The organism is uncultured Tenacibaculum sp. (genome assembly GCF_947499065.1).
Lineage (GTDB): Bacteria > Bacteroidota > Bacteroidia > Flavobacteriales > Flavobacteriaceae > Polaribacter.
In genome coordinates, this window is record NZ_CANMMT010000002.1 from 1 (window position 1) to 57671 (window position 57671).

General features: G+C 29.4%; 54 protein-coding genes (1 of these 54 running past the window's edge). 25 read left to right on the forward strand and 29 right to left on the reverse strand.

Annotated elements, in window-relative coordinates:
* Positions 1-1724: hypothetical protein (locus Q0958_RS04130; RefSeq protein ID WP_299120012.1), on the reverse strand; the 1724-nt coding region annotated here is incomplete at its 3' end.
* A gap of 144 nt (positions 1725-1868) precedes the next feature.
* Here Q0958_RS04130 and Q0958_RS04135 point away from each other — a divergent pair.
* Positions 1869-2540 (forward strand): DUF2461 domain-containing protein, encoded by a 672-nt coding sequence (locus Q0958_RS04135; RefSeq protein WP_299120014.1) that lies wholly within the window; start codon positions 1869-1871, stop codon positions 2538-2540.
* A 42-nt stretch (positions 2541-2582) separates the two neighbouring features.
* On the opposite strand, the gene Q0958_RS04140 is transcribed toward Q0958_RS04135, so the two are convergent.
* From Q0958_RS04140 to Q0958_RS04150, 3 genes are read right to left on the reverse strand one after another with little or no spacing between them, the layout of a single operon-like run.
* The gene (locus Q0958_RS04140) at positions 2583-3332 is read right to left on the reverse strand and encodes a glucose 1-dehydrogenase (RefSeq protein ID WP_299120016.1); all 750 of its coding nucleotides are present in this window, start codon (positions 3330-3332) and stop codon (positions 2583-2585) included.
* Positions 3333-3382: 50 nt separating this feature from the next.
* Entirely contained in the window at positions 3383-3961 is a 579-nt protein-coding gene (locus Q0958_RS04145) for a TetR/AcrR family transcriptional regulator (RefSeq protein ID WP_299120019.1), read from the reverse strand.
* Between the two features lie 60 nt (positions 3962-4021).
* Positions 4022-5368, reverse strand: a complete 1347-nt coding sequence (locus tag Q0958_RS04150) for an MATE family efflux transporter (protein WP_299120022.1) — start codon at positions 5366-5368, stop codon at positions 4022-4024.
* Positions 5369-5469: 101 nt separating this feature from the next.
* Here Q0958_RS04150 and Q0958_RS04155 point away from each other — a divergent pair, with 101 nt between their 5' ends.
* From Q0958_RS04155 to Q0958_RS04170, 4 genes are read left to right on the forward strand one after another with little or no spacing between them, the layout of a single operon-like run.
* The gene (locus Q0958_RS04155) at positions 5470-5856 is read left to right on the forward strand and encodes a thioesterase family protein (RefSeq protein WP_150899148.1); all 387 of its coding nucleotides are present in this window, start codon (positions 5470-5472) and stop codon (positions 5854-5856) included.
* Positions 5857-5892: 36 nt separating this feature from the next.
* Complete coding sequence (locus Q0958_RS04160; protein WP_150899147.1) at positions 5893-7011, forward strand: DEAD/DEAH box helicase; 1119 nt, start codon at positions 5893-5895, stop codon at positions 7009-7011.
* The gene (locus Q0958_RS04165; protein WP_299120031.1) at positions 7012-7632 is read left to right on the forward strand and encodes a trimeric intracellular cation channel family protein; all 621 of its coding nucleotides are present in this window, start codon (positions 7012-7014) and stop codon (positions 7630-7632) included. It abuts the gene before it with no gap.
* 13 nt (positions 7633-7645) lie between these two features.
* Positions 7646-8107 carry a MaoC family dehydratase gene (locus Q0958_RS04170; protein WP_299120034.1) on the forward strand — a complete coding sequence of 154 codons (462 nt, stop codon included), beginning with the start codon at positions 7646-7648 and terminating at the stop codon, positions 8105-8107.
* Between the two features lie 45 nt (positions 8108-8152).
* On the opposite strand, the gene Q0958_RS04175 is transcribed toward Q0958_RS04170, so the two are convergent.
* A complete protein-coding gene (locus tag Q0958_RS04175; protein ID WP_299120037.1) occupies positions 8153-8587 on the reverse strand; it encodes a hypothetical protein in 435 nt (144 codons plus the stop codon).
* A gap of 114 nt (positions 8588-8701) precedes the next feature.
* Here Q0958_RS04175 and Q0958_RS04180 point away from each other — a divergent pair, with 114 nt between their 5' ends.
* Complete coding sequence (locus Q0958_RS04180; RefSeq protein ID WP_299120040.1) at positions 8702-9304, forward strand: LysM peptidoglycan-binding domain-containing protein; 603 nt, start codon at positions 8702-8704, stop codon at positions 9302-9304.
* Positions 9305-9488: 184 nt separating this feature from the next.
* On the opposite strand, the gene Q0958_RS04185 is transcribed toward Q0958_RS04180, so the two are convergent.
* Positions 9489-10700, reverse strand: coding sequence for a methyltransferase domain-containing protein (locus tag Q0958_RS04185; RefSeq protein ID WP_299120043.1), 1212 nt, complete (start codon positions 10698-10700; stop codon positions 9489-9491).
* A 61-nt stretch (positions 10701-10761) separates the two neighbouring features.
* Here Q0958_RS04185 and recG point away from each other — a divergent pair, with 61 nt between their 5' ends.
* Positions 10762-12858 carry an ATP-dependent DNA helicase RecG gene (gene recG / locus Q0958_RS04190; protein WP_299120046.1) on the forward strand — a complete coding sequence of 699 codons (2097 nt, stop codon included), beginning with the start codon at positions 10762-10764 and terminating at the stop codon, positions 12856-12858.
* Positions 12859-12990: 132 nt separating this feature from the next.
* Here recG and Q0958_RS04195 read toward each other — a convergent pair whose 3' ends face one another.
* The 4 genes from Q0958_RS04195 to Q0958_RS04210 are packed head-to-tail and all read right to left on the reverse strand — an operon-like array spanning position 12991 to position 16273.
* The gene (locus tag Q0958_RS04195; RefSeq protein ID WP_299120048.1) at positions 12991-13497 is read right to left on the reverse strand and encodes a nuclear transport factor 2 family protein; all 507 of its coding nucleotides are present in this window, start codon (positions 13495-13497) and stop codon (positions 12991-12993) included.
* 19 nt (positions 13498-13516) lie between these two features.
* Positions 13517-15490, reverse strand: coding sequence for a PspC domain-containing protein (locus Q0958_RS04200; protein ID WP_299120051.1), 1974 nt, complete (start codon positions 15488-15490; stop codon positions 13517-13519).
* Positions 15483-15827 (reverse strand): PadR family transcriptional regulator, encoded by a 345-nt coding sequence (locus tag Q0958_RS04205; protein ID WP_150899139.1) that lies wholly within the window; start codon positions 15825-15827, stop codon positions 15483-15485. The genes Q0958_RS04200 and Q0958_RS04205 overlap by 8 nt, the downstream gene beginning before the upstream one ends.
* Positions 15828-15844: 17 nt before the next feature.
* Positions 15845-16273, reverse strand: a complete 429-nt coding sequence (locus Q0958_RS04210) for a DUF4870 domain-containing protein (RefSeq protein WP_150899138.1) — start codon at positions 16271-16273, stop codon at positions 15845-15847.
* Positions 16274-16427: 154 nt separating this feature from the next.
* Between Q0958_RS04210 and Q0958_RS04215 the strand changes: the two genes are divergently transcribed.
* Both Q0958_RS04215 and Q0958_RS04220 read left to right on the forward strand, forming a co-directional pair.
* The gene (locus Q0958_RS04215) at positions 16428-16883 is read left to right on the forward strand and encodes a DUF4442 domain-containing protein (RefSeq protein WP_299120057.1); all 456 of its coding nucleotides are present in this window, start codon (positions 16428-16430) and stop codon (positions 16881-16883) included.
* A 75-nt stretch (positions 16884-16958) separates the two neighbouring features.
* Positions 16959-17759 carry a TIGR00266 family protein gene (locus Q0958_RS04220; RefSeq protein WP_150899137.1) on the forward strand — a complete coding sequence of 267 codons (801 nt, stop codon included), beginning with the start codon at positions 16959-16961 and terminating at the stop codon, positions 17757-17759.
* A 65-nt stretch (positions 17760-17824) separates the two neighbouring features.
* Here Q0958_RS04220 and Q0958_RS04225 read toward each other — a convergent pair whose 3' ends face one another.
* A complete protein-coding gene (locus Q0958_RS04225; protein ID WP_299120060.1) occupies positions 17825-19222 on the reverse strand; it encodes a TlpA disulfide reductase family protein in 1398 nt (465 codons plus the stop codon).
* Positions 19223-19504: 282 nt separating this feature from the next.
* The gene (locus Q0958_RS04230) at positions 19505-22057 is read right to left on the reverse strand and encodes an ATP-dependent Clp protease ATP-binding subunit (RefSeq protein ID WP_299120061.1); all 2553 of its coding nucleotides are present in this window, start codon (positions 22055-22057) and stop codon (positions 19505-19507) included.
* 295 nt (positions 22058-22352) lie between these two features.
* On the opposite strand from Q0958_RS04230, the gene gyrA reads away from it, so the two are divergent.
* The 6 genes from gyrA to Q0958_RS04260 all read left to right on the forward strand — a co-directional run bounded on the left by gyrA (position 22353) and on the right by Q0958_RS04260 (position 30218).
* A complete protein-coding gene (gene gyrA, locus Q0958_RS04235) occupies positions 22353-24857 on the forward strand; it encodes a DNA gyrase subunit A (RefSeq protein ID WP_299120064.1) in 2505 nt (834 codons plus the stop codon).
* Between the two features lie 16 nt (positions 24858-24873).
* A complete protein-coding gene (locus Q0958_RS04240; protein WP_299120067.1) occupies positions 24874-26109 on the forward strand; it encodes a tetratricopeptide repeat protein in 1236 nt (411 codons plus the stop codon).
* Positions 26110-26171: 62 nt separating this feature from the next.
* On the forward strand, positions 26172-26918 hold the full coding sequence (locus tag Q0958_RS04245; RefSeq protein ID WP_299120070.1) for an EI24 domain-containing protein: 747 nt from the start codon (positions 26172-26174) through the stop codon (positions 26916-26918).
* A gap of 28 nt (positions 26919-26946) precedes the next feature.
* Positions 26947-27849 carry an oxygen-dependent coproporphyrinogen oxidase gene (hemF, locus tag Q0958_RS04250; protein WP_299120073.1) on the forward strand — a complete coding sequence of 301 codons (903 nt, stop codon included), beginning with the start codon at positions 26947-26949 and terminating at the stop codon, positions 27847-27849.
* 241 nt (positions 27850-28090) lie between these two features.
* Positions 28091-29392: a dihydrolipoamide acetyltransferase family protein gene (locus Q0958_RS04255; RefSeq protein ID WP_299120076.1), complete on the forward strand. Its 1302-nt coding sequence runs from the start codon at positions 28091-28093 to the stop codon at positions 29390-29392.
* An 88-nt stretch (positions 29393-29480) separates the two neighbouring features.
* Positions 29481-30218 carry a hypothetical protein gene (locus Q0958_RS04260; protein ID WP_299120080.1) on the forward strand — a complete coding sequence of 246 codons (738 nt, stop codon included), beginning with the start codon at positions 29481-29483 and terminating at the stop codon, positions 30216-30218.
* 65 nt (positions 30219-30283) lie between these two features.
* Here the strand turns inward: Q0958_RS04260 and Q0958_RS04265 are convergent, their stop codons facing one another.
* From Q0958_RS04265 to Q0958_RS04285, 5 genes are all read right to left on the reverse strand, one after another.
* Positions 30284-30961, reverse strand: a complete 678-nt coding sequence (locus tag Q0958_RS04265; RefSeq protein ID WP_299120083.1) for a GNAT family N-acetyltransferase — start codon at positions 30959-30961, stop codon at positions 30284-30286.
* Entirely contained in the window at positions 30951-31844 is an 894-nt protein-coding gene (locus Q0958_RS04270; protein WP_299120087.1) for a TIGR01777 family oxidoreductase, read from the reverse strand. Before Q0958_RS04270 ends, Q0958_RS04265 begins: the two co-directional genes overlap by 11 nt.
* 67 nt (positions 31845-31911) lie before the next feature.
* A complete protein-coding gene (locus Q0958_RS04275) occupies positions 31912-34512 on the reverse strand; it encodes a zinc-dependent metalloprotease (RefSeq protein ID WP_299120089.1) in 2601 nt (866 codons plus the stop codon).
* Positions 34513-34615: 103 nt separating this feature from the next.
* Positions 34616-35185 (reverse strand): YdeI/OmpD-associated family protein, encoded by a 570-nt coding sequence (locus Q0958_RS04280; protein WP_299120092.1) that lies wholly within the window; start codon positions 35183-35185, stop codon positions 34616-34618.
* Entirely contained in the window at positions 35185-36522 is a 1338-nt protein-coding gene (locus Q0958_RS04285) for a M28 family metallopeptidase (protein WP_299120097.1), read from the reverse strand. Before Q0958_RS04285 ends, Q0958_RS04280 begins: the two co-directional genes overlap by 1 nt.
* Before the next feature lie 280 nt (positions 36523-36802).
* Between Q0958_RS04285 and Q0958_RS04290 the strand changes: the two genes are divergently transcribed.
* Entirely contained in the window at positions 36803-37441 is a 639-nt protein-coding gene (locus tag Q0958_RS04290; protein WP_299120100.1) for a WG repeat-containing protein, read from the forward strand.
* Between the two features lie 83 nt (positions 37442-37524).
* Here the strand turns inward: Q0958_RS04290 and Q0958_RS04295 are convergent, their stop codons facing one another.
* Together Q0958_RS04295 and Q0958_RS04300 are read right to left on the reverse strand one after the other, a co-directional pair.
* On the reverse strand, positions 37525-38853 hold the full coding sequence (locus tag Q0958_RS04295; protein WP_299120102.1) for a hypothetical protein: 1329 nt from the start codon (positions 38851-38853) through the stop codon (positions 37525-37527).
* Between the two features lie 94 nt (positions 38854-38947).
* On the reverse strand, positions 38948-39331 hold the full coding sequence (locus Q0958_RS04300) for a DUF6249 domain-containing protein (RefSeq protein WP_299120104.1): 384 nt from the start codon (positions 39329-39331) through the stop codon (positions 38948-38950).
* A gap of 139 nt (positions 39332-39470) precedes the next feature.
* Between Q0958_RS04300 and Q0958_RS04305 the strand changes: the two genes are divergently transcribed.
* Together Q0958_RS04305 and Q0958_RS04310 are read left to right on the forward strand one after the other, a co-directional pair.
* Entirely contained in the window at positions 39471-40055 is a 585-nt protein-coding gene (locus Q0958_RS04305; RefSeq protein WP_299120106.1) for a sigma-70 family RNA polymerase sigma factor, read from the forward strand.
* A complete protein-coding gene (locus Q0958_RS04310; RefSeq protein ID WP_299120108.1) occupies positions 40042-40455 on the forward strand; it encodes a hypothetical protein in 414 nt (137 codons plus the stop codon). Before Q0958_RS04305 ends, Q0958_RS04310 begins: the two co-directional genes overlap by 14 nt.
* On the opposite strand, the gene Q0958_RS04315 is transcribed toward Q0958_RS04310, so the two are convergent.
* From Q0958_RS04315 to Q0958_RS04350, 8 genes are all read right to left on the reverse strand, one after another.
* Positions 40456-41628 carry a nuclear transport factor 2 family protein gene (locus Q0958_RS04315; RefSeq protein ID WP_299120110.1) on the reverse strand — a complete coding sequence of 391 codons (1173 nt, stop codon included), beginning with the start codon at positions 41626-41628 and terminating at the stop codon, positions 40456-40458. It abuts the gene before it with no gap.
* 84 nt (positions 41629-41712) lie between these two features.
* Positions 41713-43503 (reverse strand): DUF885 family protein, encoded by a 1791-nt coding sequence (locus Q0958_RS04320; RefSeq protein ID WP_299120112.1) that lies wholly within the window; start codon positions 43501-43503, stop codon positions 41713-41715.
* Positions 43504-43573: 70 nt separating this feature from the next.
* Positions 43574-44587, reverse strand: coding sequence for a transglutaminase domain-containing protein (locus Q0958_RS04325; RefSeq protein ID WP_299120114.1), 1014 nt, complete (start codon positions 44585-44587; stop codon positions 43574-43576).
* 5 nt (positions 44588-44592) lie between these two features.
* Positions 44593-45252 carry a carboxypeptidase-like regulatory domain-containing protein gene (locus Q0958_RS04330; protein WP_150899116.1) on the reverse strand — a complete coding sequence of 220 codons (660 nt, stop codon included), beginning with the start codon at positions 45250-45252 and terminating at the stop codon, positions 44593-44595.
* Between the two features lie 180 nt (positions 45253-45432).
* Positions 45433-46476 (reverse strand): M28 family metallopeptidase, encoded by a 1044-nt coding sequence (locus tag Q0958_RS04335; protein WP_299120119.1) that lies wholly within the window; start codon positions 46474-46476, stop codon positions 45433-45435.
* A gap of 66 nt (positions 46477-46542) precedes the next feature.
* Positions 46543-47340, reverse strand: a complete 798-nt coding sequence (locus tag Q0958_RS04340) for an ABC transporter ATP-binding protein (protein WP_299120121.1) — start codon at positions 47338-47340, stop codon at positions 46543-46545.
* Positions 47341-47342: 2 nt separating this feature from the next.
* The gene (locus Q0958_RS04345; RefSeq protein WP_299120123.1) at positions 47343-48377 is read right to left on the reverse strand and encodes an iron ABC transporter permease; all 1035 of its coding nucleotides are present in this window, start codon (positions 48375-48377) and stop codon (positions 47343-47345) included.
* Positions 48374-48946, reverse strand: a complete 573-nt coding sequence (locus Q0958_RS04350) for a non-canonical purine NTP diphosphatase (RefSeq protein WP_299120125.1) — start codon at positions 48944-48946, stop codon at positions 48374-48376. The genes Q0958_RS04345 and Q0958_RS04350 overlap by 4 nt, the downstream gene beginning before the upstream one ends.
* Before the next feature lie 179 nt (positions 48947-49125).
* Here Q0958_RS04350 and Q0958_RS04355 point away from each other — a divergent pair, with 179 nt between their 5' ends.
* Entirely contained in the window at positions 49126-49905 is a 780-nt protein-coding gene (locus Q0958_RS04355; RefSeq protein ID WP_299120127.1) for a helix-turn-helix transcriptional regulator, read from the forward strand.
* Positions 49906-49986: 81 nt separating this feature from the next.
* Here the strand turns inward: Q0958_RS04355 and Q0958_RS04360 are convergent, their stop codons facing one another.
* Positions 49987-50823: a hypothetical protein gene (locus tag Q0958_RS04360; protein ID WP_299120130.1), complete on the reverse strand. Its 837-nt coding sequence runs from the start codon at positions 50821-50823 to the stop codon at positions 49987-49989.
* Between the two features lie 156 nt (positions 50824-50979).
* Positions 50980-51453, reverse strand: coding sequence for a 23S rRNA (pseudouridine(1915)-N(3))-methyltransferase RlmH (rlmH, locus tag Q0958_RS04365; RefSeq protein WP_299120133.1), 474 nt, complete (start codon positions 51451-51453; stop codon positions 50980-50982).
* Positions 51454-51575: 122 nt separating this feature from the next.
* On the opposite strand from rlmH, the gene Q0958_RS04370 reads away from it, so the two are divergent.
* From Q0958_RS04370 to Q0958_RS04395, 6 genes are all read left to right on the forward strand, one after another.
* Positions 51576-52955, forward strand: a complete 1380-nt coding sequence (locus Q0958_RS04370) for a glycoside hydrolase family 71/99-like protein (protein WP_299120136.1) — start codon at positions 51576-51578, stop codon at positions 52953-52955.
* Between the two features lie 82 nt (positions 52956-53037).
* Positions 53038-53898: a carboxylating nicotinate-nucleotide diphosphorylase gene (nadC, locus tag Q0958_RS04375; protein ID WP_150899108.1), complete on the forward strand. Its 861-nt coding sequence runs from the start codon at positions 53038-53040 to the stop codon at positions 53896-53898.
* Between the two features lie 205 nt (positions 53899-54103).
* Positions 54104-54550 (forward strand): TlpA disulfide reductase family protein, encoded by a 447-nt coding sequence (locus Q0958_RS04380; RefSeq protein WP_299120147.1) that lies wholly within the window; start codon positions 54104-54106, stop codon positions 54548-54550.
* 80 nt (positions 54551-54630) lie between these two features.
* On the forward strand, positions 54631-56751 hold the full coding sequence (locus Q0958_RS04385) for a M3 family metallopeptidase (protein WP_299120149.1): 2121 nt from the start codon (positions 54631-54633) through the stop codon (positions 56749-56751).
* Positions 56752-57321: a pentapeptide repeat-containing protein gene (locus Q0958_RS04390; protein WP_299120152.1), complete on the forward strand. Its 570-nt coding sequence runs from the start codon at positions 56752-56754 to the stop codon at positions 57319-57321. It abuts the gene before it with no gap.
* On the forward strand, positions 57318-57671 hold the 5' end (the start) of the coding sequence (locus Q0958_RS04395) for a YihY/virulence factor BrkB family protein (RefSeq protein ID WP_299120154.1). The gene runs 576 nt beyond the window's last position; 354 of the gene's 930 nt are visible here — the first part of the coding sequence; the start codon lies at positions 57318-57320; the stop codon falls past the right edge of the window. Before Q0958_RS04390 ends, Q0958_RS04395 begins: the two co-directional genes overlap by 4 nt.

Genomic DNA, 57671 nt, shown 5'->3' on the forward strand with positions numbered 1-57671 from the left:
AAATCAACAGAATTACCATTAGCAATGCTTAAAGAAGTTCCAGAGAATGTAAGATTTTGATTATCTGTGTTGTCTTTAAAATCTGAAAGGTCCAGAGAGTTACCACCAGAGATTTGAATATTATTGCCTGATAGACTTAAGTTTTGATTATCTGTGTTAATGGAAGATTGCCAAGTTGTTCCATTCCATGCAAGTAGTGACTTATTTTCACTATCATAGATTAACATTCCAATATCATTAGTTCCTAATTTAGTTGTTAAAGAGTTTTTTTGGGCATTTGTTAGTCTGTTTATTAAAAGTCCTTTATCTGTATCTCCTAAATCTATACTAGCTTTAATATTGGGAGAATTGGTTCCAATTCCAACAGTAACTCTATCTGTATTGGTTATACCTCCCAAAATCATGGTATTACTAAGGGTAGCATTTGCACCATAACCTATTGCTGTAGCATAACTTATACCATCTTTAATTCTTACTTTATTACCAATTGCAGTAGAAAAATCACCTTTAATATTTACATTGTATCCTAAACCAACTGAGTTTGCTTTAGTAATAGTATCTTTACTACCTATCAAAACTGAATAATCTGCTAGATTATTAGCATAGTTTTTATAGCCTATACTAACCGTTTCTCTAGCTAGATTTTTACTATAGTTACCTATAGTCATAGTTTCATAGTCCCTAGCTTGTGATTGATATCCTATAGCTAATACATCATTTTTATCCACAGTTGCTTCAGTACCAATAAAAATTACTCTATAATTGATGTTTTGACGACTACCAGATGCAATAAAATCAGCATTAGCTCCAATTCCAATATTATTACTACCTTCTCTATTAGTAAAACCAGTTTGGAAACCTAAATAAGTATTATAGTTAGCATTTTGAGATTTATTGGTTCTATTATTGTCCCACCCAGATCTAGCACCAATAAAAGTATTATAACTACCAGATTCTGTAGATGCACCAGCTGCTTGACCTATAAAAGTATTATATGCCCCCTGTCCTACATCAACTCCAGTAGAATCTCCAACAAAAGTGTTATAACTGGCAACTTTTCTTACAGCAATTGGTCTTGAAAAAGTGCCAGAATTTAAATCATATCCAGCTTGGTTACCAATTGCAGTATTTCTTTCACCTTCTTTTAAACTATAGGCAGCTAGAGATCCTATAGCAGTATTATCTGAGCCAGTAGCAGGCTCACTTGTAGGCGCTGTAACAGTATTTGTAGAATGATTATAAGAAACATTACTACTACTTCCACCAGCTTTATTACCTATAAAGGTATTATCATCACCTGTAGTAACTCTAAAACCAGCCATTTCTCCGATAAAAGTATTATCGTCTCCTTCTGTGTTATTAAATCCACTACCATTACCAATAAAAGTATTGTCTCCTCGATTTGTATTATAGTACCCAGATAAAAAGCCAATAAAAGTATTATCGTAAGCTGTAGTATTACTAAAACCGGCACCAAAGCCTATGAATACATTTTCTTGTCCTCTCAAATTAGAATAGCCTGCTTTATATCCTATTGCTGTATTATAATGATAAGAAGTTATATTTGTTAAAGTAGAGTCACCTACAGCGGTATTATAATCACCAGTAGTTCTATTTTTTAAAGAACCTTTTCCAGCTTTGTATTCTCCAGTTTGGGAAAAGGAGTTGAAAATTAAAAAAAGGAAAAAGATAAAAAAGAAATAAAAGTGTGATCTTTTTTTCATGAAGGGAAAATTTAAAGGGTTAGTTTATATGGTTTAAAAAAGCAAAATTATTTTTTATTTTAAATAAAATATATCTTTTTTGACAAAATTTGATAAATACTTTTTGAGTAAAAAATAGTACCTTAGATTTTTAATTTAGGATTTATGCAATTTGAAAAACAAACATTTCAGTTTTTAAAAAAATTAGAAATCAATAACAATAGAGATTGGTTTGCAGAGAATAAAAAGTTATATGATACTTCTCTTGGTAACGCTAAAGATGTATTCTCTAAAATTTATGAAAACTTAGAAATGCATGATGATATAGCTAAACAGAAAATATATCGAATTTATCGAGATGTACGTTTTTCAAAAGATAAAACACCTTACAATCCTCGATTTGCAGTTTCGTATTCAAGAAATGGTAAAGAATTACGAGGAGGTTATTTTTTACAAGTAAAACCAGGCGATACTGTTTTAGGAGGTGGTTTTTGGCAACCAGAAAAAGAAGATTTATTTCGAATAAGAAAAGAGTTTGAACTAGATGATAGTGAAATTAGAGAAATTTTATCTGAAGAGAAATTTGTAAATTATTTTGGAGGAAAACTAGAAGGAGATGAGTTAAAAACTGCTCCTAAAGGATTTGATAAGGAGCATAAAGCTATTGATTTGATTAAAAAGAAAGGTTTTATAGCTATCCGAAACTTTACTGATGAAGAGGTATTGTCAAGTAATTTTGTAGAGGAAGTAGATAATTCATTTAAAGCATTGCGACCTTATTTTAATTTGATGAGTGATATTCTTACCACGAATTTAAACGGAGAGTCATTATTATAAGAAAAAGCTGAGAATATATCTCAGCTTTTTGTTTTTATAGAATTATATTTGGCTTAAACCACCATCAACTTCTAATTCTACCCCGTTAATGAATGATGCTTCATCAGAAGCTAAAAATAATGCAGTATTTGCGATTTCATCCGAAGTTCCAAATCTACCCAACGGTACTTGTGTAGCGAAACCTTTCCCCATTTCTTCTACTACCTCTTGTGGTAATCCCATTTTTCCATAAATAGGAGTGTCAATTGGTCCTGGAGCAATAGAGTTTACACGTATACCTCTCGATTTTACTTCTGAAGTAAGAACTCTAGAATAAGCTCTTAATGCTCCTTTACTTGCTGAATATACCGCTAGACCATCAAAACCTTTCTGATGTACTATAGAGTTTGTAAATAAGATACTTCCTTTATCATTCATAAAAGGTAAAGCTTCTTTTGTAGTTAGTATTGGCCCTTTTACATTAATATCAAAAACTTCATTGTAATGTTCAGCTGTGATATCTGTAGTAGGAGTGACTGGAGCTATACCAGCATTTAAAAATAGAATGTCAATATTTCCATACTTATCGACAGCTTTTTTTATTAGCTGTGTATTATCTTCATCTTTAGATACGTCAGCTACTACAGTAATAAAGTCACCTTTTAAATCTGTAGTAGCTTCTTTTAAAGCGCTTTCTCTTCTTCCAGCTAATACTACTTTAGCTCCGTTTTCTAAGAATAATTTGGCTGATGCTAATCCAATTCCACTATTAGCTCCTGTTATTACTGCTACTTTGTTTTGTAATTTATTCATGTTTAGTTGTTTTTATTTGAAACGTTCGTTTCAAATTGAGTTAAAAAAAATTAATTTAATATAGAAAGTGTTGTTTTTACAATACTTTCTAAACGACTATAATCATTCATTATAATACCAGAAATACCTAAGCCTTGTAAAGAGTTAAGTAAGTAATGCGCATATTGATCTGAAGATTTATTAGTGTTAATAGTGCCCTCTGATTGTCCTTTTTCTATAAGGTCTCCTAATAATTGAATCATATTATTATAATTATTATTTAAAAAACCTTCAATAACTGTTTCCTGATTGGCCATTTCAGAAGTACAATTATTAATGAGACAACCTATGTGTTTATTATCAATATTGTTTTTAACATTCAATAAAAAAATAGCTTCAATAGCTTTTATTGGAGTTGCTGCTTTACTAGTAACTTCATCAACATTACATTTAAATATTGATTGATAATACTTTAAGCACAGCATATAAAGATCGAGCTTACTACCAAATGAATTGTAAATACTAGACCTGTTTAAACCAGTAGCGTCTACCAAATCTTGCATAGAAGTCAAACTGTAGCTTTTACGATGAAAAACTCCAGTAGCTTGCTTTATAGCTTCTTCTTTATTAAATGTTTCTACTTTTGGCATATATTTGAAATGAACGTTTCAAATATATGTGTTTTTTTAATATTGAATTAAAAAGAAGTGTTAATTTTTATTTTGTAGGTTTAATCGAATCTCTCTTTGTAAGAAAAAGAAAGTGACTAAAGTGGATAGAATATCAGCTATAGGAAATGACATCCATACACCATTTACTCCATAAAATCTGGGTAAAATATATACTAATGGAATTAAGAAAATACCTTGCTTTAATAAAGTTAATACTAAAGCAGGTAAAGCTTTACCGGCAGCTTGAAAATAAGCCGATCCAATTAATTGTGTTGTAATAACAGGAGTAGCTAGGAAAGCAATAATTAAAGCATTAGGAGTACTACTTAATAATTCTTTATCGTTTGTAAAAAGTCCTACCAATTGAGAAGGGAATAACATAATTAGAATAAAAATCACAGAAGCTATAATAGTACCAAATAGTATAGAAGTTTTAATGGTTTCTTTAACTCTTTCAGAATCATTAGCTCCATAATTATAACCTGCAATAGGCAAAAAACCTTGTGTAACACCCAAAACAGGGAATAGTGCAAACATCATTACTCTATTTATAATACCATAAACAGCAATTGCTATTTCACCACCATATTTGAATAATGTAAAGTTTAAAATAATTATAAGTAAACTAATTACTCCTTGACGTACTACTGTAATTCCTCCTAAAGCAACAATTTCTTTTAAAATAACTGTATTAATCATAAAGAATTTAGGAATAATTCTTAATTCGGTGTTTTTCGATAAGAAGAACCATAAAACGAATAAACCACTAACTCCATAAGAAATAGATGTAGCAAGTCCAGCACCAAACATTCCAAGGTTAAAAACTTTTATAAATAAAATATCTAAAACAATATTTGAAATAGCAGGAAATATTAAAGTAAACATAGCGTAATTAGGTTTGCCAACAGCTCTAATTACTGGATTCCCCATCATAGCAAAAGCTAAAAAAGGAACTCCCCATATGATTACGTGAAAATACTCCGCAGCCGGAGCCACAATATTACCATTAGCACCAAATAATTGTAAAACAGGAAAACAAAAAAAGGTTCCTATTAAAACAAATAGAATAGATAAAACAACTGTTAAACTTATTTGATTTCCAAAAACTTCAAAAGCTTTAAAAGTGTCTTTTTTACCTAAAGCTCTTGATATGATGGAGCTACCTCCAATTCCAATTCCCATACCAATAGAAGAGATGAAAAAAGCAATAGGTAATACAACAGTAATAGCGGCAATAGCCATAACGCTAATCCACCTACCCACAAAAATGGTATCTACAATCATGTTTAAAGACATTACTAAAATCCCAATAGAAGCTGGGATAGCTTGCTTTAAAAGAAGTTTACTAATTTTTTCAGTACCAAATTTGTTGGTTATTTTATTCATAATTAAAATCTAGCATTCGAATATCTTAAATATTATCAAATTTGAAAGAAATGAAACAAAGATTTAAGTAATAATTAACATCATTCTTGTAAGTTTGTTAAATGAATCTTTACGAAAAAAAAATTATAGTAACATCAAAAGATATTGATGAGTATAATCATGTGAATAATGTAGTTTATGTGCAATGGATGCAAGATGCATCAAATGCTCATTGGACTCAACTTATAAAAAATGTTCCAAAACCTGATTATGTTTGGTTTGTAATTCGACATGAAGTTGACTATAAAAATCAAGCAGTTTTAGGAGATGAGATAACTGTAAAAACTTGGGTTGGAAAGACAGAAGGTATTAAATCGGTGCGTCATTTTGAAATTTATAAAGAAGAATTATTACTTGTAAAATCGCAAACAACATTTTGTTTATTAGATGCAGAAACAAAAAGACCTAGAAGAATAACTAAAGAAGTAACAAACCTACTTTTAGGATAAAAATAAGCAATATCTTTGCACTTATAAATTAATAGTATGACAACATTTACAGCTTTAGGAGTACGAAAGGAATATGTTAAAGGATTAAAAGAGTTAGGGATAACAACTCCTACCGAAGTTCAAAAAGAAACGATACCATATTTATTAGAAAATAATTCAGATTTTATTGGGTTAGCACAAACTGGAACAGGGAAAACTGCAGCTTATGGTTTACCAGTTTTACATAAAATAAATCCTTCAAAAAATACAACTCAAGCCTTAATATTATCGCCAACAAGAGAGTTAGTTCAGCAAATTAAAAAGCAGTTATTTAAGTTTACTAAATATGTAGATGGTAAAATTTTTGTTGAAGCTGTTTATGGAGGAGAGAAAATAGACCGCCAGATTAAAAATTTACAAAGAACTACACATGTAATAGTAGCTACACCTGGACGCTTAATTGACTTGATAGAGCGAGGTGAGGTAAATTTAAAGGATATTAAAATGCTAGTACTTGACGAGGCTGATGAAATGTTGAGTATGGGGTTTAAATTAGAATTGAATCGTATTTTAAAATATACATCAGGAACTAGAAAAACTTGGTTGTTTTCTGCAACGATGCCCGATGAGATTAGAAGCATAATTAAAAAATATATGAATGCTTCAGCTAAACAAGTTGAAATAAATAAAAACTCATTGGTAAATGCAAACATAATTCATCAGTTTGTACAAACTACAATACCTGAGAAAGTAGATGTAATTATTAAGTTTTTAGAAAAAAGACAATCGGAAAGAGGAATCATTTTTTCAAGAACAAAAGCAGGTGCACAAAAATTAGCAAAAGAGTTAAAAGAAGAAGGTTTTTCAGTAGAAGCTTTAGAAGGAGATATGCAACAAAAAGAACGTGATAAAGTAATGCGTGCTTTTAAAAAAGAAAATCTTCAAGTTATTGTATCTACAGATGTTGCTGCCAGAGGAATTGACGTACAAAACTTAGGTTTTGTATTACACCATCAATTACCTGAAAAACTAGAATATTATACACATAGAAGTGGAAGAACAGCCAGAGCAGGTAAAAAAGGAGTTTCTTTAGTATTAATTCTTAATAATGAAAGAAATAATATTAAAGAAGTTGAAAGAAAACTAAAAATTGAATTTTCTGAAATAAATATATAAATGAGTATCATTTATGCTATAGATATCGCAGGAACTTTTGCTTTTGCTATAAGTGGAGCATTAGTAGCAATGAAAAAAGACTTTGATGTATTTGGAGTCATTATTATTGCTTTTGTTACCGCAGTAGGAGGTGGGATGATACGAGATGTTTTAATTAATGCACACCCTATAAACTGGATTGGTGATATTAATTATATCTGGACAATTTTAACTGCTGTTGGAGCAACCTTTTTATTTAGAAGTAAAATAGCTCCTCTACGTAAAACAATGTTTTTGTTTGATACTATTGGAATTAGTGTATTCACTTTATTAGGCTTGCAAAAAGGATTGAATTATGAATTGCATCCTTTTGTAGCTTTAGTAATGGGAATGGTATCTGCTGTTTTTGGAGGAGTTATTAGAGATGTTCTTACTAGAAAAGTTCCTCTAATTTTTAAAAAAGAAATTTATGCCTCTGCTTGTTTGGCAGGAGGAGTTATATATTTAATTTTAGGTAATTTTAATCTGAATGAAGACTTGCGATTTATTTTATCGGCAGCAGCTATCATTATAATAAGAACTGTTGTTGTTAAATATGAATTAGAATTACCAAAAATAAAAAAGGATATACTTGGTAAATAATTAGTTGTAACAAATGGAGAAATTAGTATTTGAAAATTTAGATGCATTGCATAGTTTAAAGGGAAAATCATTACCAGTAGGAGAATGGTTTACAGTAACTCAGCAAATGATAAATGATTTTGCAAATGCTACTTTAGACAAACAATGGATTCATGTAGATGAAGAAAAAGCAGCTAAATACTCACCAACGGGAACAACTATTGCACATGGATTTATGTCGGTTTCGATGTTATCAGAGTTAATTTCATATTTAATAGAAATTAAAAGCGTAAAAATGGGATTGAATTATGGTTTGAATAAAGTTCGCTTTCCTAACCCAGTTCCAGTTAATAGTCAATTAAGATTGGTAAGTTCTTTAAAGGAAATTGAAGATTTTAGCAATGGTAAGAAACTAACTTTTGATTGTTTAGTAGAAATAAAAGGACAAGAAAAACCAGCCTGTGTAGCAGAGTTTATTTTTGTTTTACTAGAATAAAAAAAGCTGTCTTGTAAAAGACAGCTTTTATATTTTATTACTTTTTTAAGAGAGAATCCCTTTAGCTTCAGATCTTTTAGTATACCATAAGATAAATAAAGCAAAACCAATAACCATAATAGGCATAATTACAGCTCCTGGACCATAAACTTCTATAGCTCCACTCATAAAAAGATTGTAAAACATTTGTATTACAATAGCTACTAAAGAAATTAAAAACATAGGTTTCGCTAGTTTTCTACGAAGTAATAAAAAGATACTGCCTATAAAGCCACCAAAAACAGCAAGAGCAAAAGCAGCCATTGCCCAAGAAGGTGTGTTTTGTACCATTTCCATTACTTTTTCATCAGGGTACATTGCTTTAAAAGCATCGGTATTGTATGCTTGTTGTAAGTATTGATTTACTCCCATACCATTCCATAGTAGAGAAATAACTGCAATAACCCAGAATCGTTTTTGAGGTTTGTTTGAATTAGTCATAAGTTGAAATTTACGTTAGTTGATTTCTAAAAATACTTATAAAGAGCTATAAATCAAAATTTAAAAAATATTATATATTTGAAGAACAACAAAAGGGGATTAAAAAATAAAGCAATGAAAATAAAATTGAGTTTTATACTCTTGCTACTAATAGGGGTTAATAGTTATGCGCAAAAAAAAGGATTACCAGAAGGATGGACCAGAATTCAACAAAATGGAAAAAGAGCATATAAAAACTTGGTAACTGGTAAAATATCAAAAAGATATCCAAAAACTCCAGCGCTAAAACCTATAGAAGACACTGTATTTGATCCAACAATAATTCATGTTGTAAAAGAGGGTGAAACTCTAAATTCAATAGCAAAAAAATATAGTTTTGATATTGAAAAGCTTCATGAGTTGAACAGTTTTTCTAAATCTAAAATAGCAGTAGGAGAGGAAGTTATTTTAGGATATGCTCACAATCAGAAAGAAAAGAAAGCTTTTTATAATGGAGATGTTAGTGTTTTAAACCATGATCATGATCACGACGATGATTATGAATATTATGATAAAACAGAGAAAAAAAATGTTGGATTTAAGTACCATATCGTTTTATCAGGAGAAACATTATATAGAGTGGCTATGAATTATAAATTATCGGTAGAAGAATTAAAAAAACTAAATAACTTAAAAAAAGCAACTATAATGGTTGGACAAAAATTAAGAGTTAAATAATCAATCTTAAAATAGTGTTAAACTAAAAACAAAAACTGTAACAATTTGAAAAAGTTGTCGTCATATAAGTGTAATTACTTAACAGTTAGTTTAGTGATTAGTTAGTTTTTAATAGTTGATTGAAAAAAGGCTCGGGATTTAGAAATCTCGAGCCTTTTTATTTTATATAGAAATAATTTAATACTTATTTTCTTTCTAATAAAGCCATGTAAAAACCATCAAAGCCAAATTGATGAGCTAAGACTTTATGGTCTTTTACAAATTTAAAATCTTTCCCTTCGTCAGAAGCTAAAAAGAATTCAATTTGTTGTTGATTTTCAGAAGGTAAAACAGAACAAGTAGCATAAACTAATTTTCCTCCAGGTTTTACCATCTTAGAATATTGTTGTAAAACTTTTTGTTGTACTTCTTTAATATTATCTAAAAATTCAGGTTGTAATTTCCATTTACTATCTGGATTTCTACGAATAACACCTAAACCAGAACATGGAGCATCAATTAATACTCTATCAGCTTTTCCGTGTAACTTTTTAATTACTTTGGTAGAATCGATAACTTTAGTATCAATATTGTGAACTTTGTTTCTACGAGCTCTAATTTTTAGCTTTTTCAATTTACTTTCATAAATATCCATAGCAATAATTTGCCCTTTGTTTTTCATTAAAGAAGCTAAGTGCAATGTTTTTCCTCCAGCTCCAGCACAAGTATCCACTACTTTCATACCTGGTTCAACATCTAAATAAGAAGCTACTAATTGAGAAGAAGCATCTTGAACTTCAAAAAGGCCATTATGAAAAGCTTCAGTTTTAAATACATTAGCTCTTTCAACTAAACGTAAAGCATCATCACATCCTTTAACAAATTCAGTATCTATATTTTCAGATCTTAATTGTTTTTGTAAACTTTCTTTAGATATATTTAAAGTGTTGGTACGTAAAATAACATCTGCTTTTTTATTTAAAGCAGCAATTTCTTTCGTCCAAACTTCCTCTCCTAATTCTTGAACTCCAAGTTCATCAATCCAATCAGGAATAGATTCTCTAAATTTTCTAATTTGAGAAAGTTCATCAAATTTCCCTTTAATTCTTCTAGTTGGAGTTTCTTCAATTTGATTCCAATCTGGTAATTTAATACCTCTTAATACACACCAAACTACAAACAAACGCCAAAGGTCTGGTCTCGAATATGGAGCCTTTACATTCGCAATTTCTGCATATAATCGTTTCCATCGTACAATGTCATAAATTGTTTCAGCAACAAACTTTCTATCACGTGCTCCCCATCGCTTATCTCTCTTTAATGCTTTCTCTACAGCTTTATCAGCATAAACATCTTCATTAAAAACGTCACGCAAACTATCTATTACTGCGTAAACTAAATTTCTATGTAATCTCATTTGATGAATTTAAGAGTGCAAAGATAGTTGATTTTAATGGCTTTTTGTATTTTCGTTTTTAATGAATTTAAATCATCCAATAACATATATAAAAGGTGTTAGTGTAGCTAGAGCAGAGTTGTTATATTCTGAACTAGGTATAAGAACTTGCAATGATTTATTAAGCCTTTTTCCCTTTAGGTATATTGATAAAACTCAATTTTATACAATTAATCAACTACAGCAAAACTCCTCAGAAGTTCAGATAGTAGGGAAGATTAGAAGTGTTAAAACTGTAAAGCAAAAAAGAGGAAGTAGGTTAGTAGCTACATTTTATGATGCAACTGGTTCTATTGAATTAGTTTGGTTTAAGGGAGCTAAATGGATAAAGGATAGTTTAAAAATTGATACTCCTTATGTAATTTATGGAAAGCTAAACTGGTATAATAGTAGTGCTAGTATGCCTCACCCAGAGATGGAAACGGTAAGAGAATATAAAAGTAAGTTGCAAATGTCTATGCAACCTGTATATCCTTCTACCGAAAAACTGACCAACAAAGGGATTAGCAATAAAATGATGCGTACTATGATTCAAAACTTGCTACAACAGGTTTATAGTAGTATTGAAGAAGTGCTTCCAACTTATATGTTAAATGAAAACCAGTTATTAGGAAAAAGAGAATCGCTATTAAATATTCACTTTCCAAAGAGTCAGGAGTTATTAGCAAAAGCTCAATATCGATTAAAGTTTGAAGAACTATTTTTTATTCAAGTACAGTTGCTACAAAAGAAGTTGATACGAAAATCAAAAATAAAGGGATATGTTTTTGAACATGTTGGTGAAGAGTTTACGAATTTTTATAATAATCACTTACCTTTTAGTTTAACCAATGCTCAGAAAAGAGTATTAAAAGAAATTCGAAAAGATGTTGGTTCTGGAGCTCATATGAATAGATTATTGCAAGGAGATGTAGGTTCTGGAAAAACAATTGTTGCTTTATTATCGATGCTAATTGCAATTGATAATGGCTATCAAGCTACCATTATGGCACCTACAGAGATTTTGGCAATTCAACATTATAATGGAATTGTTGAATTATTATCGGAAACTTCTATAAAAGTAGAGCTATTAACTGGTTCGAGTAAAACTAAAAAAAGAAGAGAAATTCATAAGGGGTTAGAAGATGGGACTTTACATATTTTAATTGGCACACACGCTATTTTAGAAGATAAAGTTCAATTTAAAAACTTAGGTATTTCTATTATTGATGAACAACATCGTTTTGGTGTTGCTCAACGTTCAAAAATGTGGCAAAAAAACGATTTACCTCCACATGTATTGGTAATGACGGCTACACCAATTCCAAGAACATTGGCAATGTCTGTGTATGGCGATTTAGATATTTCTGTAATTGATGAACTACCTCCAGGACGTAAGGAAATTAAAACAGTTCATAGATATGATAGCAATCGTTTAGGAGTTTTTAAGTTTTTAAAGGATGAAATAGCCAAAGGACGTCAAGCATATGTAGTATATCCGTTAATTCAAGAGTCAGAAGCAATGGATTATAAAGATTTGATGGATGGTTATGAAAGTATTGTTCGCGATTTTCCTTCTCCAAAATATCAAATCAGTATTGTTCATGGTCAAATGAAACCTGCAGATAAGGAATATGAAATGGATCGTTTTGTAAATGGTGAAACGCAAATAATGGTGGCTACTACAGTTATTGAGGTAGGGGTAAATGTACCTAATGCATCGGTAATGGTCATAGAAAGTGCTGAGCGTTTTGGTTTAAGTCAGTTGCATCAATTAAGAGGTAGAGTAGGGCGTGGAGCAGAACAGAGTTATTGTATTTTATTATCTAGTTATAAATTGTCTTCAGACGGTAAAACTCGTTTGCAAACTATGGTTGATACCACAGATGGTTTTAAAATTGCAGAGGTAGATTTGAAACTTCGAGGACCTGGAAATATTATGGGTACTCAACAAAGTGGTGTGCTTAATTTAAAAATTGCCGATGTAGTTAAAGATAGTCCCATTTTGCATGTAGCAAGGCAAATGGCTATAAAGGTTTTACAAGAAGATGCAGCACTGTCTAAACCAGAACACAGAGGGTTATTAAAAACGTATACTCAGCTTCAAAAAACAAGTGGTCTTTGGAGTAATATTAGCTAATTACTTACTAAAATAGATTGAAAAAGAAAAGCCAAAGCTGTAAAGCTTTGGCTAGTAAACTAATAAAACCAAGTATTAGTATCATTAGAGTTAGCTAACTAATGAACTAATGTTTTTAGCGTGAACTATATTTTAATGTAGGCTAATAACTCTTGTTATTTTCCAGTTATTATTTTCTTTTTTCCAAATATTAATGAATTTGCTTGGTATTGATTTTTGATTGGGCTCTTGTTTGTTAAAAAACTTATGGTATCCTATTTGAACAGCTCCATAGTTCTCAATAGGGTATACTTCTATGCTTCCTTTTATTAAAGTACGTGTAACTTTACCGCAAATATTTTTTTCTAAAGCTTTTAATAGTTCTTTTTTAGAAGTAGCTAATCCAGCTTTATCATGAAAAAACTCAATATCTTCATCTATAATATTTGCTTGTGTTTTCATATCACATGTATTGTAAGCATTAAAATAGATACTATCCATTTTTACAATTTGGTTATGTAAATTAACATCAGCAGGTTTGTATTTAGGAATTTCTTTAACCTGTCCATTCATAAAAAACGATATAAAAAACGTATATATATAGGTTAAGATTTTTAGAAAAAAGTTTCCGTTAAAAAAGAAATCGAAAATAGCATCCATAGTTTTTTATTTTAAATTATTACCAAGTTTTAAAGGCTAATTGACCGTCTTCGTTATAAAGTCTTCTAAATCCTTTTGGAATAGTTTCTAAAGTGTTGTTAGAAATCCTGATTTCTCCAATGTATCCATCGTTACAGTTTATTTTTAACAATACCTTGTCTATCATATTGTCTAAATCATATTTCGGATTGATAACTTCAATATCAATGTTTCTTTTGTTTTTAAACCATGTAACTAATTTTTCTAATTCATTTTTAGTTGTTTGTTTACTGATAATAAATTCAGCTTTTAAATCATTAATTGTGCTATCGAATAGAAAACTGATATCCTCATCATTGTTTGAATTTCTGTCATTTTCTTCTTCGTTATTATCATTGTTATTATAGTCACAATCTGTACATTCAAAACCTTTAGAGGTCATTTTAAAATGATGGTTAGCCATATCTCTATCATAAATATCTTGAGTATTTCTAACATCGTCTAAAAATCTACGAGTTGAATTTTCAAAATAAATTGTTGTACCTTCTGGAATGAATAAAGTAGCTCTAATTTCTTCATCTTTCCACATGTTTTTATATTCACTCAAAAAGAATGCATCAAAAACAATAGTGTTGTTAGCAGATTTAAAGTTATACTGAATTGTTTCAGCATTATCATTCGCTTTGCTTCTTCTTCTTCCTTCAGATGTTTTCTTAATTTCTATATAAGCATTCCCTGTTTCACTCTTACGAACATCAATATTGATATCGTTAGAATATTTCATTTCTTTATCGTTAACATATACACCTACAGCATTATTTCTATTACGTAAATTATGATTGTAATATATGTTATCATCATTAACTACTCTAAGTTTTAAAGGCTCTTCTTTAGTATAAGTTATGCTATGTTTAGTTACATTAGCTCCGTTATATGCATGCGTTGTAGCATATTCTATACCAGAGAAACCTACAGCTAATAATGATACTAACCATACTCCAAATAGAGTTAAGATAGCTGGAGTACTTAGTTTTTTTACATTAGGAGATAAGATTCTTAATCCTAATATAAATAGAACTATAAATGGAATTCCTATTAAAACAAATAAGAATATTGATAACAACCATTTAGGTAAAGTCGACTCATAAAAGAATGGAGGGTAATGAACCATATCATTATCGAAGTCCAAAAATTCTAAACTTCCAATTGAAAATATTCCTAACAATAATGATATGATTGTTATCCCTGCAATAAAGATTAGTAAAACTCCCATGAATTTTCCAAAAACTTTAAATACGGCCAGTAATATTTTGCCCATTGTATCTATAAAATCTTGAAATCCAGAAGAGGTTTTAGACTTTAATTTTTCATAATCTGCGCTTGAAATTTTATCAGATAGGTCATTAGCGCCATCTTTTAGCTTTGATGATAGATTTTCAAACTCGTTACGAATTTTTTTTTCAATGTTATCAATATTTACAGCTTCACCTTCCATCTGTAATTTTTCAGTAGTAGTCTTAGCTTCTGGTAATAATATCCAAAGAATAAAATAAGCGATAAAACCAAATCCAGCTCCAAACATTAAAACTAAAGTTAATAATCTTACCCAGATTACATCTATACCAGCATAATGAGCTAAACCAGCACAAACACCACCTAAAAATTTATCATCACCATCTCTAAAAAGTTTTTTACTAGTTCTGTTTCTTCTTTGAGAATACGAAGTGCTATCGTTAAAACTATCTTCAGCTTCAGCATAATCTTCTGGCTGTCCCATAATAGTAATAACTTCATCAATATCACTTTCATTAACTACTTGACGAGCGTCAGTAATTCTCTCTGATAATAACTCACTAATACGTGCTTCTATGTCAGAAATAATTTCATTTTTTCCTTGAGGATCATCGCTTAAAGAACGAGAAATGGCGTCTAAATAGCGTTTTAGTTTTTGATAAGCAGTTTCATCTATATGGAAGAAAAATCCGCCTAAATTTATATTTATTGTCTTATTCATTTTTAGTTGATTTTGTACTTGTTACTTGGCTTACTGCATTTACTAAATTATTCCATGTTTTGTCTAATTCTTTTAAGAACATCCCACCGTTTTCTGTTAAAACATAGTATTTTCTTGGTGGTCCAGAGGTTGATTCTTCCCATCTATATGTTAATAATCCTGCATTTTTTAAGCGAGTTAATAACGGATAAATAGTTCCTTCAACCACAATCATTTCTGCACCTTTTAAGGTTGAAAGTATTTCAGATGTGTATGCGTCTCCTTTCTGTAAAATAGATAAGATGCAATACTCTAAAACACCTTTGCGCATTTGTGCTTTTGTATTTTCTATCTTCATGTAATGCGGTTTATAGGTTATTTTATAAAATTAATTGTAAAAGGATACTTGTATTCCTCTCCTTTGTTAGCTTTCATTGCCGCAATAATAATTAAGGCAATTTTGATAAGTGTTACGATACTTACTAATGATGCTATTCCAATGAAACCAAAAAGACCGTCGTAGGAATGATGTCCGCCAAAATCTACATCAATTCCTCTAAAAATATCTATAAAGTTTCCAAAGAAGAAAGAGAAGAATGAAGCACTTAGTATAAAAATATATAAGCCGAAGCTTATGTTAAAATTGACTGCTTCTTTTCCATGATTGTCTAAAAATGTACTTCTTTCTTTTAAGGTTTGCCATAAAATTAAAGGAGTAATAATGCTTCCTAACGGAAAAAAGTATCCTGCGAAAGCTGATATATGTATTAAAAAAGCATTGGTATTTTCTTTGTTCTGTTGCATAATAAAATGAATTATATAATACTTGACTATGCAAATATATATCTTTTAAAAGGTATTATGCAATACATAGTACTAAAATTTAACAAAATTTAACATTTAAAATCATGAGTTTTTTTAACAAAAAAGCTGTAAATTGCCTGTAAATACTGATAAAATGAAGTTTACACCTCGAAAAATTAATTTTTTTACATTATTCAAATTACCATCTGCATATTTATGTGGAATAAGGGTAAAATCAATTTCTAATGAAAAATCTCTGGTAGGAGTTAAGCATAAATGGATTAATCAAAACCCATTTAAAAGTATGTTTTGGGCTGTTCAAGGAATGGCAGCAGAACTATCTACTGGTATTTTGGTTATGCAAGCAATTGATAACTCAGGAAAAAAAGTTTCAATGTTAGTTACCAATATGAATGCAACCTTTACCAAAAAGGCAACAGGAAAAATTAAATTTGAATGCAATGATGGTTTGGCAATTGAAAAAGCAATTCAAAAATCTGTTGAAACTGGAGAAGGACAGACTGTTTTAGTTACTTCTGAAGGAATTAATAAAGAAGGTATTTCTGTTTCTAAATTTGAATTTGAATGGAGTTTAAAAGTTAAAAATTAATTTTATTTCAATGTTAGATTGTAACAAAAAAGAGAAATAATATTCTAATAGACAGATTAATTAAACAAAATACTTATGAATGCACATGAAATAGATTACCGCATTTTTGGAGAAGAAATGCAATATGTAGAAATTGAATTAGATCCTCAAGAAGGAGTGGTAGCTGAAGCAGGAAGTTTTATGATGATGGATTCGGCTATTAAAATGAATACTATTTTTGGTGATGGTTCAAATCAAGAAAAAGGTTTATTGGGAAAAATATTTTCTGCTGGAAAAAGAATTTTAACAGGAGAAAGTTTATTTATGACTGTTTTTACTAATGATGGTCAAGGAAAGAAACAAGTTTCATTTGCATCTCCTTATCCAGGGAAAATTATTCCAATTGATTTGACTGAATATAACGGTAAGTTCATTTGCCAAAAAGATGCTTTTTTATGTGCTGCTAAAGGAGTTTCTATAGGTATAGAATTTTCAAAGCGTTTAGGAAGAGGTTTGTTTGGAGGTGAAGGTTTTATTATGGAAAAACTGGAAGGTGATGGTATGGCATTTGTGCATGCAGGAGGAACAATGGCAAAAAAAGTATTACAACCAGGAGAAGTTTTAAAGGTAGATACAGGTTGTATTGTTGGTTTTACACAAGATGTTGATTATGACATTGAATTTGTAGGTGGAATTAAAAACACAGTTTTTGGTGGAGAAGGTTTGTTTTTTGCTACGCTTAAGGGGCCTGGAACTGTTTATATTCAATCATTGCCATTTAGTAGGTTAGCTGGTAGAGTTTTAGCTATGGCTCCACAAACAGGTAGAGGAGATAAAGGTGAAGGAAGTATTTTAGGAGGATTAGGAGATATTATTGACGGAGATAATAGATTTTAATTTATAAATAAGAGATATAAAAAAAACCGCTATTAAGCGGTTTTTTTATGGTGAAAAGATTTTTTTTAAACTCCTAAATCATCAAATATCTTGATTAATTTTTCTCCTTGTGATGGAGCAGGAGCATTAGGATTTACAATTTTTCCATCAGGGTCAATAAGGATAAACTTAGGTAATCCTTTGATTAAGAATTTTTGAGCCCACTCTAAATCGTCTTGTTTTTTTCCACTGAATAATTGTATTCCAGTCATTTCTCTGTCAACAATAGTTTGCTTCCATTTTTCAAAGTCTCTTCTATCATCAACACTTATACTAACAAATTCAATGTTTTTTCCGTGATATTCTTCTTCTAATCTTTTTAATAAAGGAATTTCTCTTTTACAGAAAGCACACCAAGTAGCCCAAACATCAATGTATAAGTATTTTCCTTTACCTAATAAATCGTCAAAAGAAGTAGTACCTCCATTGTAATTTTTGAAGTTTTCAAATTTAGGTGCTGGTTGTCCCTTGGCAGTTGTTTTTAAGATGTTGTAACTTTTAGATACTTCATCTTTATGTTTCTTGTTTGTAGAGTAAGCCATGAACTTATTATAGAACTCTTTTAAATTATCAGTATAAGTAATACTGTTTTTAGCGCTAGTGTATAATAAGTCGTTTTTAGCAATAGAATCGTTAACTTCTGTTTGAACAGTTTCTAAGTAAGTTAAGTAATAGTCTTCACCGTCTTTGTTCTTCTCTTTAGCTTTCAGGTCTAATAATTCTAAAAGCATTTTTCTGTATGAATATGAGTTCATGTAATCATATCCACTACTAAAATTAAAGTTTTCTGTAGGACTTGGGAAGTCTTCAGAAACAACAAAATCTGAATTTCCAGTTAAAGTTCTGTGGAAATCTTGGTAGTTGTTTATGTTTCTTAAGTATTCATAATCTATGTTTCTAACTTCGTTTTTAAGAAAATCAGCTGGTAAATTACTAGAAATAGACAATTCAGTTAAAGCATCTTTATACTCGTCCATTTTATCTAAAAACTCTCCTTCTTCTAATGAGAAAAGCTCATTTGCATTTATTAATATTTCTGGAAACTTTGCTCTTTTTTTAACGAAGTATGTATTGATTTTTTCATTAGTTCCTTCAAACTTTCCATTAAAGTTGCTAGGGTCTCCTTTTTTATAATCAAAAACAATTCCTGTATTTACAGTATCGTTAAGGTATAAGTTAAAATGTTTTTTGTTAGTTCTTAAAGTATAGTTTCCATTTCTATCAATTCGTATTGTGTCTGAGAAAGTACCAGTCTTTTTGTCGAATTTTATTTTTTTGCTAAAATTGAAGCCTTCTAAAGTAACATCTCGTTTTTTATAATTTTCAATTTTTCCTGATAAAATTAAATAATCTTTTACAGGTTTTTCTTTTGTACATGAAATTATGGTAACTCCTATGAGGGCTAAAAGTACTATTCTTTTCATTGTTTAGTTTTTAAGGTGAATAAGGCGTCGAAGTTAGTTTTTTTAGTTTTTTTATCAAAGATTTTAACAAAAAAAATAAAATATAAAAAATATTTTACGATTTAAAAGTTTGATTTTAAAAGTTTTTTAGGTATAGCTTTGTTAATTTTTTAAATAAATTAAACAGGTAGGATAGTTTAATTAATGCTTTTAAAAAGGAAAAAGCATACTGTTTTTCTTTATTATTTATAAAGAAAGTATAAAAAAGACCTAAGTAATTAAACTTAGGCCTTTTTGGAAATATTATTCATCTATTTCTGTTCTAGATTCTTCAGGTTTATCACCTTTTTCGATTTTAATGACAAGCTTATTATCTTTTTCATTTAAATCCATAAAAATAGAATCACCTTCATCTAGTTTAGAGTTTACAATCTCTTCAGCTAAAGAGTCTTCAATGTATTTTTGAATAGCTCTTTTTAAAGGTCTAGCTCCGTATTGTTTGTCATAACCTTTGTCAGCAATATAATCTTTAGCTTTTTCACTTAAAGTTAAATTGTAACCTAAGTCAGCAATACGCTTTAATAGTTTATCTAACTCTATGTCTATAATGCTATGGATATCCTTACGTTCTAAAGAGTTGAAAATAATAACATCATCAATACGATTTAAGAATTCAGGAGCAAATGACTTTTTCAAAGCTCCTTCAATAATACTCTTAGCATGAGCATCTTCTTGATCTTTCTTAGAAGTAGTACCGAAACCAACACCCGCACCAAATTCTTTTACTTTACGGGCACCAATATTAGATGTCATTATTATAATGGTGTTTCTAAAATCAATCTTTCTACCAAGACTGTCTGTAATATGTCCATCATCCAAAACTTGTAAAAGCATATTGAAAACATCTGGATGCGCTTTTTCAATTTCATCTAAAAGAATTACAGAATAAGGCTTACGACGAACTTTTTCAGTTAATTGTCCACCTTCTTCATATCCTACATAACCTGGAGGTGCTCCAATAAGTCTAGAAATAGCAAACTTTTCCATGTATTCACTCATATCAATTCTAATTAACGAATCGTCAGAGTCAAATAATTCACGTGCTAATATTTTTGCTAATTGAGTTTTTCCAACACCAGTTGATCCAAGGAAAATAAATGAACCAATAGGTTTGTTAGGGTCTTTTAAACCAACTCTATTACGTTGAATAGCTTTTACAACTTTTGCTACAGCTTCATCTTGACCAATTACCTTTCCTTTAATTAAGTTAGGTAGTTCAGCTAAACGACTACTTTCAGCTTCAGCTACACGATTTACAGGAATTCCTGTCATCATTGATACAACTTCTGCTACATTATCTTCAGTAACGGTTTCTCTATGAAGTTTAGAATCCTCTTCCCATTGGTTTTGAGCTGATTCTAAAGCTGTTTCTATGTTTTTTTCGTCGTCTCTAAGCTTTGCTGCCTCTTCGTATTTTTGACCGCTTACAGCCTTTGTTTTACGTTCGCGAATTTCATCTAGTTTAGATTCTAATTCTAAAATTTGTTGAGGAACAACAATATTAGTAATATGAATTCTAGAACCTGCTTCATCTAAAGCATCAATAGCTTTGTCTGGAAGAAACCTATCAGTCATATAACGATTGGTTAATTTTACACAAGCTTCTATAGCTTCATCTGTAAAAGATACATGATGATGCGCTTCGTATTTACCTTTTATATTATGTAAAATTTGTACAGTTTCCTCAACAGTTGTTGGGTCAACAATTACTTTTTGGAAACGACGTTCTAATGCTCCGTCTTTTTCAATATTAGTTCTATATTCATCTAAAGTAGTAGCACCTATACATTGAATTTCACCTCTAGCTAAAGCAGGTTTTAACATGTTTGAAGCATCTAATGATCCTGTAGCGCCACCAGCTCCAACAATTGTATGGATTTCATCAATAAATAAAATGATGTCATCATTTTTTTCAAGTTCATTCATTAAGGCTTTCATTCTCTCCTCGAATTGACCTCTGTATTTTGTTCCAGCAACTAAACTTGCTAAATCAAGAGAAACAATACGTTTATCGAATAAGATTCTAGAAACCTTTCTGTTTACTATTCTAAGAGCTAATCCTTCAGCAATAGCAGACTTACCAACACCAGGTTCTCCAATTAACATTGGATTGTTCTTTTTTCTTCTACTTAAAATTTGAGAAACACGTTCAATTTCTTTAATACGTCCAACAACTGGATCTAATTTACCACCAATGGCTAATGCTGTTAAATCACGACCGAAATTATCTAAAACTGGTGTTTTAGATTTTTTAGGCTGCTTTCCTTTAGAAGGTTGTTGTCCATAAGGATTAGATTTTTCTTCAGAAAAATCATCGTCAGAAGGTGTTTCAGCCATAGGAGATAAGTAATTATCTTCAACGTGTAATTGTTTATATAAAGCTTTAGCTTGTTCGTAATCTACATCATACTTTTGAAGTAACTTCGTTGTAGGGTCATTCTCATTACGTAAAATACATAATAATAAATGTGCAGTATTTATAGAATTACTTTGGTATAACTTTGCTTCTAAAAATGTAGTTTTTATAGCTTTCTCTGCTTGTCTAGTAAGATGCAAACTTTTCTTTTCTACGTTAGCTACATAAGGGGTCGTAGGATTTAATTTTTCTAATTTATTACGTACCAAATCTAAATCCACATCGAAAGTAGTTAATATCTCGATGGCTTTTCCGTCTCCTTTCCTTATCAAACCTAACAATAGATGTTCAGTTCCAATAAAATCATGACCTAATCTTAAGGCTTCTTCTTTACTGAAAGTAATTACATCTCTAACTTGTGGTGAAAAATTATCGTCCATAAATTTTATTTGTATCTGTGTAAAGTTAGTAAGTTTTTTTCTTTAAAAATACAAAAAAGATGCCAATAGTTTTAAAAAGTTATTCTTGTCATGTTTTTTTTTAAAGAGTGACAAAAATTGTTAATAAATATCAACAAAAGAATAAAGATATTTTTTGTGTATAAATAGGTATTGTAGTATCTTGCAATGTTTTAGAAAATACGGTTTGTTTAACTGTATTTTAGAAGTGGGTTTTATCAAGTGTAAAATTCACTTTTTTGACGAAAATGAGTACTAATATTTTAAAAGAAAATATATGGCAGATGGCGAAAAGTTGATTCCTATCAATATTGAAGAACAAATGAAATCAGCTTACATTGATTATTCAATGTCAGTAATTGTATCAAGAGCATTACCAGATGTTAGAGACGGTTTAAAACCAGTTCACCGACGAGTTTTATTTGGAATGCATGAATTAGGAATCAAAGCTACAGGAGCCTATAAGAAATCAGCTAGAATTGTAGGAGAGGTATTAGGTAAGTATCACCCACACGGTGATACATCTGTATACGATTCTATGGTACGTATGGCTCAAGATTGGAGTGTACGTTATATGATGGTTGATGGACAAGGTAACTTTGGATCGGTAGATGGAGATAGTCCTGCAGCAATGCGTTATACGGAGGTGAGAATGCAGAAGATATCAGAGGATATGTTAGCAGATATTGAAAAAGATACTGTTGATCATAAATTAAACTTTGATGATACTTTAAAAGAGCCTACGGTATTACCTACTCGTATACCTAACTTATTAGTAAATGGAGCGTCTGGAATTGCAGTAGGTATGGCAACTAATATGGCTCCTCACAACTTAACAGAAGTTGTAAATGGTACTGTTGCTTATATTGATAATAGAGATATAGAAATTGATGAGTTAATGCAACACATCAAAGCTCCAGATTTTCCTACTGGAGGTATTATCTATGGTTATGATGGTGTTCGTGATGCTTTTCATACTGGTCGTGGACGTATTGTAATGCGTGCTAAAGCTACCATAGAAGAGGTTAAAGGAAGAGAATGTATTATTGTAACAGAAATTCCTTTCCAAGTTAACAAAGCAGAAATGATTAAGAAAACTGCTGAGTTAGTTAACGATAAGAAATTAGAAGGAATCTCGAATATACGTGATGAATCTGATAGAAAAGGAATGCGTGTTGTATATGTTTTAAAACGTGATGCAATTCCTAATATCGTTTTAAATAAATTATATAAATATACTCAATTACAAACGTCTTTTAGCGTAAACAACATTGCTTTAGTAAATGGAAGACCAGAGCAATTAAATTTAAAAGAATTAATTCACCATTTTGTTGAGCATAGACATGAAGTAGTTGTTCGTAGAACAGAATTTGAATTAAAGAAAGCTGAGGCAAGAGCTCATATTTTAGAAGGTCTAATTATAGCTTCTGATAATATTGATGAAGTAATTGCTATTATCCGTGGATCTAATAATGCAGACGAAGCTAGAGCTAAATTAGTAGAGCGTTTTGAACTGACAGAAATTCAGGCAAGAGCAATTGTAGAAATGCGTTTACGTCAGTTAACAGGACTAGAACAAGATAAATTACGTGCGGAGTATGATGAAATTATGATAACTATTGCAGACTTAAAAGATATTTTATCAAATGAGTCTAGACGTTATCAAATTATAAAAGACGAGTTAATCCATATTAGAGATAAGTATGGAGATGATCGTCGTTCAGAAATAGAATATGCTGGAGGGGATATGCGTATCGAAGATATGATTCCTAACTCTAAAGTTGTAGTTACTATTTCACATGCAGGATATGTAAAACGTACAAACTTAGATGAATATAAAGTTCAAAATAGAGGAGGACGTGGACAAAAAGGAGCTACAACTCGTAATGAGGACTTCTTAGAACACTTATTTGTAGGAACAAATCACCAGTATATGTTATTCTTTACTCAAAAAGGAAAAGTATTCTGGATGAGAGTTTATGAGATTCCAGAAGGAGGGAAGAATACCAAAGGTAGAGCAATCCAAAACCTTATTAATATTGAACAAGATGATAAAGTAAAAGCATTCTTGGTTACTGGAGACTTAAAAGATGAAAGTTATATCAATAGCCACTATGTGATTATGGCAACTAAGAGAGGTCAGGTAAAAAAGACTCCTTTAGAGCAATATTCACGTCCAAGAACAAATGGTATCAACGCAATTACTATTAAAGAAGGTGATGAATTATTAGAAGCAAAGTTAACTACGGGTGATAGCCAAGTAATGTTAGCATTAAAGTCTGGTAAATCAATTCGATTTGAAGAAGCTAAGACTAGACCAATGGGAAGAACTGCATCTGGAGTAAGAGGAATTACCTTAATGCATGAGAATGATGAAGTAGTTGGTATGGTTGCAGTAAATGATATGGATAGTAATATTTTAGTGGTTTCTGAAAAAGGATATGGAAAACGTTCTAAATTAGAAGATTATCGTATTACAAACCGTGGAGGAAAAGGAGTTAAAACTCTAAATATATCGGAAAAAACAGGAGAATTAGTAGCAATTAAAAATGTTGATGATTCGAATGATTTAATGATTATTAATAAATCCGGACTTACTATTCGTTTGGCTGTTGAAGATTTACGTGTTATGGGACGTGCAACACAAGGGGTTAGATTGATTAACATTAAAGGTAAAGATAGTATAGCTGCTGTAGCAAAAGTTATGCATGAAAAAGAAGAAGATGAAAATGGCATGGAAATTGAAAATCAAGAATCAAACGAAAGTCAAGAACAACAATAAATAAACTAGATTAAAAATGAAAAAACAAATATTAACTCTTTCATTAGGATTATTGTCATTAGGATTAATGGCACAGAAATCTGAGTTAAAAGCCGCTGAGAAAGCAATAAAAAAGCAAGATGTTAATAGTGCAATCTCAATATTAAACTCTATTGAAGGAGATTTAATGATGAACGGTGAAGATAAGTATAAGTCTAAATTTTATTTCTTAAAGGGTAAAGCTTTAGCTACCAAAAAAGATTATAAAAATGCAGCTGATGCTCTAAATGCTTTATTAGCTATGGGTAAAACTAAATATACAAATGAAGCTCAACCATTATTAAGTCAAATAATTCAAGATGTTTCTAAAAAAGCAATTGACTTATATAATAATAAGAAAGATTATAAAAATGCAGCTGATAACTTTTATTTAACTTATGTTTTAAGTCCGAATGATACATCATTTGTATATAATGCAGCAGTTTCGGCTACTCAAGCTAAAGATTATGAAGGAGCTATTAAATATTATAAAGAGTTAAGGAAAGTTGGTTATACAGGTATAGAAACTCAATATCTAGCAACAAACACAACTAGTGGTAAGGTAGAGAATTTAGGTTCAAAACAAAATAGAGATTTAATGGTTAAATCTAAGCAGTATATAAAACCTGAAGATAGATTTTCTGAGTCAAAAACGGCTACAATAGTAAAGAATATAGCGTTAATTTTAAAAGAGCAAGGAAAGACAGATGAAGCAATAGCTGCTTTTAAAGAAGCTAGAAGTTCTAATAAAAAGGATTTGAATTTAATTTTAAATGAAGCTCAATTATATGTAGATTTAGGTAAAATGGATAAATTTGGAGAGTTAATGAATGAAGCAGTTGCTTTAGATCCTAATAATCCAACCTTATATTATAATTTAGGTGTGGTTAATTTTAACCAAGGAAGAATGGAAGAGGCTAAAAAATACTACAAAAAAGCAGTTGAGTTAAAACCTGATTATGCAGATGCTTACATGAATTTAGCAGTAGTTGTTTTAGATAAAGATAAAGCAATTGTTGAAGAAATGAATAAAAATTTATCGAACTTTAAAAAATACGATGAATTAGCATTAAAACAAAAAGAGGTATATAAAGAAGCTTTACCATATTTAGAAAAAGCAAATAAATTAAATAAAAGTATTGATACTGTTAAAACTTTAATGAATTTATATGAAGTTTTAGAAATGGAAGATAAAGCTAAAGAATTTAGAGATTTATATAAATCAATGAAATAAAATAATATTTCATAAATTAAAAACCGAAACTTTTAGTTTCGGTTTTTTTTTCAAAAAATAATATGATTCAGAACGTAATAAAAGGAATTAAAGCATATTTCGGAGCTTTTCAATTAATATCTAAATTAAAACTGTGGAAATATTTTACAATTCCCATTATAATAAGTTTATTAACAGCAATTGCTGTTGGAGGTTTTGCTTACGGACTGTCCGATAACTTAGGACATTATCTAGCTGATTTTTGGAAATGGGAATTTGGCAAGGAAACGTTTGAAGTAATCAGTACTTTTTTAAGTGGACTGTTAATAATAACAATTGGTTTGGTTTTATATAAACATATTGTAATGGCATTATCAGCTCCTTTTATGAGTCCAGTATCTGAAAAAATAGAAAACTACATGGTAGGAGAAAGCCATCAACATAGAAATACAAGTTTTCAAGAACAATTAATTAGAGGAATTCGAATAAATATTAGAAACTTTATTAGAGGTATTTTTTTAACAATAATAATTTTACTTTTTGGGTTAATACCAGTAATAGGCATAGTTTCTACAGTATTGTTATTCTTAGTGCAAGCATACTATGCCGGATTTGGTAATATGGATTATACTTTAGAACGTCATTTTAGGTATAAAGAGAGTGTCCGTTTTGTAAAAGAAAATAAAGGATTAGCTATAGGAAATGGAATTGTTTTTATACTTTTTTTATTAATACCTGTTGTTGGAGTATTATTAGTTTTACCATTATCAGTTACAGCAGCTACTACAGAAACTATTAAAAAAATTCAATTAAAAGAATTACCAGAATAAGTACTTTTGTAAATCAAGAATTAAATAAATGAAAGAGCAGTTTTATACTTATATTCAACAGTTACAGGATACAATTACTTCTAAATTAGAAGAGATTGATGGAGGAGTAAAATTTCAAGAAGACCTTTGGAAAAGGAAAGAAGGAGGAGGAGGTAGAACTCGTGTTATAGAAAATGGAAATATCTTTGAAAAAGGAGGAGTTAATATTTCTAAAGTTTTTGGAGAGTTACCTGAAGTCCTAAGAAAGCAGTTTGGAGTAGAAAGTGGTAACTTTTTTGCTTGTGGTTTAAGTTTAGTAATTCATCCTAAAAATCCATTTGTACCTACAGTTCATGCTAATTGGCGTTATTTCGAAATGTATGATGAAAAAGGTAATATAGTTACTCAATGGTTTGGAGGAGGACAAGATTTAACACCTTATTATTTGTTTGATGAAGATGCTATTCATTTTCATCAGGTATGTAAACAAGCTTGCGATAAATATGATCAAAATTTCTATCCAAAGTATAAAGAAACTTGTGATAATTATTTCTGGAATACGCATAGAAATGAAGCGAGAGGTATTGGAGGTTTGTTTTTTGATTATTTAAAAAAGACTGAAGAGTTTTCAATGCAAGATAGATATGATTTTGTTACAGAAGTAGGAAATAGTTTTTTGAACTCATATATACCAATAGTTGAAAGAAGGAAAGATACAACGTATAATCAGGAGCATAAAGATTGGCAAGAAGTACGAAGAGGACGCTATGTTGAGTTTAACTTAGTTCACGATAGGGGAACATTGTTTGGTTTAAAAACAAATGGACGTATTGAGAGTATCTTAATGAGTTTGCCACCTACCGTACAATGGAAATATAATCATCACCCAGAAGAAGGGAGCGAAGAAGAAAAACTTTTAAAAGTTTTAGCAAAACCTAAAAATTGGGTATAAAACTTAGAAATAATTTAATTATTCTTCTAAGATAAGAGTTCCTAAGTATTGAAAATCAAATGTATTATTGAAAACGCAATAGAACTTTGTATTATTTTGTTTTAATTCAAAAATACATGTATTTGTGATGTATTTTTACGAATAATTCAATTAATAATCCAATTACAGATTTTTTTTATATAAAAAAAGACAAGAAAATCACTGGTTTTTACTAACTTCGCAAACATTAAAAATATACACTATGGCTAGATACGAATTGAAGTTGCCTAAAATGGGCGAGAGTGTTGCAGAAGCAACTATTACTTCTTGGGTAAAAGAAGTTGGAGAAACGATTGATATTGATGATACCGTAGTTGAAGTAGCTACAGATAAGGTAGATAGTGAAGTACCTAGTGAAGTAGATGGAACTTTAGTAGAAATATTATTTGATAAAGATTCAGTAGTACAAGTAGGACAAACAATAGCTATTATAGAAACAGAAGGAGGGGAGGAAGTAATTTCTGAAGCAACTCCTGTAAAAGAAGAAGTAAAAGCAGCAGCAGTAGAAGTAGAAAAAACAATAGAAGAGGTAAAAGAAACAATTACAAGTTCTATTGACACATCTTCTAGTGATCGTTTTTACTCGCCATTAGTAAAGAGTATTGCTCAAACTGAAGGTATTTCTTTAGAAGAATTAGAAACGGTTAAAGGAACAGGTAAAGACGGACGTGTAACTAAGACTGATATCTTATCTTATATAGAGAATAGAGGAAGTCAACCACAAAAAGTTGCAGAATCAGTTCAAGAATCTAAGCCACAACCAAAAACTCAATCAGCACCAGTTACATTAAGTGGAGAAGATGAAATTATAGAAATGAGCCGTATGGGGAAATTAATTTCTAAGCATATGGTAGATTCTATTCAAACATCTGCACATGTACAATCTTTTATTGAGATTGATGTAACTAACATTGTTAATTGGAGAAATAAAGTAAAGAACGCATATCAAAAAAGAGAAGGAGAGAAATTAACATTTACTCCAATCTTTATGCAAGCAGTTGCTCAAACAATAAAAAAACACCCTATGATTAATATTTCTGTTGATGGAGATAAAATCATAAAAAGAGGAAATGTTAATTTAGGTATGGCTGCAGCATTACCTGATGGAAATTTAATTGTTCCAGTAATTAAGAATGCAGATCAATTAAGTTTAGTTGGAATGACTAAGCAAGTAAATGATTTAGCAAATCGTGCTAGAGCAAATAAATTAAAACCAGATGATATTCAAGGAGGAACATACACTGTTACAAATGTAGGTAGCTTTGGAAGTATTACAGGAACACCAATTATAAACCAACCACAAGTAGCTATTTTAGCTTTAGGAGCAATAGTTAAAAAACCTGCGGTTATAGAAACACCAGAAGGAGACTTTATCGGAATCCGTCATAAAATGATGGTGTCCCATTCATACGATCATAGAGTGGTAAATGGAGCTTTAGGTGGTATGTTTATTAAAACATTAAAAGAAATTTTAGAAGCTTGGGATGCAAATCAAGATTTCTAAGAATAATATACTGTTAAATACAAGAGCTCAGGATTTCCTGAGCTCTTTTGTTTTGTTTATATTCGTACTTTAAACTAAAAAATCATAAATGAAGAAAATTTTAATTGTACTGTTATTAGGGATAACAGCGGTAGGAATGTCACAAGAAAAAGTATTGCTACGTCTTAAGTATAAAAAAGGCGATACTTATAAAATGTCTATGAAAATGAGTCAAGACATGGGAGCTAGCCTAATGGATATGGACATGGATATGAATATAAAAGTGACAGATGTTAAAGAAGGAGATTATGTAACTGAAACTAAGTTTACTTATATGTCAACCAAAGTTTTACAAGGTGCTGAAGAAAAAGTGAACTTTAATACAAAGATGAAGGATAGTGAGTTAACTGAGGAATCTAAGAATTTTAAAGCTCAGATGCAGCCTATGATGAATGCAATGATTTATTCTAGTGTTGATAAATTTGGAAAATCAAAATTTTTAAAAGCAGAGCCAACTTTCCCTGGAGCAGATCAGTTATCAAACCAGTATAATCAATCAGTAGTATATCCAAATGAAAAAGTAGGAGTAGGTTCTACTTGGACTAATACACAAAATAGTGGAGGAGTAGCAATGGAATTAGTTTATACTGTTACAGAGATTACAAAGGAAAAAGTAATAGCTAAAATAAACGGAAAAATGTCAGCTATGCCAAATGCTAAAATAACTGGAGCTGTAGAGATAATGAAAAATACAGGTATACCATCTAAATCAGTAGTAAGTATTGAAATGGATATGATGGGACAAATGATGAAAACAAAAGCAGAATCTACTATAGAAAAAATCTAATTAGACTACTTTTTAAATGTGCAAAAACTCAGAATTTCTTCTGAGTTTTTTTGTGTAAACAGTTTTTAATTCTTTTTATAAAACCACCAATTCATATCTCGAGTAATTTTAAATCCTAGTTTTTCATATAGTTTTATAGCAGGATTCCCTTTGTTAGTATGTAGGATAGGAAGTTTATTGTCTTTTATTATTTCTTTGGTAACATATGATGTTAACTGTTTGGCATACCCTCTTTTTGTATAATTTGGATGTGTAACTACTGCGCTTATTTCAATAAAATCGTCAGTTTGCATACGTTGACCAGATATAGAAACAAGTTGGTTATCTTTAAAAATTCCAAAGTAATTTCCCATGTCAAAAGTTCTTTTCCTATAATAGCCTGGCATTACTAACCAAACAAGGTTGTATATGTCATCTATATGTTCTTCTGATAAAGGAACTATAGTTTCAGTAAATTCAATGTCAGTTAAATTATCTAATACCATTTGACAACCATCAATTTTCTTATCTAAAAAAATATTACGATTATCGTATAAAGGAGTTTTATCTTCTGAAACTAAGAAAAAACTATCTGTTAGTTTAGCATATTCATTTAAAGCATTAGCAGTTTTATTTGTATCTAAAAAAGCACCAAAAGGACAAATTTTAGGGTCATAAAATTGTACTCCATCAAAATTAATGACAAATTCTTTATGCGTTTCGTTTAATGAATGCCAAACAGGATTCTTAAGCTTATTGTTCATTATTGTAAATATTATTCAAAGCAGGTTCTAAGTTAGAAAATTTAAAATTGTAAAATTTAGATGTTTTTTGAGAAGAAACTCTACTACCATTTAATAAGATATATGCCATTTCACCTAATGCTGTTTTTAAAATAAATGAAGGAGCATTCATAGGAAATACAGGTTTTTTTAATGCTTTACCTAAAGCTTTCATGAAGTCTTCATTAGTTTTGTGCTCTGGTGCTACAGCATTAAAAGTTCCATTAAAATTAGGGTTTTCTATAGCTTCTAAATAAAGGTGACATAAGTCGGTAACATGAATCCAAGGTAAGTACTGTTTTCCAGTTCCTAAAGCCGATAAAAATATAGGGGTATTCATTTTATGTAAAGCTCCTCTTTTTTCTGTAAGGACAACACCGGTACGTAAAATATTTATTGGAATTTCTAGTTGCTCAAATTGTTGAGCTGCTTTTTCCCATTTAATACAAATGGAAGAAATAAAATCATTATTGGGAGCATCTTCTTCATTAAAAATTTTATCAGAGGTGATAGCACCATAATAACCGATACCTGATGAAGAAATGAATCCTTTTAAAGGGACTTCATGTTCTTTTACTTTTTTAAATAACAGGTTGGCAGATTGTACTCTGCTATCTATTAATTCTTTTTTTCTTTTATTAGTCCAACGTTTATCTGCAATTCCAGCACCAGCAAGATGGATAATATGAGTAACTCCTTCAAAAGCTTTTTCATCTATATGATTTTCAGAAATATTCCAGTAAAACTCATTCTTTTTTGTTGGGTTTCTACTAAGAATATTTACTTCAAAGTTATTTTCTTTTAAAATAGCTTGTAGATGCCCTCCAATGAGTCCAGTTCCTCCAGTAATAAGAATTTTATCCATAGAGTAAAAATAAGAAAACCATAATGTTTTAGCATTATGGTTTTACTATAGAATTATATAAATTTTATTATTTAACCTCTTTTAAAGAGTTGTTAATTAATAATTTTAATTGATTTTTATGAGCTTTAGTAGCAATGTTTCCTAAACCGTTTCCAGACCAAGTTTTAATCTTTTTCAGATTATATAAAGCCATTGCTTTAGCAGCATTAGTATATCTACTACTAGTTCTTCCTACAACCATTTTTAATAACATTTTAGTGTATTCAGTTTGTAGGTTTTGACGGAATGAATTTACATTCGTGTATAAATCGGCTTTAAAAATAGCATTGTTTAAATCAGTCATAAAAGTAGATAACTTGTACTTGTTACCATATAATTCAGAATCAGAAATTCTTTGTAAAGTATTTCTATGTAATATGTGATTTAAAACTCTCTTTTGATATCTTAAAACTTGTGCATGGATTTTTGGGTCTTCTGGTCCTGCAAAGAAGTTGTATCCACGTCTTTGTCTAGCTAAGAAGTTATATAAATCTGAAGGAGCTTTAAAAGCATTTGGAGCAAAAACATAAGTTTTTAATGCGCTCATAGCTCTTTTTTGATCAACTAAACTTACAGGAGTATAAGGTTGTGTGCCTCCATTTTGTCCAGCCATGGCTCTATCTACATAAACTCCTCCAATGAAACGAGAAATTACTTCCCCAGCTCTAGCAGCTTGACCATTTAAAATATAATAAGCATTTCTTAATTCCTCATATGTTTCTCCATCTTTAGAAAATCTATTCTTAATGTTTAGCATCATTTTATTAGCTAACTTAATTCTATCAACAGAATAAGTAATTTGATCATTAGATAAATCACCAGTCATAACTCTTGGGTCAATAGCTTTTCCAGCAGAACGCATATCATCAGCATCATTACCAAAAATTAATTCAGGTTGTGTAGATTTAGCTAATAAAGCTCTCATTTCAGAATTATTTTTAAATGGAGTATATCCAAATTGGATAGCCCAAATATCATAAGGTCCAACAGCTGTATCGTAATATTGCCCTTGTTTTGTTCTGTCTAAAGTTAAATTAATAGCCGCATAATCCATTACAGAACCAGTTAAACATTTTCCTTTAATAAATTCTGCATCTGCTAATTGAGCAGGAGAAAATAACTGACTAGCTTTCATGTTGTGGTTTAATCCTAAAGTATGACCAACCTCATGCATAATTAAAGACTTCATAGCTTCTCTTTTCATTCCTTCCATTTCTAAATCAGAAGCTCCAGTAGCTGCTAAAACAGTCTTTCCAAACATTGTGTTTTCATGCATTAAATGTCCAGCAGAACAATACATGTGGTTATCTTTTTTAGAGAAGATATTATGAGCTTCCTCTTCAGAAGAAGCTTTTGACAGTTCTCCAAAAATTTTATCGTATAAAACTCTGTTAGTAAAGTGAACATACTCTAACATAATGTCAGCACCTAAAATTTCTCCAGTTCTAGGGTTTACAAAACTAGGTCCATAACCTCCAAATGGTGGGTTAGGAGAAGAAGTCCAACGTAAAACATTATAACGAACATCACCAGCATCCCAGTCAGCATCATTAGGTTGAACTTTTACAACCATTGCATTTTTAAATCCAGCTTTTTCAAAAGCTTCATTCCAAGCTAATACCCCTTCTTTAATAGTTTCAATAAACTCAACAGGAGTAGAGTTTTCAATCCACCAAGTAATTGGCTCAACAGGCTCTGAAATTGCTAATTCAGGATTCTTTTTAATTAATTTCCAACGGTGAATAAAATCTCTGTAGTTTACAGCTTTAGTAGATGTCATATCGTTTGTAGAGGTTAAGAAATAACCAACTCTTGGATCGTCCATTCTTACTGTATAATCACCTTTTGGCATATTCATAAAAGTATGAAAAACTTTTATTGAAACATATCTACCATCTGTAATAGCATTAGAACCACCATTTAAAACAGAAGGGTTGTTGTATGTGTATTCTGTTTTAATATTTGTGTTTTCAGGATAGTTTTTAATGCTGTTTATTTTAGATTTCTTTTTGTCGAATCTTCCTAATTTGAAAGCAAACGGAGAGCTTTTAGGAAAACGAGGCATTTTAATTCTAGTTAATGCTTCTGATAAAAATAAATCGTTAGCATTAATTAAATATTCTCCTTTTTTATCGTCCGAAGCTAATATTTTAGTACTTGCAACTACAGCATTACTGATGTTTGCATTAGCAGATTTTGATAAGGCATTATTTTTATCAAAGTAAAAAGAAGTATTAGGTGCTACAAACTCAATTTTATTGAAATATTTTTTGATGTTAAAAATACTAGAACCTCTATAAGCACCTCTAAAAGCTCTTGCTTCTGTTACACCATCTGCTATTTGTGAAAAGTAAATGTAATCTTTATTAAGTTGATCTTTTTTTAATAATAACTTGATATCACCTGTTACTGTATCTTGATAAATAGGGAATAAACCATCTATTTTTTTGCTACTCTTAGTTAAGTCGGCAATAGTTTTCTTTTTTTTCTTCTTTTTCTTTTTTGAAGGGATTTCAGTTTTGCTTTTTTCTTTCTTTTTTCTTCTTTTTTGAGCATTTACATCATTGATACCCAATATAGAAAGTGTTAAAAAAAGCGAACATACTATCCTTAATTTTCTGTTAAGCATGTTTAAATTATTTAAGTTTTGATTTAATATGGAAAGTTAGTATTTGTTATTTTTCTGTGATGTTAATAATATGGTAAAATTGGAAGAGAATCTCTTAAAAATGCTATCTTTCTTTTTTGTTCTCTTCACATAATTGAATAATTGCTTCAAGTCTTTTAAGACGTGTAGTTTCTCTTTTCGCCTGATTAAGCCAATATAAGTATCCTTTTTTGTAAGATTTAGCAAAGTTTTGATAGTTTTTGAAAGCGATAGGGCTTTGATTAAATCTAATTTGCAAATCGTTAGGAATAATTAAATTTTCAACATCATCTAAAGCTGTCCATGAACCATTCTTTTTAGCAGTTTCAACTTTTTTAATTCCAGATGCATGCATCAAGTTTAAAGAAGTAAGTTCTTTGATGTATTTTTTATTTACAGCACTCCAAATACTTTTATCTTTTCTTGGACAAAAATATTGTTGTCTCTTTCCGTCACCTAAACTTTTTACTGTAGAATCTATCCAACCAAAACATAAAGCAACTTTTACAGCTTCTTCCCAGCGCATACTTGGTATTTGAGTATCAACTTTGTATAAAATTAGGTGAACACCTGTACTTTTATCATGGTTTTCTAGTAGCCATTTTCGCCATTCAGTGTCAGTTTTAAAATAGTGTTGTGGTATATTTTTGGCCATTATTTTCTTATAATTTTTGAAGGAAAAGTAATTAAGCTTTCATATCCATTTATACCTACGGCAGCAACACCAAAAAAATAGTTGTCTATGACAATACCATCTAAAGTGAATTCATTCAAATTGTTGACATATCTACTGTAATCCCATGTAGGTGATGTGGTATCTCTCCAATAAATTTTATAACCTTTAGCACTTTCAACTTTGTCCCATTTTAGTTTTACTGAAGCTTCAACAATTCCTCCTATACTAACATTTTTTGGAGCAGTTGGTGCAGAAGCAATACTAGCTAAGTTAATAGCGTTTACAGCAGTTAATTTTTTAGCATAATCAAAATTTACAAACTTTAATTTGTCACCATATTCAATTCCATTTTCGGTTCTAATATCTTGATGTTGTTGTGTGTAATTTTCATGAGCTTCCATTATTCTCACTCCAGCAAATCCTATATCATTAAAAGGACGATGATGACCACCTCGCCCAAACCTATCTAATCGATAAATCATTTTTGGGTTCATTTCTGGCATGTAAGTTTTAGTAGTTTTATGAATGTAACGGGCTAGCTGACGTGAAATTCCATCTACTTCACCACCATAAAAACGTCTAGACCTTCTTTGTCTTTCTGTTTCAGTAGGAGGGGTAGGTTCAGAAAAAATTCTAAAAGTTCTATTATCAATAACTCCATCAACTCCTTTTATGTTTCCAATCATATCGTTATTAATTACACCAATAACATTCCAGTTGTTATTTTTAGCAAAGTTGGCAAAGCCCTTACCACCAAACAATCCTTGTTCTTCTCCAGATAAGCCTATGTAAATTATACTGTTTTCAAATTTGTATTTACTAAGAACCCTTGCAGCTTCAATTGTTCCAGCAATTCCAGATGCATTATCATTTGCTCCTGGAGCATCATCTGTAAAATTATTAGGGTCAGATATTCTAGAGTCTATGTCACCACTCATAATAATATAATTATTAGGATTTTTAGTTCCTTTTTGAATAGCTACTACATTTACTACCCACACATCTCTGATAATTCTTTTATTGGTTCCTTTTTTTACCAAATCTTTTTGATAAAAAACATCTAAACAATTATTACAATTTTTAGAAATATTTTCAAACTCTGATTTAATCCAACGCCTTGCAGCTCCAATTCCCCTTGTGTTAGATATTGTATCACTTAAGGTATGTCGTGTTCCAAAATTAGCAAGTGTAGTAATATCTTTTTCAATTCTTTTAGCAGAAATAGAATCGATAATATCGTAGATGTTTTGATTAGTTTGACTATATAAATTAAATGCTAAGAAAGAACATAATAGGAGCGTAGTTAATTTTCTCATTTTTTAAGGATTTAGACATCTAAAATACGAAACAATGTAAATAAAGACTTGTTTAAACATTTTCTTTAACGCTTTTGAGGTATATGTTTAATTTAAAACTAGAGGTTTTAGAAGAAAACTTAAAGAAAATTATTTGAATTTAATATTAAGTATAGGTTATTGTATTTTAAATAAAGAGATAATAAGATAACAATAATTTAAAATGTTAAGATATTGGTTTTTAGGTTTTGTGGTTTGTTTTTTTGTTACATTCGCATCTTTAATCCCTAAAAATAGAGTAATGAAATTTAAATTAGCACTGGCGTTTATAGTATTGTCAAGCTTTTATGCCACTTCACAAGAATTTTTTATAGTTAAGAACAGAGAACTTTATGGTATAGTAAATGACAAAGGAATGGAGATTGTTTCGCCTAAATACCAAAGCATAGGAAATTTTGATGAGATAAAGAAAAATTGGGCAAAAGTAGAACTTGAAGGTAAAGTAGGTTTTATTGATAAATCAGGAAAAGAAGTTGTAGAAGTAGTTTATGATTTTATAAGCGACTTTGGTAAGTATCATAAGGATTGGGCTTTAGTAAAAGAAAATTCATTTTATGGTTTTATTGATGCTAACGGAAAAAAAATTGTAGATACTAAGTTTGATGAAATACAAGAGTTTGACAAATACAAAAAAAATTGGGCTTTAGTAAAAATTAAAGATAAATACGGTTTTATAGATAATAAAGGAGACTTAGTTGTAATTCCGAAGTATACAAAAATTGAAGAATTTGGTACTTATAGGAAAGGATGGGCAAAAATATGCGTAGACAATAAGAAGTATGGTTTTATAAATGAAAATGGTAGAGAAATTGTACCTCCTAATTACGATAGTGTAGAGTTTTTTAAAAAGAAACAAGGTGTAGTAACAGCTAAAAAATAAGCTTTTATAAATTCACAGAATTAAACCTCATTTTAAATATAAAATGAGGTTTTTTATGCTATTAATTTACTGTATAAGATTATTTATTTTTTGTTGTAAAACCAAAAAGGAATCGTAATGTCAGTAACTTGTATAGTATCTTTTTTTCGTATTCTTTTACGTTTTAACCTTAAAATATGTTTTCCTTCTGAAAGTGTTTTGGTCGGGATATATGTTTCAAAACCTACTTGATTTTGTTTGTTTTTACTAATTAAGAAATCTGTATCATATAAGGTAGTGTCTATTTGAATCTTATACATTTCATTTAAAGTTTCAACATATTTAATAGCCAAACTATCTCTTTTTTTACGAGAAATAGATCGTCCACTGGAGAATTGAATTCCTGTTTTAAACCCTCTTTTATCTTCTTTTGGTTTTAAAGAAGGCATGTAATTGTATACTCTGTCTTCAACATTTTCATTAAAAACTTTAAAGAATTTGATATAAGGTTCTGTAATTACTTTTGATTGAATACTAGCATTACTAACAAAATCATTTTCTTTCATTCTTAAGTCTTCATATTCTCTATTATCGATATATAAATTAGAGTTAAACTTTGTACTATCTATATAATTTGACTTTTGAAGTTTAACAGAATTGAAAATAGATATTACTATGTATATCGGTATTAAAAAAAAGCTTATTCTTCGTGTAAACCTATTGTCTAGAAAATTATAAACCAATGGTCTGTATAGAAAAGAAAGTGTTAGGTAACTAAATACCCAATAAAAAGGAAAATAAATTTTAGATAGCCATTTTTTCTTTTTTAAATAACCTTGAGTAACAAAATCGATAAACATAAAAATTGATCCTATCACTAAAAATAGCATTAAAACGATACCTAAAAATGTTCTAAAACCTTCAGGAAGTTTATCATTTGAAAAGATATAAGTAGCTATTAATACAAAGGAAACAAAAATAATTGTGATGGAGATAACGTAAAATATTAATAGAAAAGAAGTAGCGAATAATACACTGCAATAATTTTCTAAAGTAGCTACATATTTGTCAAAAGAAACAATTTTCTTTTTTAAATATTTTGTAAAACGATTGTGATAATTTAATTCTTCAAACTCGATATCTCCTGAGATATATCGGAGCCCTAAAGCACCAATCCATAAACCTCTTAAAACAACATGTACTAGTAAGTTGAAAATAAGAATATAACAAGCAACTAATGCAACAAGAAGTAATACAAAAGCATATATATGCTTATCGTTTTTAGCAGTCTCTACAGCAATTTTTATTTGAGGAAGCGCGGTAAATAATCCGAAAATAGCAAAACCAGAAATAATAAGTTCTAATTGCCAACTTTCTTGTTGTAGTTTGTCTAGTAGCTGTTTAAAACTTTTGTTTTTGTAGTCGTTACTCATAGTTGTTTTTATTTCGTCTTAAAGGTACAGACTTTTTAAAAATAAAAAAACCACCTCGATAAGAAGTGGTTCATATTATTATTTAGAGTAGTGATTATTCATTGTCTAATTTTTTAGTAAGATTAAATCCAACAAATAGAGCAGCACCAGCACAAAGAAATATTGAAGAAATAAAGAAAACTTCTGAATCAATAGCATTGCTAGGTCTGTTTTCCCAACCGCCACTATATCCAAAGTTAGAACTTAATATAGCACCTAATAAAACACCAACTCCTATACCCATTGCTAATAAAGCTAAGTTTAATATTATAACTCTACCTGTTAAAGTTGATTTTTTTCGTTCTCCTTGCATAAAAATTTTAGCATCTACACCTTTTTCTATTAATGCTAAACGTTCTTTGTTTCTTGTTGAATAGAATAAATAAAAAACTCCAAATATTACTGCGAATAAGAACATAAATACAATTGCTACTTCCATATTATTTAATTTTAAAATGATTATTTTTAATGTGTTTGCAAGTATGACAGAGATGCTCTGAAAAAGGTTACAAAAAAATAAAAAAAGTTTTTTTAAAATATTTGTAACCTTTTTAAATGATGCACAGTCAAAGAATGAAATGACTATTAATAACGACCAAACATATATTGATAAAGTATTAAAAGGAGATACTAATGCGTTTTCTATTTTAGTAGAAAAGTATAAGGGTATGATATTTACTTTGGCATTAAAAATGTTAAAAAGTAGAGAAGAGGCTGAAGAAATATCGCAAGATACTTTTATTAAAGCGTTTAAAAATTTAAATAAATTTAAAGGAGAAGCAAAATTTTCTACTTGGTTGTATAAAATAGGGTATAGAGCTTGTTTAGATAGTTTAAAAAAGAACAAAGAAAAATATAATACAGATACAATAGACGAGATAACGATAAATAAAATAAAATCAACAGAAGGTATTTTAGAAGGTATAGAGAGAAAAGAAAGAGCAGAAATTATAAATACTTGTATGATGAGTTTGCCAGAAGATGAACGGTCTATTTTGTGGATGTTTTATTTTGAAGAATTAAGTTTAAAAGAGATTATTGAGTTAACGGAATTTTCAGAATCTAATGTAAAAGTGAAATTGCATAGGGCCAGAAAAAGATTGTTAACTATTGTAGAAAAAAAAGTAGAACCCGAATTAATTAATCATTATGGGAGAAAATAAGCATATAGAGGAGTTAGATGCTTTTGCAAAAAAATATATACAAGAAATAGAAGTAGAACAACCTTCATTGGATTTTACTTCTAACTTAATGAATATTTTAGCAAAGGAAGAAAATGTTGCCTTATACAAAGCAACACCATTAATATCTAAAAAAGTTTGGGCTATACTTCTAGGTTTTTTAGCAATTAGTATTTTTTATGTTTCAAAAGGAGCATCTTTAAGTTGGGTAAAAATGCCAAAGATTAAGTTTGATTATTTTACAAAACTTCAGAACTTTAATTTTTTTGAAGGAATTACAATTTCTAATACAGTATTGTATACTTGTTTCTTTTTTACATTAATGATTTTTATACAAATTTATTATCTAAAAAATCACTTTACTAGAAACCTAAATATGTAATTATCTAACAAATCTAACAGTACTAATTTTTCCATTGGTAATTTCATAAATAGCAACGGCTTTAAATTTATTACCATTAGCAGTTACAAGCTCTTCATCTATAACAACATTACCTTTTACTACTCTGTTTAGTATTTTACAGTGCAAATCCTTTGTCTTTTCAAACATTGGAGCGTAACGTTTTCTCATTTCATCAATACCTTCATAATTTAGTTGGTTAGGATAGGTGTATACTTTTACATTTTTAGCATAAGGTTTTAAAAATGCATCAATATCTCTTTTGTTGTATCCATCTAATTGCTCTTGAGCTAAAACCCTAGGAGAAACTTCAGCAACTAAAGCTAGTTTAGTTCCTTCTTTATTCACAATTATTCTTGAAATATTATTAATGTTTTCATTTTTAAATCTATGAAATATAGACCATTGTTTATCCGTTTTTGGGGTAAACTTTAAAATCATATTTTTATAAGAAGCGAGTATGGTTCCATTTGGTAACCAACATACATCTTCATTAGTTCCAGTTCCTATAATTTTATTAGTTTTTTTACTTAAAGGATCAAGTGACCAAATTTCCCATTGTTTTCCTTCTTTTTTCATAAAGCTAATAAGGTTGCTATTAGGAATTTTATGGAAAGAACGTCCAGTTTTCTTAGTTATATAAATATTTTTTTTCTTTTTTAAATCACTTATAAAAAGTTGAAGACTATCGTTTAGAATTACTGATGAAATAATTGTATTTTGGTCATACCACATAGGATATGCAACAACCAAGTCTTTGATTAACTCTTTAGGAACTCCAGTTTTAAAGTCATATTGATAAAAACGTTGTAAACCATCTTTGTCTAGGCGTACAGCAGAAATGTTTTTAGAATTAGGAATACGTTGGGGAGAGTATTCACCGCCATTAGGAGTATTGCTTATAAAATTCTTCTTACCAGAATTAATATCATATTTTAAAATATCAGTTTGTCCATTCCTACTTGAAGAAAATAGAATAGTGTTTTCATCGTAAAAATGTGGTTGACTATCATATCCTTTATTATTAGAAATATTTTTTCCATTGGAAACAGTCCATTTATCATTTTCAGATTTTATATCAAATAAATGAACTTCAGTATTGATTTGAGCATAAGTAATAGAAGAAATAAATAGAGATATGAATAGCTTTTTCATGTATATATAAATTTGAGTTTTAAAAATACAAAATCCTCCTTTGAAAACTCAAAAGAGGATTTAAATTATATTGAAATTGAATTTTTATTTTTGAGATGCTATCCAAGCATTGATTTTATCTTCTAATAAGGCTAAAGGTATACATCCTGTTTCTAACACTTGGTTGTGGAATTCTCTAATATCGAATTTATCGCCTAATTCTTTTTTAGCTTTAGCACGTAATTCTCTAATTTTTAATTGACCAATTTTGTAAGATAGTGCTTGTCCTGGATTAGCCATATAACGCTCTATTTCTGAAATAATACTAGCTTCACCTTCAGCTTCATTATCTAAAGAATATTGAATAGCTTTTTCGCGAGACCAACCTTTAGCATGCATACCAGTATCAACAACTAAACGAATAGCACGGTGCATTTCCATACCTAACATTCCAAAATATTGATAAGGGTCTGTATATAATCCTAATTCTTTACCTAAATTCTCAGTATATAACGCCCATCCTTCACCATAAGCACTGTACCATAAAGTTTTTCTAAAATCAGGTAAGTCTTTATTTTCTTGAGTTAACGAAATTTGATAATGATGTCCAGGAATAGCTTCGTGTAAGAATAAAGCTTCATCAGAAAAAACATTGTATTTAGAAGCATCAGGAATAGGGGTGTAGAATACACCAGGACGAGTTCCATCTAATGAACCTGGGTTATATTCGGCACTAGCAGATGCTTCTCTAAATTTTTCTGTTTGTTTTACCACAAAAGGAGTTTTTGGTTTGTTACCAAATAACTTTTCTAATTGTGGCTTCATTTTTTCATGAATAGCATTGAAGTTATCGATAATCTCCTTTGGAGTAGTATATGGCATTAATTCTTTGTTTTCACGAACAAAATTGAAGAATTCTTTTAAGCTGCCTTTAAAACCAACTTGCTCCTTTACTTTTTCCATTTCAGTTAAAATACGAGCAACTTCTTTCAATCCTAATTCATGGATTTCATCAGCAGTCATATTTGTAGTAGTATAATTTTTAATAGAATGGTCGTAGTAAGCTTTTCCATTCGGAACATCAGATATTCCACTACTTTCTCTTCCGGCTTTTAAATAATCTGTTTTTAAGAAGTTATACATTGATTTAAAAGAAGGTATTAACTTGTCTTTTAATACACTTGTATATGCTTCTGTTAATTGTTTTTTATCTTCATCCGTAAAGCTTTCTGGGAATTTTTTTATTGGAGAATAAAATAAGTTTTCTTCTACTTTTGCAGTGGCTAAACCTTCAAATTGAGGAATTACTTTTTTTATTAAAGAAAGCGGAAGTACATATCCTTCTTTAATTCCTTGCTTCATTCTTTCTTCGGCAGAAACTAACCAAGTATTGTATTTGTTTAATCTACTTAACCAATTTTCATAATCTTTAACTGTTTTAAAAGGCTGAGCACTGCTACCACTACCTAATGTTCCCATTGTTAAGTTAATAGTCCACATTTGGTTAATAGGCATTAATAAATCATTTTTAAAGCTATTTTGAGCCAATGCCATGTCGCAATCCCAAGCTAAAACAGCTTTACTCATTTGCTGACTTTTAGTTAAATCGGCATCTTTAAAATTGTTTAATTTAGCTTTATAAGAATTGTAAAACTTGTTAGTTTTTGTTTGATACTCATCAGATAATGTATTTGGAAATTGGTCGTTAAAACGATTATCTCCAGCAAAAGTAGCATTAATAGGGTTTAACTGTAATTTACCTTCATTGTAATCTTTTAAAAGCTGATTAAATTCAGTATTTTCTGATACAATTTTTTTTACTGCTTCTTTTTTTTCTTGCTTACAAGAAGCTAGCAACGTAGCAAAAGTTACTATAGTTAAGAAGATTTTCTTCATGATTTTGTTTTTTGATTGCTAACAAATATACCAAAAAGAAAAGCCAAGAAAAGTTAAAAGGTTTTACTTTTTAACTTTTCTCATTATCAATATTTATAATATACGAAGCAACAATATCATTATTTATTTTTAAATGAACATCATAATTCCCACCTTTGGTTGGACAGTATTTAAAACTGATAAAATCATCTTTATTTTTAAAATCATAAATATTTAACTTCTTTTCTTTTTGATTATATATACAGATTAATGATATCTTTTCTGAAAAATGATTATTTAACAACTTATACTTAAAAGTTATGGGGATATTTTTATTTGTATTTATTTTCATTACTACAGGAGTTAAAGGAGATATTTTATATTTAAATATTTCACCATAAACTATAGGAGCTTCGACAAATGAATTTTCAGTTAGTTTAGAAGAAAGTTGCCATTTTTTCTTTAAAGGATAGTGGTTTTTATTAAATAAATCAGGGTGAGTTAAGAAATAACCATCGTTATAATCTTGTATAAACTGTCTTTTTTCATCTATATAACCGCTAGACCAAGTAGCATCACATAAATACCATTTTCCATCTAAATTGACAGCATTCCATGAATGATTTGGAATTTTTAAAGAGTTCATATTTGATGTAACTGTTCTACCATAACCATCAATAATTCTACATTCAATATCAACTATATTAGCCATTTCTTTAATTAGATATGCATAGCCTGTACATATTGTTCTTTTTTTATTAATTAATGTTTTAAAAACTTTTTCTTTATAAATTTTATTCCAAAGATTTAAAGAAATACTGTCTTTTATCAGTTTTTTTCTATTTTGGATTACTTTTTTATATATAGGATAATCAACTTTTACATTATTTGAAACCCAACTATAAATAGCTCTAAATTTTTCAACATCAGAATTTAATTTATGAGTTAGCTTATAACAGAGAAGAGGAAGATTTATTAAATTTTCTCCATGATTTAGTTTAGCAATATTATCGGCTTTTGTAAAGTCTATATTTTTAAAATCAGAAACTTGTGATTGAATAATTTGTGAAAAAAGAATAAAAAATAAATAGAAAGTTTTTTTCATAGAACTTATTTAGATTTAAAGATTTTTTTTACAGAAACTTCACCTAATAGCATACAAGAATCAGGTTTCATTTTTATTTTTAAATTAATTGTTGATTTGGAGTTTTTATTATCGATTATAACTTTTCGAGATTCTAAACCTATAAAGCTAAAAATTAATACATCACCTTTTTTTAATGGTTTAGGAAATGTGAAATTTCCGTCAAAATCAGTTTCTACACCAATGTTAGTTCCCCGTAAAAGAACGTTAACTCCAGGTAAAGCACCTCCTTCATCTGTAACAATTCCTTTCACTTGAATATCCCTTTTTTCTTTATTTTGAGTAATTCTTTTTTTATTATCAGAAGAATCTTCTTTTTGAGCATAAAGAGAATTAAGTGAGAAAAATGAAATTAAAGAAAAAGCTATTGCGCTAAAAAAAGTATGTTTTTTATTTTTACTAAAAGAAGTTGGGTAGTTTGTTAATTGACTTTTATTAAATTGGCCACAAATTTTTTTAGAGTTATTGCTGTTAATATAGTTAGAAATTTCTTTAGAGTTCATTTTAGAGAAATCGATGACTTCTTTTTTACAGGTTTCACAAAATCCGCCTAAAGATGTTGATTTGAATTGATTGAAGTTTTCATAACAAGGTTTGTTAATACTTAAATTGAATTGATTTTTCATAATACTAATTTTTATGGTTTATGTAATAATATCAAACCTAAAGTTTATTAAGATGGTAAAAAATCAATAATTAGTTAACTGCTTTTTTTTGTAAGTGAATTGACTTTTTTATTTAGATAAATAGAATAAAAAAACTCTTCAATTAATTGAAGAGTCTTTTTTCTATAAAAATAAAATTAATTATTTTGTTGTATCTGTTTTGTCAACAACAATACGGTTCTCACGATTCGCAACTTCCCAAGCAGTATGGAAAACTAAACGAGCTCTATTCTCTAACATTTCATAATTAATTTTGTCAGGGGTATCCGTTGGTTGGTGATAATCGGCATGTGTCCCATTAAAATAGAATATAATAGGAATGTTATGTTTTGCGAAATTATAGTGGTCAGAACGATAATAAAAACGGTTAGGGTCGTTTTCATCGTTATATTTATAATCTAAATCAATGTTTGTATATTTTTTATTCATTGCCTCAGATATATTATGTAATTCAGTACTTAATTTATCTGCACCAATTAAATATACATAGTTAGGGTTTCCTTTATGACGATCATCAACTCTACCTACCATGTCAATATTTAAGTTTGTAACTGTATTAGCTAAAGGAAAAATAGGGTTTTCTGTGTAGTATTTAGAACCTAATAAACCTTTTTCTTCACCTGTTACGTGTAAAAACAAGATAGAACGTTTAGGGCCTTTGCCAGCGTCTGCTGCTTTTTTAAATGCTTCAGCGATTTCTAAAATAGCAACGGTACCAGAACCATCATCATCAGCACCATTGTAAATTTCTCCATTTTTAACACCTTCATGATCTAAATGAGCAGAAATTACTACAATCTCATCTGGTTTTTCGCTTCCTTTTATAAATGCAACTACGTTTTCAGAGTCTTTTAACTTCATTCCTCGACGATTGTTACTTAAGTATTCAGAAGGAACTTCTTGGAAATAATCATTACCACCTAAAGGAGATGCTATGCCAGTGTTTACATAAAAATCTTTTAAATATTTAACAGCTTTTTTTTGACCAGGTTCTCCTGTATTACGTCCTTCAAATTCATCAGAAGCATATACAAATAAATGTTTTCCAAGGTCTTTTGCTGTAATAGTTTTTGCAAATTTCTCAGCATAATCTATGTTTAAATCGCTATCAGTACTTGCAGTTTCTTTACTAGCTCCACATGCTACAAGGGCAGCAGTACCCGCGACATAAAGTAATTTTCTCATTAATAATTTAATTAAAGTTTTAGTTTGATTAGTTTTTTGATAACATAACGTTACATAGAGTCAAATTTAACTCTTCTTTATAATGAACTGTTCTAATGTTTTGTTAAAACTTATAAGCTCTTTTGGGAACAATTCTTCAAAGGCATCTTGTCTAATTAATTCTTGTGAAGTTCCGTTATACATTTGTTTTTCAGAGAGTAAAATGAGTTCGTCAGCTAACTGAATAGCTAAATTTACCTCATGAGTAGAAATAATAATAGTTTTATTGGTGTTTTTAACTAGTTTTTTTAGCAGAGAAAACACCTTAAAAGTATGATGGATATCTAAATGAGCCGTAGGTTCATCTAAAATAATGATTTCAGTATCCTGAGCCAAAGCTCTGGCAATAAGTACACGTTGTAATTGTCCATCACTTAATTCATGAAATAGTTTATCTTTTAAATGTACAATTTCTGTTTGTTCTATGGCCCATAGGATTTTTTTTAAATCGTTTTTAGATAATTTATCTATCCAATTCGTATAAGGTTGACGACCTAAAGCAATCAATTCAAAAACGGTTAATTGACTTTGTGGTAAGCGTTCGGTTAAAACTAAACTTAAAGAGGTTGCTAGCTCTTGATAAGAATAGTTTAGAATGTTTTTTTGATTGATTTCAATAGAACCATCCAATGGTTTTTGTACTTTAGAAAGTGTGCGTAATAAAGTAGATTTACCAATCCCATTTTTACCCAATAAAGCAATAAATTTTCCTTTTTCTACAGATAAATTTATGTTAGAAGCAATAATAGTTTGCTTCTTTTTTGTCTGATAACCAATGGAAAGGTTTTCAGTTTTAAGAATGATATGTTTATTAAGGTTGGTCAATTTTATATGTATATTTTCTTTTTTCTAATTAAAAGCCAAATTACAATAGGTGCTCCAAATAAAGAAGTTATAGCATTAATAGGTAATGTAAACTCGCTTGTAGGCAATTGAGCTATAGAGTCGCAAATTAATAAAATAATAGCTCCAATTAATGCCGAAGCAGGCAATAATGTTTTATGATTAGATGTAGAAAAAAATATTTTTGCTATATGAGGAACTGCTAATCCTATAAAGGCTATAGGACCAGAAAAAGCAGTAATAACTCCAGTTAGTAAACTTGTAATAAGTAAGATAATAGTTCTACTTCTCTTAATATTTATTCCTAAACTTTTAGCATAGTTTTCACCTAATAAAAAGCTGTTTAGAGGTTTAATAACCGTAAATGTTCCTAAAACACCAATTCCATAAATTATCCCAAAAATAGTGAGTTCAGTCCAGGTTAAATTTCCTAAACTTCCAAAACTCCAAAACATATATTGTTGTATTTGTTCAGCTTCACTAAAATAGGATAGTACACTTATTATAGCAGAAGTTAAGGAGCCAAACATTAGACCAATTATAAGGATAGACATAGTGTTTCGAACTCTATTGGCAGCAATAATAACTAAAGTTAAAATTAAAAAGGAACCTAAACTAGCAGCAACAGCTGTTCCCCAGCTAGAAAAAGCAAGTGTTGTGAGAAAGTTCCCAAACAAGCCAGCTCCTAAAATAAGTAATGCAACACCTAAACTAGCACCTGAGGAAATTCCTAAAACAAAAGGACCTGCTAAAGGATTTCTAAATAGGGTTTGCATTAATAACCCACAAATAGACAAACCAGAACCTACCATAATTGCTGTAATAGCTTTAGGTAATCTAAAATTTAAAATAATAGTTTGCCAGCTGTCTTTAGAAGCATTACCACCAGTTAATGAATTAAAAATGTCTTTAAAAGGAATAGAAACAGAGCCTAAACTTATGTTTAAAAACAAAAAGAAGATGAGTAAAATAAATAGAAGTATAAAATATCGTGTATATGTTTTTTTACTTCCTATCATTTCTTTAAAAAATCAACAAGTTTTTGAATAGCCAAACCTCTATGACTGATTTTATTTTTCTCTTCTGAAGTCATTTGAGCAAAAGATTGTTCATATCCTTCTGGTTGAAAAATTGGATCATAACCAAAACCTTTTTCACCTTGTTTTTTTGTTAAAATTTCTCCTTTGCAAATACCATTAAATAAAAATTGCTCTCCATTTAAGTTTAAACAAATAGAAGTTCTAAATTGAGCTAATCTGTTATTTTTACCATCTAATTCAGTTAATAATTTTTGCATGTTATTTTCTGAATTGGCAGGTATACCAGAATAACGAGCAGAATACACACCTGGAGCTCCATTAAGGCTTTCAACTTCTAAGCCAGTATCATCGGCAAAACAATTAAGCTTAAATTTTTGTGTAATATAATTAGCTTTTATAATAGCATTACCTTCTAATGTAGTTGCAGTTTCTTCAATATCATCAAAACAATTAATGTCTTTTAAAGAAAGTAATTCAATAGAATTTGGAAGCATTTTTTGTACTTCGGCTAGTTTGTTTAAATTGTTCGTAGCGAAAACAAGTTTCATTTATTGCGTGTTTGTGTTAACAAATGTATCATTTTTTATCATCTTTGTAATTAATATTTATAGTTTTTATGAAAAAAGAGAAAAGGCTGAAGGGGTTGTAAATAAAGGAAAGTCGTATAAATGTCGGGTGAAAATCAATTAAAAAGTTTCATTAAAAAGAAAATCAAAAGTAACATTGTATGAGAAATGAAAATTTACTTACCATGAAACAGCCAGAATTAGGAAAAAGGATTTTAGAGTTAAGAAAACAAAAGGGGCTTACTCAAGAAGAATTAGTAGAAAAATGTAATATTAATGTACGAACAATTCAAAGGATAGAGGCAGGTGAAACAACTCCAAGAAGTTTTACAATAAAAACAATTTTGCAAGCATTAGGTGCAGATATAAATAGCTTTAAAAAAGAAACTGAATTAACAATTCAAGATCAAAAAGTATTAAACTTAGCTTGGGTATTTGGAATAGTATATTTTGTTTTTAGTTTTATAGAAACTATTGCTGATATATATCAATTTACAGAAGATACATCAACCTTAAACAAAGTATTATACTCTGTTGTTAAAGTGATTTCTTCAGCGGCTTTTGTAGTTTTCTTTACAGGTTTTTTAAGAATAGCAAAAATATATACCTACAAGTTATTAGAAATAATAGTTTATGTTATAATGATTGCTTATGTAGTTTCAGAAATACATGATATATTTCTAATAAACTCATCTAATGAAACAATAATTATAACAGGAATAGTAGAGTTTGTTGTTTTTGGAGCTATCCAAATTATTTTTGGACTAAGTTTATTAAGGCTAAAAGATAAACTAGGAAGTTTAATTCAGGTAAGCGCGATTATGGAGATAATAACAGGAGTTTGTTTGGCTACTATTGTTTTAGCCTCATTGGGGGCAGTTTTTTTAATCCCTACAACCATAATAGAAATAATTGTCTTATATAAATTAGCAAAAAAATAGCTGTAAACTTAAAATATAAGAATAAAAAAAGCGAAACTTTATCTAGATAAAGTTTCGCTTTTTTGTAAAATTAAAAGTTATTTAGCTTTTTAATTTGTTTAATTCTGCTTTTTTAGCCTCTATTTCACTTTGAATTTTGCTTAATCGCTTTTCAATTTTGATAATAATAGATTCTTTACGAGAAATACTTTCTTTAGAAGTTGAAGGGTCATTTTTGGCAGTTTCTAATTTCGCCTTCATTTTAGCTAAACCTTCTTTACTACTAGATAAAATTTCTTCATTAATACTAATGTCGTCTTCTAAATCACTAATTAAAGTACTTTTCTCTTTGATAATAGATTTTTCTTCAGCTTTAATTTGATTATCTAATTCTTTTAACTTTTCAGCTTGTATACGTAAGGCTTCTTGTTCTTTTAAATAAGCAAGTTCTTTAGCTTTACGCTCTTCCTCAAGTTTCCTACGAGCCGCTTCCAGTTTTTGTTTACGAGTAGCTAAATCATTATTACCATTATCCTTAGCAACTTCCTCAGCTTTTAAATTTGTTTTAGCTTTTTTAGAATTGTTTTTTCTATTTTTTCTAGCAAGTTTTCTATTCAAAGAAGCTAGAATTTTTTTCTGACTTTCTAATTGAATATTTAATTTACCTAATCTTGCTTGCATATTCGAAACAATCCTTTCTTTTCGATTAACCTCTCCTTTTGTAGCTTTTTTACTTTTTTTAAAATCTTCTAAATTCGCTTTTACACGTTTTAAAGCTTGAACACCACTAACTAAAATCTCTTCGTTAGCACTAATTTGATTTTCTTTGTTTTTTATCTCTGTTTTTAGTTTTTTGATATCGTTTTGAGCAGAAATTTGCTGTAAACTAAAAAAATTCACAAAAAGGATAAAGGTTACTAAAAATTTTAAATTTTTCATTTTAATTATTTATTGTAATATTCTAGATATTTTTCAAGGGGCGACAAAATTATACATTTTTTTACAATACCAAACACTTTATTAATGAATATATTAACCTTTTTTTGAAAGGTTTAAATAAAGATAAATAATTGTATTGGAGAAGATAAAATTATATTATTCATGATGATATGGTTCATTTCTTAAAATAGTAAAACCACGATAAATTTGTTCAACTATAAATAAACGAATCATTTGATGAGAAAATGTCATTTTAGATAATGATATTTTTCCTTGAGCTTTCTGATAAATAGCATCAGAAAAACCATAAGGCCCACCAATAACAAGTACAATTTGTTTTATTCCAGAATTCATTTTCTTTTGAAGATACTGAGAAAATTCAATAGAAGTAAAATGCTTCCCTTTATCGTCTAATAAAATGAGTTGATCTGTGTTTTGAAGTTTTGATAAAATTAGCTGCCCTTCTTTTTCTTTTTGCTGGGCTTCACTAAGGTTTTTAACGTTTTTAATATCTGGGATAATTTCTAATTCAAACTTTACATAATGTTTTAATCTTTTTTGATATTCATCAATAAGTTGAACTAGATTTTTATTATCGGTTTTACCAATAGCAAGTAATTTTATTTTCATTATAAATTGTTTCGAAAGACAAAATTAAATCAAAAAAAGACAATTTTTTATACTGTTAAAAAACTTTTTTTAAATATCTTTATTATAGCTAATTATTTGTTTATTAAAAAGTTAAAGAAAAAATGAAAGTACGTTTATTAAAAAAAACGTTACTTGTTTTGTCGATTTTATTCGTCATTTCATGTAACGAAGAAAACCTAGTTGAAGAAAATAAAAGTTTACAAGAATCCCCCAAAAAAATAGATTACTATGAGGATTGGATGAAAAGCTTAGGAGATTATGATTTAGAAAAAATTATTGATGAAGAAGAAAAAAAGATGCTAAGTCGTAGTGCTACTGTACCAAAATCAGCAAAAAGAACTTCCGAAAAACCAATATTAGTCCATTATATGCCTTGGTTTAGATCTTTAGAAGTTGATGGTTCTTGGGGACAACATTGGACAATGACTAATAAGAATCCAAATATTATTAATTCAGAAGGAGAAAGGGATATAGCTTCACATTATTATCCGTTAATAGGACCCTATTCAACAAAAGATAAAGATTTACAACAATACCATTTATTATTAATGAAATTAGCAGGAGTTGATGGAGTAATTTTTGATTGGTATGGAAAAAGAGATGTATTAGATTTTGAAGAAATAAAACAAGGAATGGAAAGTTTTGTTTCAGAATTAGATAAAACTAATTTAGATTTTGCAGTAATGTATGAAGATAGAGTGGTGAGAGAACAGGCTAGAAGTTTAACTCAATTACAAATTACTCAAGCGGTAGGAGATTTAAGATATATAGAAAATAAATATTTATCGAAAGAAAATTATGTTCATGTAGAAAATAATCCATTATTAATGATATTCGGACCTAGTTATATTGATAATCCAGCTGATTGGAGTACCATTTTAAGCTCAATAAATACCAACATGAGTTTGTTGTCGTTATGGAACGCATCTAATACATTAGGTAGCACCAATACATCGGGAGAATATGCTTGGATAGATAGAAATCATTTAACTACATTGTCAGGTTATTATTTGAATAATGTCGACTTTAATAAAGATATTGTTGGAGGAGTTGCTTATCCTAGATTTGATGACTTTTATATAGAAGGAGGATGGAAATCGCCAACTGATGATGATTGGAGTTTAGATGGAAGAGGAGTTGATGTGTTTAAAGAATCGTTTGATGAATCATTAAGACATCCTGTTGATTTTATCCAAATAGCTACATGGAATGATTTTGGAGAAGGAACACAAATAGAACCAACCAAAGAACATGGGTTTTCTCATTTAGAAGCATTACAAGAGTATACAAAAACAAGCTATAAAAAAGGAGATTTAAGAATACCTTATTATATATATAAATTAAGAAAACAACATTCAAATAACTTTATTGTAAATTTTTTAATGGATGTAGCTCATTGGTATGCAATGAATAATAGATTAAAAAAAGCAAAGCGTTTAGTGTGTATTACCATACATTATTTTGGAGGTGATTTTTCATAATAAGTTTACATTTTGAACTTTTTATATAGTTTTATCTAATTCTTGATGAAAACACTATTTTTACATCAAGAATTAGAGTACTATGATTTCAAAAGAACAATTTAATAAAGAGTTAGATTTAATTATAAAGAATGCAATACGAGAAGATATAGGAGATGGAGATCATACTTCATTATCTTGCATTCCATCTGATGCAACAGGAAAAGCAAAATTATTAGTAAAAGACAAAGGAATAATAGCAGGAGTAGAGTTTGCTAAAAAGGTTTTTAGTTATGTAGATGAAACCTTAGAAGTGGAAACATTAATCAATGATGGAGATGAAGTTGAATATGGAGACATTGTTTTTTATGTTTCAGGAAAATCCCAATCTATTTTAATGGCAGAACGTTTAGTATTAAACGCTATGCAACGTATGAGTGCTATTGCAACAAAAACTAAGTTTTTTGCTAACTTATTAGAGGGAACAAAAACGAAAGTGTTAGATACTCGTAAAACTACTCCAGGTATACGTGCATTGGAAAAATGGGCGGTAAAAATAGGTGGAGGAGAAAATCACCGATTTGCTTTATACGATATGGTTATGATTAAAGATAATCATATAGATTTTGCAGGAGGGATAACTCAAGCAATTACAAAAACCCAAAAGTACTTAGCAGAGAAAGATTTAGATATTAAAATTATAGTTGAAGCTCGTAGTTTGGAAGAAATTGAAGAAATTTTATCAAACGAAGGCGTGTACAGAATTTTAATAGATAACTTTAATTATGAAGATACACGTAAAGCTGTAGCGTTAATCGGTGATAAATGTTTAACGGAATCTTCAGGTGGAATTAATGAAAAAACAATCAGAGAATATGCAGAATGTGGAGTTGATTTCATTTCATCAGGAGCTTTAACGCACTCTGTTTATAATTTAGATTTAAGCTTAAAAGCTGTAGATTAATCAATTGAATAAAGTACAAGAAACCTTGTAAATAGGTTTCAATAGTGTTAAAAGATTAAAAACTCAAGGATGTAATTATAAATTATGCTTGAGTTTTAATATGTTTGCTAAATATTATTAATATAAAATTCCCTTATCTCCAATGAAGAAAAAATTACGTATATTTTTTACATGTTTATTAATGTTTAGTTCCTGTTTTCAATTAATGAGTCAAAAAATTGATGTGGGAAGTAAAGCTGTTGATTTTACAGGATATGATGTGAAATCAAAAAAACGAATTAAATTATCTCAGTATAAGAATAAGAAGAATGTATTGTTAAACTTTACAGCTACTTATTGTGGTCCTTGTTGGAAAACATATCCACATATGGATAAACTTCAACAAAAATATCCTTCAGATTTAAAAGTAATTTCTGTCCACGGAGATGAAAAAAAGGATACTTGGTATAAAATTGCAAAACGTTTAAAAATAGATTTTAAGAGTGCAACTATTTGGAATGTTGAAGAAAAAGAGAAAATAAAGAAGATTTACGATATAGACCAATACCCAGTTTTCTTTTTAATTGATAAAAAAGGAATTATTGTTGACAGATGGGTTGGTAATAAGAAAAAATATATGGATTATTCAGTTAAATATTTAATTGAACCATAGTTTAATATTATAGTAAAATCCTGTTTTGTAAAACTTTTTACAAATTAATAAATAGTTCAGTTTAACTTAAAATAAGTAAAATGAAAAAACATATAGTCATTGTTGCTGCGCTTACTTTTATGGTGAGTTGTAATACCAAAGAAACCAAAAAGGAAACTAAAGAAAATACTGATATGAGTGTGACTACAGCAGATAATCCTTTGTTAGTAAAAAGTACATTAGATTATGGAGCTCCAGATTTTACTAAAATAAAAGACGAGCATTTTATGCCTGCTATTTTAGAAGGTATGAAAGTGCAAAATGAAGAAATAGCTAAAATTGTTGAGAATAAAGAAGTACCTACTTTTGAAAATACCATACTAGCTTTAGAAGAAAGTAGTAAAACATTGGATAATGTAACAGCAGTTTTTTATGCATTGGCAGGAGCTAATACCAACGATACAATTAAAGATATTCAAAAAGAATTAGCACCAAAGTTTTCTAAACACAATGATGATATTTTATTAAATACCGAACTATTTGCTAAAATAAAAACAGTTTACAATACATTAGATACTTTAAATTTAGATGAAGAATCTAAACATTTAGTAAAAGAATATTACAAAAAATTTGTAAAAGCTGGAGCAAATTTATCAGAAGATAAAAAAGAAAAATTAAAAGAGATTAACTCTGAAATAGCAAGTTTATCAAACGATTTTGGTAAAAAGTTATTAGATGCGAGTAAAAAAGGAGGAGTTGTAGTTGAAGATAAGGGGAAATTAAAAGGACTTTCAGAAGAAAAAATTAAATCCATAGAAAAAGATGGTAAATATGAAATCCAGTTAATTAATACAACACAACAACCATCATTACAAGCATTAGAGAATAGAGAAGTTCGTAAAGATTTATTTGAAAAATCAATTCACAGAACAGATGCTGGAGAATATAACACTAGCGATCTAGTAAAGAAAATGGTGTCTTTAAGAGCTGAAAAAGCTAAGATTTTAGGTTTTGACAATTATGCAAGTTGGAGCTTACAAGGAACAATGGCATCTACACCAGCTAAGGTTTTTGAAATGTTTAATGGATTAATTCCAGGATCATTAGAAAAAGTAGCTTCAGAAGTAAAAGAAATACAAGCAGAAATAAATAAAGAAGGAGGAGATTTTAAATTAACACCATACGATTGGAATCATTATGCAGAAAAGGTTCGTAAATCGAAGTATAATTTAAATGAAGAAGAAGTAAAACCTTATTTCGAAGTAACAAATGTTTTAGAAAAAGGTGTTTTCTATGCTGCAACAAAGTTATATGGAATTACCTTTAAAAAGCGTACAGACATTCCAACATATCATCCAGATGTTGTAGTATATGAAATCTTCGAAGAGGACGGAAGTCCATTAGGATTATATTATGGAGACTTCTTTGCAAGAGATAGTAAAAGAGGAGGAGCATGGATGAGTGCATTTGTAAAGCAATCAAAACTAAGAGGACAAAAACCAGTAATTTACAATGTATGTAACTCACCAAAACCAGCAGAAGGAGAGCCAGCTTTAATAAGTTTTGATGAAGTAGAAACAATGTTTCATGAGTTTGGACATGCATTACATGGATTATTTGGAAATCAAAAATATGCTTCAATTTCAGGAACAAGTACTTCGAGAGATTTTGTAGAGTTCCCATCACAGTTTAATGAAAATTGGGCAACGCATCCAGAAGTATTAAATAATTACGCATTACATTATAAAACAGGTGAAGTAATTCCAGCATCATTATTAAAAAAGATAAAAGATGCAGGAACGTTTAATCAAGGATATTCAATGATAGAGAACTTATGTTCTTCTAATTTAGATATGCAATGGCATACAATTTCAGTAGATGATAAAATAGAAGACGTAGCAAAATTTGAAGAAGAAGCATTAAGTAAAATGAAATTAAAAGTATCTGAGGTACCACCAAGATACCGTTCAACATATTTTGCACATATATTTAGTGGAGGATATGCAGCAGGTTACTATTCATACTTATGGACAGAAATGTTAAGTCACGATGCATACGATTGGTTTAAAAACAATGGATTGTTAACACGTGAAAATGGACAAAAGTTCAGAGAACAAATCTTGTCAAAAGGAAATACAATGGATTATGCAGAAATGTATAAAACTTTTGCAGGAAGAGATCCAAAAGCAACTCCGATGTTAAAAGCAAGAGGATTAAAATAAATGAACGATTATTTCGATAGCGAAACGTTTTCTAAAATTGATTTTAGTACAACCAAAATCAAAAAAGGAGAATATGACAATTGTACGTTTGAAAATTGTAACTTTGAAGGTATACATGCGTCTAATATTCAATTCTTAGAATGCGAGTTTATCGATTGTAATTTTAGCAATACTATTATAAAAGGCACTTCTCTAAAAGAAGTGTCTTTTGTGAATTGTAAAATGATTGGAGTAAAGTTTAATGAATGTGATTCATTCTTATTAGAGTTTAGTTTTAAAAATTGCCAGTTAAACTTTTCGTCATTTTATCAGTTAAAAGTTCCTAAAACAAGATTTATAAATTGTAATTTACAAGAGGCAGATTTTACAGAAGGAGATTTACATCAGTCTACCTTTGAAAATTGCGATTTAAATGGAACAATTTTTGAAAAAACAGTTATAGAAAAAGCAGATTTTAGGTCAGCAAAAAACTTTTCAATCGATCCAGAAAACAATCGATTAAAAGGAGCAAAATTTTCATTAGAAAACAGTGTTGGTCTATTACGGAAGTATAATATAGTTATTGAATGACTAAATTAATTGAAGATAAGTTAAGAAAAGTACCAGTATTAAATTTATTGGTGGCCTTTGGGAAAAAAATAAAAATTCCCGGCCTAGAAGGAATGTCCTTATACGACGTATTAGAAATGTACATAATAGGTATTGTAAAAGGAGCTTTGACAACAAGAGCAGGAGGAGTTGCTTTTAGTTTTTTTATGGCAATATTTCCATTTATGCTATTCATACTATCTCTTATACCTTACATTCCAATAGATGGTTTTCAAGACAATCTTTTTAGTTTAATCCAAGAAATGCTGCCACCAAAAACATTCGATGCTGTAGCAATTGTATTGAAAGATATTGTAAATAATCAGTATAGT

Excerpts from the sequence above, each read along its gene's own strand:
- Q0958_RS04390 (WP_299120152.1), top strand. The coding sequence starts at position 56,752 with ATGAACGATTATTTCGATAGCGAAACGTTTTCTAAAATTGATTTTAGT.
- Q0958_RS04160 (WP_150899147.1), top strand. The coding sequence starts at position 5,893 with ATGACAACATTTACAGCTTTAGGAGTACGAAAGGAATATGTTAAAGGA.
- Q0958_RS04200 (WP_299120051.1), bottom strand. The coding sequence starts at position 15,490 with ATGAATAAGACAATAAATATAAATTTAGGCGGATTTTTCTTCCATATA.
- Q0958_RS04210 (WP_150899138.1), bottom strand. The coding sequence starts at position 16,273 with ATGCAACAGAACAAAGAAAATACCAATGCTTTTTTAATACATATATCA.
- Q0958_RS04335 (WP_299120119.1), bottom strand. The coding sequence starts at position 46,476 with ATGAGAAAATTACTTTATGTCGCGGGTACTGCTGCCCTTGTAGCATGT.
- Q0958_RS04145 (WP_299120019.1), bottom strand. The coding sequence starts at position 3,961 with ATGCCAAAAGTAGAAACATTTAATAAAGAAGAAGCTATAAAGCAAGCT.
- Q0958_RS04220 (WP_150899137.1), top strand. The coding sequence starts at position 16,959 with ATGAATGCACATGAAATAGATTACCGCATTTTTGGAGAAGAAATGCAA.
- nadC (WP_150899108.1), top strand. The coding sequence starts at position 53,038 with ATGATTTCAAAAGAACAATTTAATAAAGAGTTAGATTTAATTATAAAG.
- Q0958_RS04330 (WP_150899116.1), bottom strand. The coding sequence starts at position 45,252 with ATGAAAAATCAATTCAATTTAAGTATTAACAAACCTTGTTATGAAAAC.
- Q0958_RS04135 (WP_299120014.1), top strand. The coding sequence starts at position 1,869 with ATGCAATTTGAAAAACAAACATTTCAGTTTTTAAAAAAATTAGAAATC.
- Q0958_RS04295 (WP_299120102.1), bottom strand. The coding sequence starts at position 38,853 with ATGAGTAACGACTACAAAAACAAAAGTTTTAAACAGCTACTAGACAAA.
- gyrA (WP_299120064.1), top strand. The coding sequence starts at position 22,353 with ATGGCAGATGGCGAAAAGTTGATTCCTATCAATATTGAAGAACAAATG.
- Q0958_RS04350 (WP_299120125.1), bottom strand. The coding sequence starts at position 48,946 with ATGAAACTTGTTTTCGCTACGAACAATTTAAACAAACTAGCCGAAGTA.
- Q0958_RS04275 (WP_299120089.1), bottom strand. The coding sequence starts at position 34,512 with ATGCTTAACAGAAAATTAAGGATAGTATGTTCGCTTTTTTTAACACTT.
- Q0958_RS04280 (WP_299120092.1), bottom strand. The coding sequence starts at position 35,185 with ATGGCCAAAAATATACCACAACACTATTTTAAAACTGACACTGAATGG.
- Q0958_RS04285 (WP_299120097.1), bottom strand. The coding sequence starts at position 36,522 with ATGAGAAAATTAACTACGCTCCTATTATGTTCTTTCTTAGCATTTAAT.
- Q0958_RS04305 (WP_299120106.1), top strand. The coding sequence starts at position 39,471 with ATGACTATTAATAACGACCAAACATATATTGATAAAGTATTAAAAGGA.
- Q0958_RS04380 (WP_299120147.1), top strand. The coding sequence starts at position 54,104 with ATGAGTCAAAAAATTGATGTGGGAAGTAAAGCTGTTGATTTTACAGGA.
- Q0958_RS04225 (WP_299120060.1), bottom strand. The coding sequence starts at position 19,222 with ATGAAAAGAATAGTACTTTTAGCCCTCATAGGAGTTACCATAATTTCA.
- Q0958_RS04370 (WP_299120136.1), top strand. The coding sequence starts at position 51,576 with ATGAAAGTACGTTTATTAAAAAAAACGTTACTTGTTTTGTCGATTTTA.
- Q0958_RS04315 (WP_299120110.1), bottom strand. The coding sequence starts at position 41,628 with ATGAAAAAGCTATTCATATCTCTATTTATTTCTTCTATTACTTATGCT.
- Q0958_RS04325 (WP_299120114.1), bottom strand. The coding sequence starts at position 44,587 with ATGAAAAAAACTTTCTATTTATTTTTTATTCTTTTTTCACAAATTATT.
- Q0958_RS04265 (WP_299120083.1), bottom strand. The coding sequence starts at position 30,961 with ATGAACAATAAGCTTAAGAATCCTGTTTGGCATTCATTAAACGAAACG.
- Q0958_RS04270 (WP_299120087.1), bottom strand. The coding sequence starts at position 31,844 with ATGGATAAAATTCTTATTACTGGAGGAACTGGACTCATTGGAGGGCAT.
- Q0958_RS04300 (WP_299120104.1), bottom strand. The coding sequence starts at position 39,331 with ATGGAAGTAGCAATTGTATTTATGTTCTTATTCGCAGTAATATTTGGA.
- Q0958_RS04385 (WP_299120149.1), top strand. The coding sequence starts at position 54,631 with ATGAAAAAACATATAGTCATTGTTGCTGCGCTTACTTTTATGGTGAGT.
- Q0958_RS04320 (WP_299120112.1), bottom strand. The coding sequence starts at position 43,503 with ATGAAGAAAATCTTCTTAACTATAGTAACTTTTGCTACGTTGCTAGCT.
- Q0958_RS04240 (WP_299120067.1), top strand. The coding sequence starts at position 24,874 with ATGAAAAAACAAATATTAACTCTTTCATTAGGATTATTGTCATTAGGA.
- Q0958_RS04180 (WP_299120040.1), top strand. The coding sequence starts at position 8,702 with ATGAAAATAAAATTGAGTTTTATACTCTTGCTACTAATAGGGGTTAAT.
- Q0958_RS04170 (WP_299120034.1), top strand. The coding sequence starts at position 7,646 with ATGGAGAAATTAGTATTTGAAAATTTAGATGCATTGCATAGTTTAAAG.
- Q0958_RS04230 (WP_299120061.1), bottom strand. The coding sequence starts at position 22,057 with ATGGACGATAATTTTTCACCACAAGTTAGAGATGTAATTACTTTCAGT.
- Q0958_RS04165 (WP_299120031.1), top strand. The coding sequence starts at position 7,012 with ATGAGTATCATTTATGCTATAGATATCGCAGGAACTTTTGCTTTTGCT.
- Q0958_RS04150 (WP_299120022.1), bottom strand. The coding sequence starts at position 5,368 with ATGAATAAAATAACCAACAAATTTGGTACTGAAAAAATTAGTAAACTT.
- recG (WP_299120046.1), top strand. The coding sequence starts at position 10,762 with ATGAATTTAAATCATCCAATAACATATATAAAAGGTGTTAGTGTAGCT.
- hemF (WP_299120073.1), top strand. The coding sequence starts at position 26,947 with ATGAAAGAGCAGTTTTATACTTATATTCAACAGTTACAGGATACAATT.
- Q0958_RS04255 (WP_299120076.1), top strand. The coding sequence starts at position 28,091 with ATGGCTAGATACGAATTGAAGTTGCCTAAAATGGGCGAGAGTGTTGCA.
- rlmH (WP_299120133.1), bottom strand. The coding sequence starts at position 51,453 with ATGAAAATAAAATTACTTGCTATTGGTAAAACCGATAATAAAAATCTA.
- Q0958_RS04175 (WP_299120037.1), bottom strand. The coding sequence starts at position 8,587 with ATGACTAATTCAAACAAACCTCAAAAACGATTCTGGGTTATTGCAGTT.
- Q0958_RS04355 (WP_299120127.1), top strand. The coding sequence starts at position 49,126 with ATGAGAAATGAAAATTTACTTACCATGAAACAGCCAGAATTAGGAAAA.
- Q0958_RS04185 (WP_299120043.1), bottom strand. The coding sequence starts at position 10,700 with ATGAGATTACATAGAAATTTAGTTTACGCAGTAATAGATAGTTTGCGT.
- Q0958_RS04140 (WP_299120016.1), bottom strand. The coding sequence starts at position 3,332 with ATGAATAAATTACAAAACAAAGTAGCAGTAATAACAGGAGCTAATAGT.
- Q0958_RS04245 (WP_299120070.1), top strand. The coding sequence starts at position 26,172 with ATGATTCAGAACGTAATAAAAGGAATTAAAGCATATTTCGGAGCTTTT.
- Q0958_RS04310 (WP_299120108.1), top strand. The coding sequence starts at position 40,042 with ATGGGAGAAAATAAGCATATAGAGGAGTTAGATGCTTTTGCAAAAAAA.
- Q0958_RS04215 (WP_299120057.1), top strand. The coding sequence starts at position 16,428 with ATGAAGTTTACACCTCGAAAAATTAATTTTTTTACATTATTCAAATTA.
- Q0958_RS04195 (WP_299120048.1), bottom strand. The coding sequence starts at position 13,497 with ATGGATGCTATTTTCGATTTCTTTTTTAACGGAAACTTTTTTCTAAAA.
- Q0958_RS04260 (WP_299120080.1), top strand. The coding sequence starts at position 29,481 with ATGAAGAAAATTTTAATTGTACTGTTATTAGGGATAACAGCGGTAGGA.
- Q0958_RS04345 (WP_299120123.1), bottom strand. The coding sequence starts at position 48,377 with ATGATAGGAAGTAAAAAAACATATACACGATATTTTATACTTCTATTT.
- Q0958_RS04205 (WP_150899139.1), bottom strand. The coding sequence starts at position 15,827 with ATGAAGATAGAAAATACAAAAGCACAAATGCGCAAAGGTGTTTTAGAG.
- Q0958_RS04360 (WP_299120130.1), bottom strand. The coding sequence starts at position 50,823 with ATGAAAAATTTAAAATTTTTAGTAACCTTTATCCTTTTTGTGAATTTT.
- Q0958_RS04155 (WP_150899148.1), top strand. The coding sequence starts at position 5,470 with ATGAATCTTTACGAAAAAAAAATTATAGTAACATCAAAAGATATTGAT.
- Q0958_RS04290 (WP_299120100.1), top strand. The coding sequence starts at position 36,803 with ATGAAATTTAAATTAGCACTGGCGTTTATAGTATTGTCAAGCTTTTAT.